The 57,671-nt window shown below is 59.4% G+C and carries 45 protein-coding genes and 1 pseudogene (1 of these 46 running past the window's edge); 24 read left to right on the forward strand and 22 right to left on the reverse strand.

Annotation, left to right across the window (positions count from 1 at the left end; all coding sequences use genetic code 11):
* The first annotated feature begins 180 nt into the window (after positions 1–180).
* The gene (locus HMPREF2845_RS06710) at positions 181–528 is read left to right on the forward strand and encodes a hypothetical protein (protein WP_070593109.1); all 348 of its coding nucleotides are present in this window, start codon (positions 181–183) and stop codon (positions 526–528) included.
* Between the two features lie 94 nt (positions 529–622).
* Here HMPREF2845_RS06710 and HMPREF2845_RS06715 read toward each other — a convergent pair whose 3' ends face one another.
* Positions 623–1,369 carry a hypothetical protein gene (locus HMPREF2845_RS06715; protein ID WP_070634253.1) on the reverse strand — a complete coding sequence of 249 codons (747 nt, stop codon included), beginning with the start codon at positions 1,367–1,369 and terminating at the stop codon, positions 623–625.
* Positions 1,370–2,575: 1,206 nt separating this feature from the next.
* Here HMPREF2845_RS06715 and HMPREF2845_RS06725 point away from each other — a divergent pair.
* Positions 2,576–3,241, forward strand: coding sequence for a hypothetical protein (locus HMPREF2845_RS06725; protein ID WP_070634254.1), 666 nt, complete (start codon positions 2,576–2,578; stop codon positions 3,239–3,241).
* 110 nt (positions 3,242–3,351) lie between these two features.
* Here HMPREF2845_RS06725 and pdxT read toward each other — a convergent pair whose 3' ends face one another.
* Both pdxT and pdxS read right to left on the reverse strand, forming a co-directional pair.
* The gene (gene pdxT, locus HMPREF2845_RS06730; protein ID WP_070634347.1) at positions 3,352–3,990 is read right to left on the reverse strand and encodes a pyridoxal 5'-phosphate synthase glutaminase subunit PdxT; all 639 of its coding nucleotides are present in this window, start codon (positions 3,988–3,990) and stop codon (positions 3,352–3,354) included.
* A gap of 107 nt (positions 3,991–4,097) precedes the next feature.
* Positions 4,098–5,003, reverse strand: a complete 906-nt coding sequence (gene pdxS, locus HMPREF2845_RS06735) for a pyridoxal 5'-phosphate synthase lyase subunit PdxS (protein WP_005507298.1) — start codon at positions 5,001–5,003, stop codon at positions 4,098–4,100.
* A gap of 435 nt (positions 5,004–5,438) precedes the next feature.
* Between pdxS and HMPREF2845_RS06740 the strand changes: the two genes are divergently transcribed.
* Together HMPREF2845_RS06740 and HMPREF2845_RS06745 are read left to right on the forward strand one after the other, a co-directional pair.
* On the forward strand, positions 5,439–7,079 hold the full coding sequence (locus HMPREF2845_RS06740; protein ID WP_070634255.1) for a Na+/H+ antiporter: 1,641 nt from the start codon (positions 5,439–5,441) through the stop codon (positions 7,077–7,079).
* Positions 7,080–7,277: 198 nt separating this feature from the next.
* Positions 7,278–8,795 (forward strand): MATE family efflux transporter, encoded by a 1,518-nt coding sequence (locus tag HMPREF2845_RS06745; RefSeq protein WP_070634256.1) that lies wholly within the window; start codon positions 7,278–7,280, stop codon positions 8,793–8,795.
* An 89-nt stretch (positions 8,796–8,884) separates the two neighbouring features.
* Here the strand turns inward: HMPREF2845_RS06745 and nadE are convergent, their stop codons facing one another.
* The gene (nadE, locus tag HMPREF2845_RS06750) at positions 8,885–9,718 is read right to left on the reverse strand and encodes an ammonia-dependent NAD(+) synthetase (RefSeq protein ID WP_070629280.1); all 834 of its coding nucleotides are present in this window, start codon (positions 9,716–9,718) and stop codon (positions 8,885–8,887) included.
* Positions 9,719–10,017: 299 nt separating this feature from the next.
* Between nadE and HMPREF2845_RS06755 the strand changes: the two genes are divergently transcribed.
* Positions 10,018–10,320, forward strand: coding sequence for a recombinase (locus HMPREF2845_RS06755; RefSeq protein WP_070629316.1), 303 nt, complete (start codon positions 10,018–10,020; stop codon positions 10,318–10,320).
* A gap of 119 nt (positions 10,321–10,439) precedes the next feature.
* Here the strand turns inward: HMPREF2845_RS06755 and HMPREF2845_RS09130 are convergent, their stop codons facing one another.
* The 5 genes from HMPREF2845_RS09130 to HMPREF2845_RS06775 form a co-directional block, all read right to left on the reverse strand.
* Positions 10,440–10,835, reverse strand: coding sequence for a type II toxin-antitoxin system death-on-curing family toxin (locus HMPREF2845_RS09130; protein WP_080974499.1), 396 nt, complete (start codon positions 10,833–10,835; stop codon positions 10,440–10,442).
* Complete coding sequence (locus HMPREF2845_RS06760) at positions 10,835–11,098, reverse strand: type II toxin-antitoxin system Phd/YefM family antitoxin (protein ID WP_049340141.1); 264 nt, start codon at positions 11,096–11,098, stop codon at positions 10,835–10,837. Before HMPREF2845_RS06760 ends, HMPREF2845_RS09130 begins: the two co-directional genes overlap by 1 nt.
* A 129-nt stretch (positions 11,099–11,227) precedes the next feature.
* Positions 11,228–15,268, reverse strand: a complete 4,041-nt coding sequence (locus HMPREF2845_RS06765) for a S8 family serine peptidase (RefSeq protein ID WP_070634257.1) — start codon at positions 15,266–15,268, stop codon at positions 11,228–11,230.
* A gap of 417 nt (positions 15,269–15,685) precedes the next feature.
* Positions 15,686–19,672, reverse strand: coding sequence for a S8 family serine peptidase (locus HMPREF2845_RS06770; RefSeq protein ID WP_070634258.1), 3,987 nt, complete (start codon positions 19,670–19,672; stop codon positions 15,686–15,688).
* A gap of 245 nt (positions 19,673–19,917) precedes the next feature.
* The gene (locus HMPREF2845_RS06775) at positions 19,918–23,865 is read right to left on the reverse strand and encodes a S8 family serine peptidase (RefSeq protein ID WP_246824633.1); all 3,948 of its coding nucleotides are present in this window, start codon (positions 23,863–23,865) and stop codon (positions 19,918–19,920) included.
* 405 nt (positions 23,866–24,270) lie between these two features.
* On the opposite strand from HMPREF2845_RS06775, the gene HMPREF2845_RS06780 reads away from it, so the two are divergent.
* The 4 genes from HMPREF2845_RS06780 (at position 24,271) to HMPREF2845_RS06795 (ending at position 28,953) form a co-directional block, all read left to right on the forward strand.
* Complete coding sequence (locus tag HMPREF2845_RS06780) at positions 24,271–25,440, forward strand: pyruvate ferredoxin oxidoreductase (RefSeq protein ID WP_070541720.1); 1,170 nt, start codon at positions 24,271–24,273, stop codon at positions 25,438–25,440.
* Between the two features lie 276 nt (positions 25,441–25,716).
* The gene (locus tag HMPREF2845_RS06785) at positions 25,717–26,187 is read left to right on the forward strand and encodes a DUF4870 domain-containing protein (protein WP_070634260.1); all 471 of its coding nucleotides are present in this window, start codon (positions 25,717–25,719) and stop codon (positions 26,185–26,187) included.
* Between the two features lie 235 nt (positions 26,188–26,422).
* A complete protein-coding gene (locus HMPREF2845_RS06790) occupies positions 26,423–27,715 on the forward strand; it encodes an adenylosuccinate synthase (protein WP_049338292.1) in 1,293 nt (430 codons plus the stop codon).
* Between the two features lie 212 nt (positions 27,716–27,927).
* Positions 27,928–28,953, forward strand: a complete 1,026-nt coding sequence (locus tag HMPREF2845_RS06795) for a magnesium and cobalt transport protein CorA (RefSeq protein WP_049357905.1) — start codon at positions 27,928–27,930, stop codon at positions 28,951–28,953.
* Positions 28,954–29,019: 66 nt separating this feature from the next.
* Here HMPREF2845_RS06795 and HMPREF2845_RS06800 read toward each other — a convergent pair whose 3' ends face one another.
* The 3 genes from HMPREF2845_RS06800 to HMPREF2845_RS06810 all read right to left on the reverse strand — a co-directional run bounded on the left by HMPREF2845_RS06800 (position 29,020) and on the right by HMPREF2845_RS06810 (position 32,339).
* Positions 29,020–29,703, reverse strand: a complete 684-nt coding sequence (locus HMPREF2845_RS06800) for an integrase (protein WP_070634261.1) — start codon at positions 29,701–29,703, stop codon at positions 29,020–29,022.
* A 286-nt stretch (positions 29,704–29,989) separates the two neighbouring features.
* Complete coding sequence (locus HMPREF2845_RS06805) at positions 29,990–31,042, reverse strand: FecCD family ABC transporter permease (protein WP_070634262.1); 1,053 nt, start codon at positions 31,040–31,042, stop codon at positions 29,990–29,992.
* 25 nt (positions 31,043–31,067) lie between these two features.
* Positions 31,068–32,339 (reverse strand): FecCD family ABC transporter permease, encoded by a 1,272-nt coding sequence (locus HMPREF2845_RS06810; protein WP_070634263.1) that lies wholly within the window; start codon positions 32,337–32,339, stop codon positions 31,068–31,070.
* A gap of 123 nt (positions 32,340–32,462) precedes the next feature.
* On the opposite strand from HMPREF2845_RS06810, the gene HMPREF2845_RS06815 reads away from it, so the two are divergent.
* The 3 genes from HMPREF2845_RS06815 (at position 32,463) to HMPREF2845_RS06825 (ending at position 35,654) form a co-directional block, all read left to right on the forward strand.
* On the forward strand, positions 32,463–33,482 hold the full coding sequence (locus HMPREF2845_RS06815; protein ID WP_070634264.1) for an ABC transporter substrate-binding protein: 1,020 nt from the start codon (positions 32,463–32,465) through the stop codon (positions 33,480–33,482).
* A 290-nt stretch (positions 33,483–33,772) separates the two neighbouring features.
* Entirely contained in the window at positions 33,773–34,684 is a 912-nt protein-coding gene (locus tag HMPREF2845_RS06820) for a YwqG family protein (protein WP_070634265.1), read from the forward strand.
* 49 nt (positions 34,685–34,733) lie between these two features.
* Entirely contained in the window at positions 34,734–35,654 is a 921-nt protein-coding gene (locus HMPREF2845_RS06825; RefSeq protein ID WP_049327408.1) for a YwqG family protein, read from the forward strand.
* Between the two features lie 94 nt (positions 35,655–35,748).
* Here HMPREF2845_RS06825 and HMPREF2845_RS06830 read toward each other — a convergent pair whose 3' ends face one another.
* Positions 35,749–37,362 carry an ATP-binding protein gene (locus HMPREF2845_RS06830; protein ID WP_070634266.1) on the reverse strand — a complete coding sequence of 538 codons (1,614 nt, stop codon included), beginning with the start codon at positions 37,360–37,362 and terminating at the stop codon, positions 35,749–35,751.
* Between the two features lie 376 nt (positions 37,363–37,738).
* On the opposite strand from HMPREF2845_RS06830, the gene HMPREF2845_RS06835 reads away from it, so the two are divergent.
* The 6 genes from HMPREF2845_RS06835 (at position 37,739) to HMPREF2845_RS06860 (ending at position 43,743) form a co-directional block, all read left to right on the forward strand.
* Entirely contained in the window at positions 37,739–39,199 is a 1,461-nt protein-coding gene (locus tag HMPREF2845_RS06835; RefSeq protein ID WP_070634267.1) for an O-acetylhomoserine aminocarboxypropyltransferase/cysteine synthase family protein, read from the forward strand.
* Positions 39,199–39,705 (forward strand): CoA-binding protein, encoded by a 507-nt coding sequence (locus HMPREF2845_RS06840; protein WP_070634268.1) that lies wholly within the window; start codon positions 39,199–39,201, stop codon positions 39,703–39,705. The genes HMPREF2845_RS06835 and HMPREF2845_RS06840 overlap by 1 nt, the downstream gene beginning before the upstream one ends.
* A gap of 303 nt (positions 39,706–40,008) precedes the next feature.
* Positions 40,009–41,043, forward strand: a complete 1,035-nt coding sequence (locus tag HMPREF2845_RS06845) for an Abi family protein (protein ID WP_168163718.1) — start codon at positions 40,009–40,011, stop codon at positions 41,041–41,043.
* 445 nt (positions 41,044–41,488) lie between these two features.
* The gene (locus HMPREF2845_RS06850) at positions 41,489–42,304 is read left to right on the forward strand and encodes a transporter substrate-binding domain-containing protein (RefSeq protein WP_070634270.1); all 816 of its coding nucleotides are present in this window, start codon (positions 41,489–41,491) and stop codon (positions 42,302–42,304) included.
* A gap of 22 nt (positions 42,305–42,326) precedes the next feature.
* Positions 42,327–43,001, forward strand: a complete 675-nt coding sequence (locus HMPREF2845_RS06855; RefSeq protein ID WP_070541738.1) for an amino acid ABC transporter permease — start codon at positions 42,327–42,329, stop codon at positions 42,999–43,001.
* Positions 42,994–43,743 (forward strand): amino acid ABC transporter ATP-binding protein, encoded by a 750-nt coding sequence (locus HMPREF2845_RS06860; RefSeq protein ID WP_070634271.1) that lies wholly within the window; start codon positions 42,994–42,996, stop codon positions 43,741–43,743. The genes HMPREF2845_RS06855 and HMPREF2845_RS06860 overlap by 8 nt, the downstream gene beginning before the upstream one ends.
* Before the next feature lie 100 nt (positions 43,744–43,843).
* Here the strand turns inward: HMPREF2845_RS06860 and HMPREF2845_RS06865 are convergent, their stop codons facing one another.
* Positions 43,844–44,635 (reverse strand): trimeric intracellular cation channel family protein, encoded by a 792-nt coding sequence (locus HMPREF2845_RS06865; RefSeq protein ID WP_070634272.1) that lies wholly within the window; start codon positions 44,633–44,635, stop codon positions 43,844–43,846.
* A 272-nt stretch (positions 44,636–44,907) separates the two neighbouring features.
* Between HMPREF2845_RS06865 and HMPREF2845_RS09315 the strand changes: the two genes are divergently transcribed.
* Together HMPREF2845_RS09315 and HMPREF2845_RS06870 are read left to right on the forward strand one after the other, a co-directional pair.
* Positions 44,908–45,081 carry a hypothetical protein gene (locus HMPREF2845_RS09315; protein WP_162837467.1) on the forward strand — a complete coding sequence of 58 codons (174 nt, stop codon included), beginning with the start codon at positions 44,908–44,910 and terminating at the stop codon, positions 45,079–45,081.
* A 97-nt stretch (positions 45,082–45,178) separates the two neighbouring features.
* Complete coding sequence (locus HMPREF2845_RS06870) at positions 45,179–45,829, forward strand: hypothetical protein (protein ID WP_049346558.1); 651 nt, start codon at positions 45,179–45,181, stop codon at positions 45,827–45,829.
* Between the two features lie 129 nt (positions 45,830–45,958).
* Here the strand turns inward: HMPREF2845_RS06870 and HMPREF2845_RS09500 are convergent, their stop codons facing one another.
* The 3 genes from HMPREF2845_RS09500 to HMPREF2845_RS06885 all read right to left on the reverse strand — a co-directional run bounded on the left by HMPREF2845_RS09500 (position 45,959) and on the right by HMPREF2845_RS06885 (position 47,672).
* A complete protein-coding gene (locus tag HMPREF2845_RS09500) occupies positions 45,959–46,483 on the reverse strand; it encodes a GNAT family N-acetyltransferase (RefSeq protein WP_314938644.1) in 525 nt (174 codons plus the stop codon).
* 73 nt (positions 46,484–46,556) lie between these two features.
* Positions 46,557–47,087, reverse strand: a complete 531-nt coding sequence (locus HMPREF2845_RS06880) for an alkylhydroperoxidase, AhpD family (protein ID WP_049346559.1) — start codon at positions 47,085–47,087, stop codon at positions 46,557–46,559.
* Positions 47,088–47,090: 3 nt separating this feature from the next.
* A complete protein-coding gene (locus HMPREF2845_RS06885; protein ID WP_049346562.1) occupies positions 47,091–47,672 on the reverse strand; it encodes a peroxiredoxin in 582 nt (193 codons plus the stop codon).
* Between the two features lie 265 nt (positions 47,673–47,937).
* Here HMPREF2845_RS06885 and HMPREF2845_RS06890 point away from each other — a divergent pair, with 265 nt between their 5' ends.
* The gene (locus HMPREF2845_RS06890; protein WP_049346563.1) at positions 47,938–48,588 is read left to right on the forward strand and encodes a GNAT family N-acetyltransferase; all 651 of its coding nucleotides are present in this window, start codon (positions 47,938–47,940) and stop codon (positions 48,586–48,588) included.
* Positions 48,589–48,622: 34 nt separating this feature from the next.
* Here HMPREF2845_RS06890 and HMPREF2845_RS06895 read toward each other — a convergent pair whose 3' ends face one another.
* Positions 48,623–48,940 carry an acylphosphatase gene (locus tag HMPREF2845_RS06895; protein WP_049327397.1) on the reverse strand — a complete coding sequence of 106 codons (318 nt, stop codon included), beginning with the start codon at positions 48,938–48,940 and terminating at the stop codon, positions 48,623–48,625.
* Between the two features lie 264 nt (positions 48,941–49,204).
* Here HMPREF2845_RS06895 and HMPREF2845_RS06900 point away from each other — a divergent pair, with 264 nt between their 5' ends.
* Positions 49,205–50,788 carry a DHA2 family efflux MFS transporter permease subunit gene (locus HMPREF2845_RS06900; protein WP_070634273.1) on the forward strand — a complete coding sequence of 528 codons (1,584 nt, stop codon included), beginning with the start codon at positions 49,205–49,207 and terminating at the stop codon, positions 50,786–50,788.
* 155 nt (positions 50,789–50,943) lie between these two features.
* A pseudogene (locus HMPREF2845_RS06905) lies at positions 50,944–51,081 on the forward strand (C4-dicarboxylate ABC transporter substrate-binding protein); the annotation flags it as partial.
* Between the two features lie 176 nt (positions 51,082–51,257).
* Here HMPREF2845_RS06905 and HMPREF2845_RS06910 read toward each other — a convergent pair.
* The 3 genes from HMPREF2845_RS06910 to HMPREF2845_RS06920 all read right to left on the reverse strand — a co-directional run bounded on the left by HMPREF2845_RS06910 (position 51,258) and on the right by HMPREF2845_RS06920 (position 54,259).
* Positions 51,258–51,866, reverse strand: a complete 609-nt coding sequence (locus HMPREF2845_RS06910; RefSeq protein ID WP_044150839.1) for a DUF1269 domain-containing protein — start codon at positions 51,864–51,866, stop codon at positions 51,258–51,260.
* A 450-nt stretch (positions 51,867–52,316) separates the two neighbouring features.
* The gene (locus HMPREF2845_RS06915; protein ID WP_044151027.1) at positions 52,317–53,009 is read right to left on the reverse strand and encodes an SDR family oxidoreductase; all 693 of its coding nucleotides are present in this window, start codon (positions 53,007–53,009) and stop codon (positions 52,317–52,319) included.
* Between the two features lie 398 nt (positions 53,010–53,407).
* On the reverse strand, positions 53,408–54,259 hold the full coding sequence (locus tag HMPREF2845_RS06920; RefSeq protein WP_070634274.1) for a transcriptional initiation protein Tat: 852 nt from the start codon (positions 54,257–54,259) through the stop codon (positions 53,408–53,410).
* Positions 54,260–54,491: 232 nt separating this feature from the next.
* Here HMPREF2845_RS06920 and HMPREF2845_RS06925 point away from each other — a divergent pair, with 232 nt between their 5' ends.
* Positions 54,492–55,580 (forward strand): C4-dicarboxylate ABC transporter substrate-binding protein, encoded by a 1,089-nt coding sequence (locus tag HMPREF2845_RS06925; RefSeq protein ID WP_070634275.1) that lies wholly within the window; start codon positions 54,492–54,494, stop codon positions 55,578–55,580.
* Positions 55,581–55,726: 146 nt separating this feature from the next.
* On the opposite strand, the gene HMPREF2845_RS06930 is transcribed toward HMPREF2845_RS06925, so the two are convergent.
* Positions 55,727–57,671 carry the 3' portion of an AMP-binding protein gene (locus HMPREF2845_RS06930; RefSeq protein ID WP_070634276.1) on the reverse strand. 170 nt of this gene lie beyond the right edge of the window, so 1,945 of the gene's 2,115 nt are visible here — the last part of the coding sequence; its start codon lies beyond the right edge, outside the window — the gene reads right to left on this strand; it ends in the stop codon at positions 55,727–55,729.

The following is a 57,671-nucleotide window of genomic DNA, read 5'->3' on the forward strand; positions in this document are numbered from 1 at the left end:
GGGGGGGGGGGGGGGGAGTGTTTACCTCTTGAATAGGGTCTATGTGTACTGTAAAGTAACCCACAATACGTTATATACGTGTTGCACACTACTTGTTTTTGAGAAGTTTTCACCAATGATGGTGCGCCATCAGCTCGTCACCGGCGTAGCGAGCGAACCCCAACATGAAAGGCGGTTCCCATGTTCTTCGATATTTCTCTGATCCCGCTGGCGGTTTTGATCCTTGTGGGTCAACTGAAAAAAGCACCACCAAGGTTGCTAAACAACCCTAGCTATCAAAAGGAGAGGGAGCAGGTGCGAAAGCACCGGCGCATCCTGGATACGCTCGGCGTGGGTTTTGCTCTTGCCCTGATGATTATTCAGTGGGGTAACCCCGCGTTATCGCTTGCCTTTCAGGCGTTCGTTATTTGGTTGATTCCCAGCCAGCTGTATGATCTCTGGCAGAAGTTCAATGTGCCGCGTGGGGTACTCTTCGCGTGTGCTATCGCGCTAATCATTATTGAGTTTGGGTTGGCGCTCCTACCCTAACCTGCACCCTATAACAGTTGTGGCGGTGACCGAACAACGGTCACCGCCACAACTATTTTTAAGATGAGACAGACTCAGGTTAGACGGGGTTCGATTAGACAGGGTTGTCGGGGCTGGGCAGGGTTACCACCTCAGACCAACGAGTATCCTTAGCGGCCGCACGGTTCGCGTCGCTCTTCTGCTTCACATCGGCTGGTGCCTGCTGCGCCCACAACTCAAAAGCAACAATGTAGTTCTCAGGGTAGTTTGCCGCGAGCAGCTCCTGTCGGGTTGGGAAGTACTCCTTACCCTCTCGAATATCGACGTAGTTGCTTGCCTTGTAGGGGTCTGCGCTCTGGATATCAGCGCGCGGGCCGGAGGCTACCTTTCCGCTTGCCACGTTATTGTCATCGATAGCGCGCACCCACGCTGCGGCGTAGGCGTGATCAGCCTTGTTCTTCTCGTACAGTGCCAGGCACTCGGCTCCTGCTGATTCAGCTTCAGCGCGGGTGGGGAAGTTCGCCTGGTTGCGCACAACATGCCGCGCGGAGACGTAGGAGGGCAGTGCCGTACCGCGGTCGGCGCTGATGGCTTCCTGCTGCTTGAGGGCTTGAGCTTTCGCGGCTTCGTCAGGTTCAAGGCAGGGGGTGGAGGTCTTCTTCGCCGCGGAAGAGGAAGCGGACCCGGCGGCGCTTGAAGCTGACGGGGATGAAGCCACGGTTGTGTTCGAGGGTGCGGGAGTGTTTGATGCCGTGCTGGTGGAGCTACCGCAGGAGGCAAGAAGCAGGGGGAGAATCGCCAGCGCGGCACTGCGTCGTAGACCGCTGGAACGGAACGAAAGAAAAACAGGGGTGTGGGTCATGAGACCACCTCACAAGAGGGATGGAACGATATATTGCGTCTAAACATACCCAAATATTTGATATGTGGTCAATGGAAAATACCATCTTAGTTTAAAACCAACACTCTAGACACAAGGTGTGCTACCCAGTAGTCTTAAGGTTCTGACCTGCTTAAACATGAGGTAGATAGGGTAAGAGTGCGGAGATTTTGCGGGTCACTTACTGTTTTAGCTTTGGTTTTGGGGCTTAGTAGATAAGAAAAACAACATTGAGGCTATGTATTCGGTGTTCCGCTACTAGCGTTTTATGCTACTGAAAGGAAATGGCATCATGAATTCTACTTATAAGATGTTTGCCGTAAATGAGAAAATAATTTTATATATCTTGTTTCTCATTGTATTGCAATTTTTCTATATTTTCCCAACTAGCCTGTATATAGAGTTCAATGGATTTGTCTCGCCATGTGATAGGTGGCAAAGTGCATATTTCGACTATATACCCTTCTTCGTGGTGGGAGTTGTATTAGCTAGCTTGTGGCAGATCTTTAGTATATGGCTGGGTGTAAAGCTTCGCATAGGCATTTTTTGGATTGCGTCGCTATATTTAGTTTTTAAAATGTATGGGACTTATGAAATTTTAAAAGGCAATATCTTAAGTTCATGTAAAGTTCCTACAGAATATATGCATGGAATATTGTGGCCATATGATCTACAGGCATTCATTCTATTGGGTCCCGATATTGTCTCATGCGTTATTTTTATAGCAGTTTTTATTGCATGTTCTAAGCGTAGCTACTGGATACCAACCCTCGCAGCTGTAGCCGCATTTGTTGCGCAGTGCGTCCTCTCGGTGCTGCTCTGGGAATACGTTAGGGGACTTATCTATTTCCTCCTGCAGTAGCGATGGACCGTTGAGGCGCAGGCTTTTACGGAGTTCGAGGTTGCATAAAGGGCGCTCTAACCGCGCTCTTCTGGGCATGTTGGCTTCTGCTGATTATCAGGCAAATAACAATATCTGATGCAGGTATTTTGGTGTTGTGTTTACCTCAAAAGCCTGATGGGCTCCATGTTTAAGCAGGTCAAGACGCTGAACAAACTTATCTGTCGATTTTCTTTCGAGATGTTGGATTTTAAAAAATAAACATATTTTTCTCTTGACCATGTATCAAAACTGCCCGTATAGTGAGGGTCAATTCGGTATGTTCCAGCCCACAATGAGGTGACATTATGGCCCTGAATTCTAGGACCCCCAACCCCCGCTATAACGCACTGCGATACGGTGCCGCTCTCTTAACCCTGCCCCTGTTCCTCGCCGCCTGCGGTGGTGCGAACACCGCGGCAAGCAGCACCTCCTCACCCTCCACGGCGAGCGCCTCAGCAACGGCAAGTACCACGCCCACCGTCAGCTGCTCCTCATACTCCGCCGAAGCTATCGCCTCAGCAGAAGCCACCAAGCCCGTCCCGCGCACCGATGAACAATACCCCGCGTACATCCAGTACCGGAACATCCTCGCAGACGGCGCCCACATCATTGAGCCCAGCGAAATCGACAGCAAGTGCCACGCCGCACTCAAAGCAGGGCGCAGCACCCTCCCCGAATACGTTCAAAACATTGATGTCTACAACGCCCGCCCCAGCGTCGGACTCACCGACCCCTTCGCCGGTAGCGAGTACCGAGACATCAAGAACCGCAACGAATTCATCCCCCACCGCGCAGACCTGGAAGAAGCCGGGTACCCCGAGACGATTATTCGTCTCTACGAAAAGTGGTACGAGGCAGCCCCCGCAGACATCAAGAAGCTCAGCGACGGCAACCGTGCACGATTCCTCGCCACGAGCGCCTACCAGCAGTGGAAGGCCCAGCCCCAAACCCCCAGCAGCGCCCGCCCATAAACCCACTCACGCATAAGCCCACGCAAAAACAGTTGTGGCGGTGACCGAACAACGGTCACCGCCACAACTCTTTAAACGGTCATTACCGGGCTTATTTTTTGGGGGAGGGGCTAGTTGCCCTTCACCTCGCGTGCCAGAGCCAGCAGCTCCTCATGCACCGTCGTATCGCCCGTAACCTCCGGGTGGAAAGAAATACCAATCAGGTTGCCCGAACGCACACCCACAATCTTCCCCTCATGACGAGCCGTCACCTGCACACCCTCACCAGTGCCAGTCACAATCGGCGCACGAATAAACGCCGTATCAATAACCACCTCATCACCGGCAGGGGTCAGCCACGGCAGGCGCACCTCCGCAGAATCAACCTGCGAACCAAACGCGTTACGACCCACCGAAACATCCAGGACGCCCAGCGACTGCTGACCCGGTGCCGGATCATCAATACGCTTCGACAGCATAATCAGGCCAGCGCACGTACCCAGAGTCGGCATGCCCGAAGAAATCGCCTCAATCAGCGGCTCACGCACACCAAAAATACGGGTCAGGCGGTCAATCGTCGACGACTCACCACCCGGCAGAACCAGCGCATCCAGACCCTGAAGCTGCTCACCGGTACGCACCCAGCGCACCTGCGCACCCAGGGACTCCAGCATCAGCGCATGCTCACGCACGCCGCCCTGCAACGCCAAAACACCAACCGTCAAACCCTCACCCGGCAAAACACCGGTAGGCTGAACCTTCTCAACCATCACCGCTCCCTTCAGAAAATCAACAAAAACAAGGAGGGTGGGACCCGCCTCAGCGAACCCCACCCCCTCATCAAACACTCACCCCAAACGTGGGGTGCGCGCACGAATTACCAGCCGCGCTCCGCCAGGCGGTGCGGTGCCGGAATGTCAGCAACGTTAATGCCGACCATAGCCTCACCCAGGCCGCGAGAAGCCTCAGCAACCTTCTCCGGGTCATTGTAGAAAGCGGTAGCCTTCACAATAGCCTTCGCACGAGCAACCGGGTCGCCCGACTTGAAAATACCGGAACCAACGAACACGCCGTCAGCACCCAGCTGCATCATCATTGCAGCGTCGGCGGGGGTAGCCACGCCACCAGCGGTGAACATCACCACGGGCAGCTTACCGGTCTGAGCAACCTCACGAACCAGCTCGTACGGTGCAGCCAGTTCCTTAGCCTTCACGTACAGCTCGTCGGGCATGGTGTTGTACAGGCCCTGCAGCTCAGCAATCTGACGCTTAATGGTGCGGATGTGCTTGGTCGCCTCAGAGACGTCACCGGTGCCAGCCTCGCCCTTCGAACGGATCATAGCGGCACCCTCAGTGATGCGGCGCAGAGCCTCACCCAGGTTGGTAGCACCACACACGAAAGGCACCTTGAACTGGTGCTTATCAATGTGGTTCACGTAGTCAGCGGGGGAAAGAACCTCAGACTCGTCAATGTAGTCGACCTTCAGGGTCTCCAGAATCTGAGCCTCAACGAAGTGGCCGATGCGTGCCTTCGCCATGACCGGGATTGATACAGCATCAATGATGCCCTCAATCATGTCCGGGTCAGACATACGAGCCACGCCGCCCTGCGCACGAATATCCGCGGGAACGCGCTCGAGAGCCATGACGGCAACAGCGCCAGCATCTTCAGCGATCTTAGCCTGTTCGGGGGTGACGACGTCCATGATGACGCCGCCCTTGAGCATGTCGGCCAGGCCGCGCTTAACAAGCGGGCTGCCGGTTACGGTGTTGTTATCAGTCATGACCTTATCTTCTCACGTTCTGAGTGTTCGCGCGCACTCACGGGGTCGGATTTTCTGTTCTCTGACACAGTACGACCCCAAGTTCACGTCAGAATGACACAAAACGTCATGAAAAGCGGTTAGAGTAGGGCGGTTCATGGGCTGAGCAGGCCCGGCTGAGCAGACCCGCCGGATGCACGCAGGTCGCCTCCCATAAACTCACATCCCGAGCGGCCATAAGGCAAGGTTTTGCTCAGGGTAAACATCCACCCACCCGCACTGAACAACGGTAAAATACAGAAGCTACGCCCGCACTCGTCCCCACGCGGAAGCCTCACGGCCCAGGGAACGAGCAAAACATTTTGGGCACCCTGGCACCCGCACACTCGCGGACATCAGCCGTCTATCAGACGCACACCATGAACCAGCCGCCACATCCAAAAGGAACACACCAAATTGCTTGAAGTCATCATTGCCCTATCGCTGGCAATTCTTCTGGGTAATATCCTCGCCCATAAAATACGGATAACCCCCGCCATTGTGCTGATATTCATTGGCCTGGCTATCGGCATTATGCCCGCCCACGAACTGCACGAAGTTCAGAGTATCGGCCTGCCGCCGCACGTCATCCTCGAAATCTTCCTGCCCATCATGCTCTTCTGGGAAGCCCGCAACACCTCCTGGCGTGAGGCGCGCGCTCGTCTGCGCGGCATTCTGCTCTCGGGCACGGTGCTCGTAATTTTCACGGCGTTCGTTATCGCCTGGGTGCTTCACACATTTATGGGCGTCTACCTGTGGCATGTGGCGCTGATTATCGGTGTGGCGCTCGCCCCCACCGATGCTGTGGCCGTGGCAACGCTCAACGGCAAACTCCCCAAATCTTCCATCACCACCCTTAAAGCGGAAGCACTCATTAACGACGGCACCACCCTAGTTCTTTTCGCACTCGCCCTGCAGCTTGCGGGTGGTCATGAACTTACCCTGGGGACTGCATCCGGAATGTTCTTCTTCTCGTTCCTGATTGGAACTCTCGTTGGCCTGGCCGTCGGATGGGGTGTAGATAAGCTGCGTGCGCACATCGGCAACCCCATGAACTTCAGCGTGTTCATGTTTACCGTGCCGTTTATTGCTTTCTTCCTGGCTGAAGAGATCGAGCCTTTTGAGGGCATGAAAGGTTCCGGAGTGGTGGCTGTGGTGGTCGCCGCTTTCTACCTGACCTATCGCGGACCGGATACCATCAAACCCCAAAACCGTTTCTACGGTCTGCCCATCTGGTCGTTTGTCTCCTATGTCATGAACGGTGCGCTCTTCGTGCTCGTGGGTGTTCAGCTGCCCAGCGCCACAGCGCCTGTGGATGATGTTCTTCGTGAATACAACTATGCGTGGGCTTTGACGTTCGCCGTGATTGTGGTGGCATGGCTTGTTTCCATTGCGGCGCGTTTTATTTTCCTGCACGTCTCGATCGGTATTATTCGTGCCCTTGACCGTTCAGAAAAGCAGAAGCAGCTGCGCACAACTTTCCGTGGCCGTGTAGTGAGTACCTTTGCGGGACTGCGCGGCGGTGTTTCCCTCGCGGTGGCTCTCTCCGTGCCGACTGATGTTCCCGCGCGTGACTTTATTATCTTTGTTGTTGCGGGCGTGGTTCTGCTGTCGATGGTGGTTCAGGGGATGCTCCTGCCGCTCGTTATTAGGTGGGCGAAAATTCCGGTTGATACCACCGAAGAAGATGAGATTAATGAAGCAATCCGCACGATCATTGCCGAGTCCTTCGACTCTGTGGCTGAGATCGGCCAGGAAATTGGTGCACCACAGTGGATTATCGACCGCATTGCCGACGAACAGATGTACAACGCGAGTATACACCGCAACCTGCACGCCGTTCGTAAAGACGGTGCGAATGCGCCGGAAGAAGCCCGCCGCATTATTGAAGCGGGCGACCTTGAGAAAGAGCTGCGCCTGCGGCATTTGGAGAAGCAACGCAGCGTGCTCAAGCGCCTGCGTAATGAGCGCATAATCGACACGAATGTGCTCCACGCGATTCAGGAAATCCTGGATATTGAGGAGGTTCGCGTGCTTGGTCCGGTTGAGCTCGAATAGCTCACACTCCTACATGCGATACGTATGAGGCGAGGCGCCCCACCCCTAAACGGGGAGGGGCGCCTCGTTGCTTTTTATGGCTAAACCTCTAGACCCACCACTACGTGGAGACGGTACAATACACTAGCCCGTTTTTTCGCGCGGACCACGCTTCTTGCCGCGCACCGGACACAACACAGACTAGAACCACAGGAACCTATGACGTCCCACCAGACTGAAAATAACGCGCCCAAAAACGGCGCACCCAACAACACCGCACCCGCCGCAGGACACGGCCCGCACGGCGCAAGCGAAGACCCGCAGAACATCTACCTGCTCAAAGAAGCACCCATCCTCAAGGCGCTCCTCTCCCTCGGCGTGCCCATGGCACTCGGCCTCGCCATCACCAGCATCTACAACGTGGTGAACTCCTACTTCGTCGGCCACTACGGCGGCACCGAAGACCTCGCCGCCACCAGCTACGGCGTGCCCGTCTTCGGCGTCATCATGGCGATCGCAGGACTGTTCGGCCTGGGCTCCTCAACCCTCGCCTCCCGCAAGCTCGGTGAAGGCCAGCCCGCCCACGAAATTCACCGCGTCACCTCCTTCGCCCTCTACTCGGCGCTCGGTGCCGGTATCGTCGCGGCGGCTATCGGCTTCATCCTCGCCGACCCGATCACCAGCATCATGGGTGCATCCGGCGGCTCCTACGAACCGACCCGCATCTACATGCACCTCATGTTCCTCGGCGCGCCCCTCGCTATCGGCATGTTCACCCTCGAACAGCTCGTCCGATCCGAAGGCTACGCCAAGCAGTCCATGTACGGCATCATCGTCGGCACCGTCGTCACCTGCATCTTCGACGTGCTGTTCATCGCCATCATGGGCATGGGCGTCGCCGGTGCCGGTTGGGCGATGCTGCTGGCGAACGGCGCATCCATGCTGTACTACCTGCTGTTCCTGATGCGTCAGAGCGAGAACTTCTCCGCGAACATCCGCGACTTCTCCCTCGACCCCGCTATCATCAAGCCCGTGGTCGCGGTCGGTGCTGCTGAGCTCATTCAGAGCCTCAACCTGATCTTCGCCGCCCTGCTGCTGAACAACCTCGCCGCCTCCTACGGTGACGACACCGTCGCGGCGTTCGGCCTGGCAATGCGCCTGAACATGGTGCCCGAAATGCTGTGCATGGGCCTGTGTATGGGCGGTATCCCGCTGTACGCCTACGCTTACGGTGCCCGCAACGGCGCCCGCGTGAAGGAGGCGCTGCGCACCGCAACGATCCTGTCCGTGGCGACCTCCGCGATCATCACCATTCCGGTGCTGATTTTCCGCCGTGAACTGCTCGCCGTGGTTGGCGATGCAAGCCTCATCGACACCGGCGAGGAGATTATGGTTGCGCTGATGCTCGCCGCCGTGTTCAACGCGGTCAGCATCGTGTTTGTGTCTTGGTTCCAGGCGGCCGGTAAGGGCGGCCCGGCAATGCTGATGACCCTCGGTATTGCTCTGCTGTTCTTCCCCGCCGTGTACTTCGGCAACATGTGGTTCGGCTTTAAGGGTCTGACCTGGGCGTTCCCCTTCACCCAGGTGCTCGCCTGCGCGTTGGGCCTGGTGCTGTTCCTCGCCACGGGTGGCGCGAAGGTACCGCCCGCTGAAGCTGAGGTTGAGGCTGAAGGTTCTGAGGATTCGGACGTTCAGGCTGCCCAGGTTTCTGGCGCACAGCCCGAACAGAAGGCATAGTCCTCGGTCTGCAAAAGCATAGTAAAAGCCCCGAACTCCCACCAAGGGAGTTTGGGGCTTTTACGTTAGGTCATTTGCCGGTTGAGGCGCTAGTTCTTCCACCAGGAATCAAAAATCGTCACCGGAGTAGTGCGCTTATGGCGGCTACGCAGGTAAATCTGCTCCAGCTTCGCAGCTGCCGCCTCATCGATTTCCTTACCCTCCAGGTAGTCATCAATCTGCGGGTAGGTCAGACCCAGCTCATCCTCATCGGTACGGCCGGGCACGCCGTCCAGCAGGTCAGCCGTCGGCGGCTTAGCCCACAGACGCTCAGACGCACCCAGCACCCGCAGCAGCAGCTGGTTCTGGCGCTTGTTCAGGCCGTACAGCGGTAGCAGGTCCGCGCCGCCGTCACCGAACTTCGTGAAGAAACCCGTAATGGACTCCGCCGCATGGTCGGTACCCACCACCAGGTAGCCGGGGCCGCCAGCCACCGCGTACTGGGCAATCATGCGGGCGCGCGCCTTCACATTACCCTTGTTGAAGTCGCTGATCTGCTCGCCGGTCGCGGCAGTGTAGGCGGTGTCGAAGCCGTCGACAGCCTCCGCAATGTTGAAGGTCAGGGAGCGGGTGGGCTGGATGAAACGCAGCGCCTCCTGCGCGTCCTCTTCGTCGTGTTGCACACGGTAGGGCAGGCGCACCGCCACGAACTCGGCGGTGCGGCCGCGCTCGTTGAGGCGGTCCACCGCCAGCTGGCAGAGGCGACCCGCCAGAGTGGAGTCGATACCGCCGCTGATACCCAGTACCAAGCCGCGGCTTCCGGTGGCTTCCAGGTAGTCGCAGATGAACTGGATGCGGCGCTCCACTTCTTCGCGTGCCTGCTCTTCGGTCATGTTGGGCTTGACGCCCATTTCACGGATGATCTGTGCCTGTAATTCACGCATGACTTAAGTGTACGCTCCACCTTATAGCCCGTGCGGTGAACCACCGAGGGAGGCGAGGTAGTGTTCCACACGGTGCGTTCAGCGCGGCGCACGCGGCGGGTTCAGTATCGTTTCAGCCTCCCGCCAGTTCCGCAAATACACAGCATACTCACCGGTAAAAACCCTGTGCGACAACCCGTGCGGCTGTTAGCATGAACATACGGTTCAAATACCGTTCAAAACAGCCGGTGATGAGGGAAAACGCCCCCACACCCGCTACGCTACAGAACACGTCAACCAAGGACGGTGAAGACAGCACCATGGCAAAAACAAAAACTGAACTCTACGACGAGCTCGTAGACATCGAAACCAGCCTCGAAAACCACCCGCTCACCTCCGGGAAAATAGCGGAGGCGAACATCATCATCGAGCAGATGAAGGAGCAGGGCGCCACCCCGGAAGAAATCAATGAGGCACTCATCCAGCAGGGGCTGCCCTCCCTTGTGGAGATTGGTAAGAGTACCTTGCTGCAGTCTTTTAGCCTCTGGAAGCTCAATCACCGCAAGTTAAAGGTGGAAGCCGCCATTGAGAAGCTCAACCGTAAAGAAGCCCGCCGCCACTAACTAGCCCGCCTCGGGCAGGGCGAGGCAAGCAAATACCCCCGGCAGATGCGTACAGCATCCACCGGGGGTATTTCTTTTAAAAAGGTAGTTTTTTCATGCTCCTGGAAGCGGCAATGCGCTCACTCGAGACTGGAAGTGAGATGCGAATGAACGTATTGAGTAAACTCTTCAATACTGCAGACATGAGTGACTAATCCGATGACTTTGTTATAGAGATGAGTAGAGTCATCTACTAAATAGAGACCGTGACACTCTAGAAGGCCACCAAGGAGCGCAACCGCTACACGCTTATTGCCATCAACAAAAGGATGTTGACGAATAACCTCTACACAGAGATGAACAGCCTTATCTACAATGTGCGGATATAGCTCTTCTCCACCAAAAGTTTGGTAAGGGCTCTGAAGAATTCCTTCGAGAATATCAAGGTCTCGAACGCCTGCAGACCCTCCAAAGCGGTTGATAAGCAACTGGTGGATAGCTAAAGCAGTATCAACGGAGATATGTGCAGAGGACATCACTGGCTCAGACGTTCAAAGACGCTTTCGTAACGGTCAATGAAGCTAGTCGCTGCCCCTAAAATCTTCTCCTGATCGATAGTTTCAGAAGAAGTCTTCGCTACGGCTTCTTTGTTATCAGAAGTGGAATCTACTCCCAGAGGAACAATCTTGAAAGCAGGCTGATTGCGCTTAAATACAGTGATTTCTTCACCTTCCTGAATGACCTGATTAGTCACGGAAGTGAGGTTGGCACGTAGTTCAGAAAATCCAACGGTGAGCATAGTATCTTTCCTTTGTACTATTTCTTGTACAAATTTTAGCACTATATCTACTGATGAAGTCAGCCCACAGAAAAGGCCGTGCCGGGGCAGAAAACTCCACCCCGACACGGCCCTCACATCCGCATCCGACTAGCGGTTATTCAGCACGCGCACGTTATAGCGGTGCAAGAACGCCGCCATCGCGCCACGCTCAATCGGCTGAACCGGACGGAACGAACCATCCGGCCAACCCGTCGTAATCCGCTGATCGGCCAACCACGCAATCTCGCGGTAGAACTGGCTGCCGGTCGACACGTCACTAAACGGCGAAGCCACCGGAGCCGAATACGCCGGCGAACCCGCAAAACGGTAGAAGAACGCCGCCATAGCATCACGGTTCACCGCAGCATTCGGACGGAACGTACCATCCGACCAGCCGGTCGTAATACCGCGGGCACGCATCCACTCAATCTCCTTGAAGAACGGGTGATCTCGCGGCACATCCTTAAAGCTCGGAGTGCTCGGCGCAGTGAACTGCGGCGAACCCGCCATACGGTAGAAGAACGCCGCCATCGCGCCGCGCTCCACCGAACCGTTCGGGCGGAACGTGCCGTCCGGGTAGCCGGTCGTAATACGACGCTGAGCCAGCCAGTTAATGTCGTTTGCAAACGGATAGTCCGCCGGAACATCCGTAAAGTGCGCGCTCGCGGCGGTAGCCTCAGAGTTCGACGAGACACGCAGAACCTGCGCACGCTCACCCGCAGCACCGTTCGTACCGGACAGGTCGCCGGTTGCATTGTGCATGTGCAGGAACAGTGCAGAAACGTTCTTCGCGTCGCCGTTACGGTGCGCCACCAGCTGAGTCTCCGGTGCATCCACGAACAGGTTCGGCACGCCCGCCGAATCGCCGCTGAACCACAGCTTCGGCGCCGCATAGTTGAACACCACCGAATCAGTCGTATCAACCACGGTCGTCGCGGAGAACGCGCTAGAAGTGGTCACCGAGTACGAAATCTCGGTGGATTCGGCGTTCGGGTTCAGGCCCAGAACGCTCAGCGGAACAGTCATCACCAGGGTGTTCGAATCCATGATGTTGGTGTCCGTATCACCCCAGGTGCCGTTCAGCGGGTACAGGGCGTTCTCGATGGCCTGCCACTTGCCGTTGCTGCGCTTAGAAACCTTCACCAGCGGGTAGTCCAGGCCCTTCTCACGCACCGTCTGCAGGCGGTAGTCGCTCGTGCCGTCCTTGTCGGTATCAACGAACACGTAGTAGGTGCCACGCGGGGTCACCTCCTGCCAGTTACCCCAGGTGGAAATACCGAAGGACAGGCGCGCCTCGGAGGTGTCCGCACCGGCAGCCTTCAACGCCGCCACGTTCGAGGCGGCACCCACGTACTGCAGGTCCATGCGGGAATCCGAACCCACACCCAGCTTCGCGGTGGGGATGCGCGGGCTCGAAGCGCCCAGCTCAAAGGCGCCCAGCAGGGAGCGGTAACCACCCTGATCCACTGCGGTTCCCGGCAGGGTCAGGGTCTGCTCGGTCGCGCCGGAGCCCTCCGCATCGAAGGCGATATCGGAGCCAGCCACACGCATCGCGGAGACAGGCTTCGGTGCCACGTGCAGTGGCATGCGCAGGGTCTTCACTGCAGCCGAAGAGTCAGCATCGGTCAGGATCAGGCGGCCCGAAGCGCTCGCAATGTACTGGCGGGCACCCGAAATGGTCACCGCACCGGTCGAGTAGTTCACCGAATCCTGGTTCGGGTACATGGACGGGTCACGGGTCTTCTCCAGCTTCGACGGGTCAATGCGCACCGTCACGGTGAACGTTGCCTTCTGACCGGCACCTACAGACACGGACTGCGGGTAGGAGAACTCCACACCCGGGATGCTCGTGCTGCCCTCATAGTTCAGGGTGTAGGTGTGCGCCACCGAGTCGGTGTTCTCAACGCTCACGCGGTGCTGCAGGGTCTGCACACCGGCGTTCGGGGTGTACTCAAGCACGCCGAAAGTGTCAGAAACCTGTTCGGGGCGTGCCGCGTTGAACAACATGACGCGGTCAGCTACCGCCGCACGCGTGTTGATGCGGCCGGTACCCACACGGTCCACCGCGTAGGGGTTACCCCAGGCGTCCTGCATGTGGTGGTCGGCGGTGTTCATGATGACGGTCTTAAGCATGCGCGGACCGTACTCCGGGTGCGCCTGCATAATCAGCGCCGCAACACCGGCAACAAACGGCGTGGACATGGACGTACCGGTCTTTACGCTCGAACCGGTGCCGCTACCAACCTCGATGGAGGAAATGTTCGTGCCCGGTGCCGCAACGTCCGGCTTGGTGATGCCGTGCGAACCGTGCAGGCCACGCGCGGTGGAGGTGTTCGCCTGATCCAGCTTGCCGTTGGGCACGCGGATCGAGTCGCGCAGGTTCTCGCCGAGCTGCAGGGTCAGCTCACCCGAATCAATCTGCGCGGAAAGGCGCTCCACCTGGCTCTTTGCCAGGCGCACGCCCGGAATGGAGGAGTTGCCGCCGATAGCGGTGTCACCAACCTCAGTGTTCGAGGTGAGCACCACGCCGGTCGCGCCCGCCGCCTGCAGGTTGTCGAAGCGTACCTTCGAACCGCAGGGTGCGGTGCCGTCAGCGTCCGCCCAGTCGATGAGGGCCCACTTGCCCTTCAGTGCTGCGGCTTCCTCTTCGGTGAACGCCTCGCAGGCGTAACGGTTGCGGGAGGCGGCACGCACCACGGTGCCGCGCAGCTGCTCCTCGGTCGCCTTCGAGTAGTCGAAGTTCACCGAGTAGTCACCGTAGGTGTCCGCCTCGTTCGCGGGGGCGAGAATCTTCACGCGGTCCACCAGCTGGGTCGAGCCGATGGAGTTCGCCACGGTCAGGCCGTAGGCGCTGGTGCCGGGGCCGCCCGAGTTGGAGTAGGTGTCGCCCACGGCGTTGTAGTTGTTGGCGTTACCCGCCGCAACCACGGAGAGGATGCCCTCGCGGTAGAGGGAACCGACCGCGTAGTTCACGGTCTCGTCGAACACGCCGAACTCGTTGCCCAGCGACAGGTTCGCGATGTCGGCGCGGTCGGAGAAGTCGCCGTCGTCGTTGGGGTCGAGCACACGGTCCAGGCCCTTGGGGACGAACGCGGTGGTGCCCTTACAACCGAAGATGCGCAGGCCAATCAGCTGGGCGTCCGGCGCGGAGCCCGGGCCAATCTTCATGTCCTTGAGCTGCTCCTCGGTGAGCTTGGAGTAGTCGCCGCGGAAGGTCGAGCCGTCCGCGTTCACGCCGTAGCCCGCCGCGGTACCGGCCACGTGGCTACCGTGGCCGCCGCAGTCCAGCGGGTTCGCGTCCGGGTGGGGAGTGGAAGTCTCCTTCTTGGCGGAGTTGTAGTCGTCACCGACCAGGTCGTAGCCGCCCAGGAACTTCTTCGGGTCGTAGGTGCCCTCGGGGATCGTGTCGGAAGCCTTTGCCTTCTCGAAGGCTTCCTGCGTGCCGGGGCCACCCAAATCGGCGTGCGTGTAGTCGATACCGGTATCGAGCACGACGATCTTCACGCCCTTGCCGGTGTAGCCGGTGGAGGCGGGGTTCGCCGGGCTCTTCGCCCACACGGAGAGCGTGTCCGTATCAATGAGGGTGCCGCTGTTCTGCGGTGCCATGTCCTCAATGATGCTGATGCGTTCCACATCGTCGCGGTTCGCGAGCGCACGAATCTGCTCGACGTTACCGTAGAGCGCCACGCCGCGCATCGTGTTGTGGGTGGTGTACAGGACCTGCGCGCCGGATTCCTTCGCCGCGGAGGCGCCCTGCTGCTGCACGCTGGCGCGGATTGCCTGCACCTGCGCCTGCGCGTTGACGGGTGCCTGCGCGCGGGAGCGGACCGCGTCCGGCTGGGTCTGGGCGTACGCACCCTGACCCTTGAATCGGACGAACACGGCGCGTTCGCCGGTGGCGCCGTCCAGGCTGGGGGAGAGAACTTCGTTGTTGTTCTCGCCGGTGCCGGTGTTCTGGTGGGGTGCGTCCCGGTCTGCGCCGCGTACTACGCCCGGTGCCGCGTAGGCGGCGGTACCGAACGGCAGGGCGGTCAGCCCGAGGGTGAGCCCCAGGGTGAGTGCGCCGCAGCTGCGTGCCAGCTGCTTGAGGCGGCCCGGCTGTGTGTGCCGAGCGGCTCGCGCGGGGGTAGCTTCAGGGAAGGTTGCCACTGAATGCTCCTTTTTAGTGATGGTGTGTTTCTTAGCGGTTTCTGCACCGAGGTTCTGTGCCGAGAGTTCTGCTCGGAGAGCTGTACGGCAAGGGTTCTGCACCGAGAGTGCTACGGTGCGTCTGCACTGTGTTTCCAGTGCGCCTCCAGTGTGCCCATGCGGCGTGAGCGTCAAGGTTCATGCCGATGGTGAAGAAACCTTCACTTATTGTCTCAACGATTCTTTATATAACCTAGTCAGACTCGTATTACGGAACATGACGCGGAATACAAACTCACCCAACCGCAGAAAAAGGGAGCCGCACCGCTGCAGATAAACTGCAACGGTACGGCTCCCTCGGTAGAACCTGCTGAGGTAGCACCTACAGCGGTAGAACCTTATGAACCCTAGAATTCAGGGTTTTTAGATCCTGTGCCCCTAAATTTCAGGGCTTTCCTTCAGCACACCCGTGCTGTAGCGGTACACGAACGCCGCCATAGCGTCGCGGTGCACCGGCTCCACGGGGCGGAACGAACCATCGGGCCAGCCGGTGGTCACGCCCTGCTCAGCCAGCCACGAGATCTCGCGGTAGAACTGCTTGTCGGTCGGAACGTCCGTGAAACGAGCCTGCGCGGGGGCAGTGTACTCGGGCGAACCAGCGTAACGGTAGAAGAACGCAGCCATCGCGTCACGGTTCACCGAACCCTCCGGGCGGTAGGTGCCATCAGGCCAGCCGGTCGTGATGCCCTGAGCCTTCATCCACTCAATTTCCTTGTAGTAGGGGTGGTTGAGCGGGACATCCGAGAAGCTCGGGGTGGACGGTGCGGTGTACTGCGGCGAGCCGCTCATACGGTAGAAGTACGCAGCCATGGTTGCGCGGTCCATGTTGTTCAGCGGGCGGAAGGTGCCGTCCTGGTAGCCGCGGTCAATCTGACGGGCAGCAATCCACGTGATTTCACGGTAGAACTGGTTATCCGCCGGAACGTCGGTGAAGCGTGCATCGTGGATGGTACGAGCCACCTTCACGACCTGCGCACGGTCGCCAGCGGCAACACCGTTAGCGGTCTTACGGCCGCTCAGGTCACCGGTCGCGTTGTGCATGTGCAGGAACAGAGCCTGACGCTCCTTGTTGTTGTTCTTGCGGTGAACGGTCAGCTGACCGCCGTCACGGTCCACGAACAGGCCGGGCACGCCCGACTCCTCACCGGTGAACCAAACACCGGGGTTGAAGGGGGAGTACTCGATAGCCGAGGTGGTGTCCACGTAGGAGTTACCCTCGTTGTGCCAGGTGTCGGTCTGTACCGTGTACTTGATGCTCTGAGCCTTCTCAGCGGTCAGGCCCAGGTCCTTCAGCGGCACACCCAGAATCATGGTGTTGGTGTCCATGATGTTGGTGTCGGTGTCGCCCCAGGCGTTGTTCAGCGGGTAGCGAGCCACCACGGTGGATGCGTTACCGGAGATGGACCAGACCTTCACCAGCGGGTAATCCAGACCCTTCTCGCGGGTCACCTCCAGAACGTAATCTGCGGCGGAGTCGTTATTCGTATCAATCTGCACCTGTACCTGACGGCCCCAGTGCATGCTATCCCAGGTGCCCCAGGTCGAAATACCGAAGAACAGAGAACCATCGTTCGGGTTCTTGCCGGCAGCCTTCAACGCCGGAGCATCCGAGGATGCACCCACATACTGCAGGTCAACAGACTGGTTCGACGGCAGCTTCAGCTGACCGGACGGAATACGGTCACTGACCGCACCCAGCTCAAACGCACCCAGCAGCGAACGGTAACCGCCCTGGTTCAGGGTCGTACCACGCAGAGTCACCGTGGACTCCTTATCGGCAATACCCTTGTAGTCAATACGGGACGCATCAACACGCATCTTCGAGACAGGCTTCGGCGCCACGTGAATCGACTGGCGGATCGCCTCGCGACCATTCTCAGAGAAAATCAGGCGACCAGAAGCGCTCGCAATGTACTGGCGCTTACCAGCAGCCAGAGTCTTACCGCTCGTCCAGTCCTGAGCAACCTGGTCGGCGCTCATCGCCGGGTCCATGGTCTTCTCCAGCTTGGACGGGTCAATACGCACGGTCACGGTCACGTTCTTACGCTCACCGGCACCCACGCTCACCTGCTGCGGGTAGGAGTACTCCACACCCGGGATGGTCGTGCTTGCCTCGTAGCTCAGGGTGTAGGTGTGAGCCTGCGAATCGGTGTTGTCCAGCACGATTTCACGCTGGACAGTCTGAATACCCGAATCGGGGGTGTACTCCAGCACGCCAAACGCGGTCGAAACACGCTCGGGGGTCTTCGCATCGTACGCGATAACCTTCGCGTCCACGGCGGCGCGAGCATTCACCATGCCCGTACCCACACGATCCACCGCGTACTGCGCACCCTGCTCATTCTTAATCGGGGTGGACGCGCCGTTCATCAGCGCAGCCTTAATCATCTGCGGGTTGTAATCCTGATGCGCCTGCATCACCAGAGCGGCAACACCGGCAACATGCGGGGTCGCCATGGAGGTACCGGTGAAGGAAACACCCTTATTACCCGTGCCCACAGCGGCAGAGACAATCTCAGTACCCGGTGCCGCAAGGTCAGGCTTAATGAAGCCATCAGAACCGTGCTGACCGCGAGCACTCGAGGAATTCAAATCAAAAGCGTGCGAGTGAGGACCGCGGCCCGAAGCCTTGTAATCCAGGTTCATCTCAACGGTCACCGGACCGGCAGCCAGAGCCTTCTCCAGGTCCTTCGTCGAAGAAGCAGTCAGACGCAGACCCGGAATGGTCGCATTACCACCAATGCCAATCGTGTAGCGCTCAGCCTTACCGGCCATCACCACGCCAACACCGCCGGCAGCCTGAACGTTATCGAAACGCACCTTCGAACCGCACGGGAACGTCAAATCGTCCTGATCCCACTCGAAGTAAACCCACTTACCCTTCAAAGCCTTCGCCTCTTCAGCAGTGAAAGCCTCGCAAGCGTAACGGTTACGCTTCGGTGCAGCAACAACCTCGCCGCGCAGCTGATCAGCGGATGCCTTCGAATAATCGAAGTTCACCGAATAATCACCCTGCAACCACTCCAAACCAGTCTTCGTGGTCGTGCGGACACGGTCAATCGGCTGAGTCGAACCGTAGGCGTTCGCCACCGACAGCGCCGCAGCCGCATTCGCCGGGCTACCCGAATCGGAGTAGGTGTCACCCACACCGTTGTAGTTATTGGCGTTACCGGCAGCAGCCACAGTGAACACACCCTGGCGCGCCATCGTATTAATCATGTACGACTCAGGGTCGTCAGCCGGGGCGAACTCGCCACCGAGCGACAGGTTCACAATGTCGGCGCGGTCAGAGAAATCACCGTCACCATTCGGGTCCATCACGGTATCGAGCGCCTTCATCACAACACTCGAATTGCCGTAGCAACCGAACACACGAATCGCCAAAATCTGAGCGTCAGGAGCAGTACCTGGGCCAATAGACATGCCCTTCAGCTGCTCTTCCGTCAGGTTCTTGTAATCGCCACGGTAAGTCGTACCGTTCGCCGTCACACCATAACCGGCGGCAGTACCCGCCACGTGTGTGCCGTGACCGCCAGAACCGAAACCATCCGGGCGGCAATCCAGCGGGTTATTATCCGGCTGCGGAGTCGACTTCTCAGCCACCGACGCATTGTAGTCATCACCGACCAAGTCAATGCCGCCAATGAACTTATTACGATCAATCAGGCCCGAATCAGCGGACGGAAGCTCCGTCATCGCCTTAGCCTTCAGGTACGAATCCACCGTACCGGGGCCACCAAAATCAGCGTGCGTATAGTCAACACCAGAGTCAACAACCGCAATCTTCACGCCCTTACCCGTGTACCCCGTATTCTCACGAGTCCACGTGGCAAGAGTCTTCGTATCAATCTCGCTACCGGAGTTCATACGCTCCTTCGCGATAATCGGCGAAATACGCTCCACATCCGGGCGCTCCGCCAACGCACGAATCTGCGCAGCATCACCAGTAATCGCTGCACCACGCATCGCATTATGCGTGGTGTACATCAGCTTCGCGCCAGAAGCAGCCGCCACAGACTGAGCCTGCGACTGCACCTGAGCTGCAATAGCCTGCACCTGCGCCTGACGGTTCGCCGGCGCCTCCTTACGTGCCAGAACAGCCGCGGACTGGGTCTGCTCATACGCGCCCTTGCCCTTGAACTGAACATACACGGTGATTTGGCCTTCAGCCTTCTGCAGGCCCGGGCTGATACGCGAGGCAGCGTCACCGGATGCGCTCGCAGTGCTTCCTTCGACCTGCTGGGGGCTCTGAGCGTGAGCTGCAGAGAAAGTGGCGGGAACGCCGAGAGTAAGGGCAAGAGCCGCACTCAAACCGGTCGCACCGACAGCCTTCATTCTGCGGCGTGGCGCATGAGGCGTTGTCATGGAATCCTCCTTCGGATTTTCTATTTTTCGGTAATGCTGTGTGCTCTGTGGTTGTGTATCGGTGATACGCGGAGGCGGCCCCACCGGCAGACGACGAGTGAGTGCATCCGCCGGTGAAACCGCCACCAAAACTTGAGAGGTTCCGGGATTTTCAGGCCCCGGACCCTGCCGGTTCCGGGTACCCCTCCCACCCCATGCAGGAGGTGGGAGGGGACCCGAACCGTTCGCTACCGGTTAGCTACCGTCTAGCGGCCGGCCTGGTTAGCGACCTTCTCGGTGTAGCGGTAGATGAACGCCGCCATTGCGTCGCGCGCAATGGGGGTCACCGGGCGGTAGGTGCCGTCCGGCCAGCCGGTGCTGATGCCCTTCGAAGCCAGCCACGTGATTTCACGGTAGAACTGGTTATCGGTGGAAACATCGCTGAAGTGGCTGGTTGCGGGCAGATCCACGTGCGGGGAACCCGCTGCACGGTAGAAGAACGCAGCCATGGCGTCACGGTTCACCGGTGCGGAGGGGCGGAACGTGCCGTCCGAGTAGCCGGTGGTGATGCCCTGAGCCTTCATCCACTCAATCTCCTTGTAGAAGGGGTGCGTGGTGGGCACGTCCTTGAAGCTCGGAGTGGAGGGGGCAGTGAACTGCGGGGAACCCTGCATGCGGTAGAAGAACGCCGCCATTGCGCCACGTTCCACGGACTCCAGCGGGCGGTAGGTGCCGTCCGGGTAGCCGGTGGTGATGCGACGCTGAGCCAACCAAGAAATCTCAGTGTAGAACTGGTCGGTGTTCTTCACATCGCTAAAGCGGGACGGAGTGATGTACTCGGTCTGCTGCTCCTTGATGTTCAGCACCTCGGCGCGGTTGCCCTTGGCGCCGTTGGTGCCGGAGAGGTCGCCGGTGCCGTTGTGCAGGTGCAGCAGCAGCGCCTTGGCGGGTGCGCCGGATTCGCCGAGCGCGGGGATCGCGTCAGCGGAGCGGTGCGCCGTCAGGGTGGTGGTGGAGGCATCCGGGTGGAGGCCAGCCACGGCGGAGGAGTCGCCGCTGAACCACAGCTTGGGGCTGAAGGGACGGTACTTGATCCAGCCGGTTTCGCTGACGTTACCCCACTCGTACTGGGTGGTTGCGCTGACTCGGTACTGGATGTCCGGGTTGTTTGCGCTGGTCAGGCCCAGGTCCTTGAGGGGTGCACCCATGATGAGGGTGTTGGTGTCCATCATGTTGGTGTCCACATCACCCCAGGCGCCGTTGAGCGGGTAGTAGCCGAGCTCGACGAGGTTGCCGTTCTTGTAGCCGTAGAGGCGAACCAGCGGGTAGTCCAGACCCTTAGCGCGGTCGGTGACCAGCTTGTAGTCGGCGCGGTTGTTGCCGTCGGTGTCGATTTCTACGGTGAAGGTGTTCTCGTAGGAGACAACATCCCAGTTCGCCCAGGTGGAGATACCGAAGCGCAGGGTGCCGTCATCAGCGTTGCCGCCGGCTGCCTTCAGCGCGGGCGCATCCGAGGAAGCACCGACGTACTGCAGGTTCGCCTTAACGTTGCTGTTCAGCGACAGGGAGGTGGGAGCTACACGGTCCACGCTCGCACCGTACTCGAACGCGCCGAGCAGGGAGCGGTAGCCGCCCTGGTTGACCTCGGTGCCGCGCAGCGAGATCTGGGACTTGGTCCAGCCGGTGTCTGCCTTCTGTGCCTCGTCGCTGGAGGACTTCTGGGTGAAGGTGACGGTGTCTTCGGCAGCGTGCATGGTGCTCACGGGCTTGGGTGCCACGTGAACGGGCAGACGCAGCGCCTTGGTGCCGTCTTCGGTGAGGACGAGTCGGCCGGATGCGCTGGCAATGTACTGACGGTACTGTTCGGGAACGGTTTCGTTGCCGGTGTAGTAGTCAGTTGCGTTCTGGGTGGTGTCCATTGCTGCGTCGCGGGTCTTCTCCAGCTTGGACGGGTCGATGCGCACGGTGACTTCGAACTTCTTAGTTTCACCGGGTGCGAGGGTGACCGCGGAGGGGAAGGAGTATTCCACGCCGGGAATATTAGTGCTTTCAGCGTAGGACAGGGCGTAGGTGTGTGCCACGGAGTCGGTGTTCTCGACCGTCACCTCGCGGGTGAGGGTCTGAACGCCAGCATCCGGTGCGTACTCGAGCACACCGAAGCTCAGGGACACGGTACCGCTCTTGTCAGCGTTGTAGACGAGGGACTTCGACTGCACGGCAGCGAGGGTGTCGACTCGTCCGGCGCCCACACGGTCCACCGCGTATGCGGCACCGGATTCGGTGCGCACATCGTGGGTTGCGGTGTTCATGAGGGCGGACTTGACCTGTGCGGGGGTGTAGGTCGGGTGGCTCTGCATGACCAGGGCGGCGGAGCCGGTCACGTAGGGTGCCGCCATGGAGGTGCCGCTGAAGGTCACGGAGTTGTTACCGGTTGCCACCGCCGCGGAGGTGATGTACGAGCCGGGCGCCGCAATGTCGGGCTTGGTGTAGCCGTAGCTACCGTGGAAGCCGCGGGCACTCATGGGGTTCAGCTGATCCAGCTTATCGGTGTCCACGCGCAGGGATGACTTCAGCTCGTTGCCGAGGCGCACGGTCAGGGGCTTACCTGCCGCTTCTGCTGCGGTGATCTGTGCGCGCAGGTCCTTAGCGGCGGATGCTGCCAGGCGGAAGCCGGGCAGGGTATCGTTACCGGCAATACCCAGGCCGGGTTCTTCGTCGTTGCCTGCAAGTAGTACGCCCTTGGCGCCTGCCGCCTCCAGGTTGTCGAAGCGCACCTTGGAGCCGCAGGCGAGTTCACCGTCATCTTTAGCCCAGTCGATGAGCACCCACTTGCCCTTGACAGCTGCCGCTTCGGTGGCGCTGAGGGCGTTGCAGGCGTAGCGGTTGTTCTCGGAGATTGCGGTGAGTTCACCGGTGAATTCCTTGGTGCCCGCCTGTGCCCAGGGGTAGGAGACGCTGTAATCGCCGCGTACCTTGCGTGTGGTGCCGGTGGCGGGGTCGGTCAGCTCTGCCGCATCGACGGCGCGGGTGGAGCCGTAGGCGTTAGCCACGGTGATTGCGCTGGCTGCGGTGGCGGGGTGACCGGAGTTGGAGTAGGTGTCGCCGCGCAGGCTGTAGTCGTTGGCGTTACCCGCGGAGATCACGGAGAGCACGCCGGCGCGGGTGAGCGCGTCAACGGCGTAGGCTTCGGGGTCGTCCTGCGGGGAGAATTCGCCACCGAGGGACATGTTGACCACGTTCACGCGGTCGGAGAAGTCGCCGTCACCGTTGGGGTCGAGGGCACGGTCGAGCGCCTCGATAACGACGTTGGTGCTGCCGGAGCAACCGAAGACGCGGAAGGCGTAGATTTCAGCGTCGGGGGCGACGCCGGGGCCGATCTTCATGGTCTTGAGCTGCTCTGCGGTGAGCTTGCTGTAGTCGCCGGTGAAGGTGGTGCCGTCGGAGTTCACGCCGTAGCCTGCCGCGGTGCCCGCCACGTGGGTGCCGTGGCCGCCGGTGGTGCAGTCGAGCGGGTTGCCGTCGGGGGTTGCGGTGTTGGTGCCGTCGTAGGCGTCACCAACGAGGTCGTAGCCGCCAGCAACCTTGGTGCGGTTGATGAGTCCGGAGTCTGCGGAGGGCAGCTCGGTGAGCTTGGATGCCTTCTCGTAGTCTTCGAGCTTGCCGCTACCGCCGAAGTCGGTGTGGGTGTAGTCGATGCCGGAGTCGATGACGGCGATCTTCACGCCCTTGCCGGTGTATCCGCCCGCGCCGGCGGGGTTGGTGGTGCCGGTCCAGGTGGCGAGGGAGCCTGCGTCAATGGCGGCGCCCGCGTTCTGGCGGTACTTGGGCAGGATGGGCGAGATCTTCTCTACGTCGGGGCGGTTGGCGAGTGCCTTGATGGAATCTGCGTCACCGCGCACTGCCACGCCGCGTACTGCGTTGTGGGTGGTGTAGAGGACCTGCGCGCCGGACTGGCTGCTGACCTGCTGTGCCTGGCTCTGCACCTGGGAGGCGATTGCCTGCACCTGTGAGCTGGTATTGACGGGTGCCTGCACGCCGGCGCGTACGCCTGCGGGCTGGGTCTGTTCAAAGGCGCCCTTACCCTTGAAGCGGACGAAGGCGGTGACGGTGCCGCTGGCGTTCTTCATGCTTTCGCTGAGTACCTGCTTGACGGCGTCGGGGTCTTCCGCGGCGTGGGCGGTGGTGCCCAGGGCTGCGAGGGGGCTCAGTGCCATGCTGAGGGTGAGTAGCCCGCTGCCGATTCGGCGTCGATGCGACCGGCCGCGGGGGTTTGGGGAGGCGGTGTGTGTCACGGTGCTCCTTTGCTTGGCTCCCGGGGTGTTTCTGGGAGGCTTGTGGTGTTGTTCTGGTGGGTTCCAGCTGAACTTGAACACACTAGATGTGAACTAGGATACACCCCAAAGTGGCTTGTGAAGCGTTTATTACTCCTAAATGCATCAAAATGTGGACATATTCGTCAGCACTGTCTTTCATGTGGTTCATTTGCATCCGATTCTGCGGTGCCAGCTCTGTCGGGGGCTTTTTCTCAGCTTTTATCAGGCAGGTTTCAAGGGACTGCCCAGCGCCCGCTGGTACGGTGGTGCCACTAGGAGTATGTCTGGTAAGCGAAGGAGACGACCATGGCAGACCGCCCCACTGAAAAGAAGGAAACTGCAAAGAAGGACGAGGCGTACCAGCCCCTCTGGGACACCGACCAGTCCGTCCCGGAATACATGACGCTACTCATGGGCGAGCAGACGCAGAAAAATGAAGACGCTGAGCTATATGAAGAATCCGACGACGAAGAGCTAGAACACCCCGACCCCGATTATGAATACGTCTACCCGGGTGCCCCCAAGCGCTACGACTCCGCGCGGAAAGACTCAGAAGACGAACCCGAAGACTCTCATGACACCGACAAAATCGACGAGCCGGAAGACACCTCAGAAGATACCTCAGAAGACACCCCGGAAGATACTCACGAATCTCGCAAGGACGACGAGGCGAACCACCCGGTAGCGCTCGCCTCCACTGAACAGGCTCAGCAAGAGCAGACTCAGGCAACGCACGCCTACGGCGAGTACGTTCGGCTGGAACACCTCGGTCTGCAACCGGGCGCTATTCTGCCGGTCATCCCCGACCCGCTCTTCGGCACCCCCGACTCAAAACTCATCGAAATGCGCCTACTGGACCGCTCCCACGACGAGTCCGCACCCATGCAGGCGTGCGCTGCCCACCTGAACCCGGTCAAGAATGAGGAGAACCCCACCTCGCGGGCGGCAATGATCCAGCCGGTAGGCTACGTTCCCATCAATAATCCGTTTGCTGGCTCCAACATTGAAGAGATCGAGAGTCAGCGCACATTCTGGAAGACCGTGCTTATTGTCCTGCTGATACTGAACCCGTTTGTGCTGGTTCCTCTGGTGAGTATGTTCGATAGTAGTGCTGGCATGTCGATGCTGCTCTTCTTCATCACTATCGGCGTGGGATCGTTGTTTGTGGTGCCGATCCTATGGATTGTGGGTATTGTTCAGGCGGTGAAGCGTAAGAATCAGCTGAGGGAACTCCTCCAGAAAATAGAGACGGCACATGCCGAGTTCTGGTACTACCTCGTGTACAACCGCCTGCCGGACGGCTACACGGGCGTCAATGGCTTCACGAAGGAAGAAGAGGATTCTTTCTCGGTGTACGAGTTTCTGAAAAAGCAAGAACACGCAAAGCTACACGAGGCCGCCGCACAGCGCGAGGCTGCCGCACTACATAAGCCCGCCGCGCATCCTGCGCTCGCTGATGAAGAGAAACAGGACTAACCTCGGCCAGCCCACACCGTATAACGACCTGCCCCTCCACGTACATAACACCGCGTGGAGGGGCAGGGGCGTCTTTTTGTGTCATATTCGGGTTTCTTCGTCTGTTGTCCGGCGAGGGTTAATATTCCATTTACTTTGCCTTGATAGGGTGAAACCATCACGAGCGTTGCGACCAAGTAGAGCGAGGCGGGCACCCTCCGAGAACGGCGAGTTAGCCTGCCGCCGCACCTCAACGATTAGCTGTATCCACTCATCGATAGATTAAGGAAAAGAACGATGTCCCAGAACCCGAACCCTGAACAGTACAACCAGTACTCCCAGCAGGCACCCTCCTACTCGCAGGCGCCGGGTCAGCAGCCCAACGGTTACGTAGTCTCCTCCAAGGACGACCAGAACATGGCGATGCTCGCGCACCTGGCTTCTGCAATTCTGTCTCTGCTGTCCTTCGCATCCGCAAGTATTCTCGCGCCGCTGGTCATGTGGTTCATCTACAAGGACAAGCCCGGTTACTCCTTCACTAAGGAAGCATCCCGCCGCGCGTTCAACTTCAACTTCTCCCTGTGGGTCATCAGCATGGCTTCCTGGCTGCTGATTATTCTGACCTTCGGCATCCTGGGCATCATCCTGTGGGTCGTCCCGATGGTTGTGGCTATCCTGATGGTTATCTTCCACAGCCTGGCTGCTATGGCCGCAAACCGCGGTGAGCAGTACACCTACCCGATGACCTTCATCGAGATCATCAAGTAGTCTTCATCAGCTCATACCGGTAGCGCCCCCGTCCGAATATCGGATGGGGGCGTCGCCGTGCCCCGTGAGGCTCACCGGCACCGGATCCGGAACGCCTACCGCCCCGTCACACGGGACTTAAAGGGACGGGCACGGTATCATTAGAAGAGGTATGCCTACCCGGATCATGAGGCGGTAGGTCGCCGCCGCGCCGTGAAATCCGGTGCGTATCTTCAAGGCTTTCAAGGAGCACAAAATGTCAGCTGTCGTGATTGTGGGCGCCCAGTGGGGCGATGAGGGTAAGGGTAAGGCAACCGACCTGCTCGGCCCCCGCGTAGACTACGTGGTCAAGCCCAACGGCGGTAACAACGCCGGTCACACCGTGGTGGTGAACGGCCAGAAGTTTGAGCTGAAGCTGCTGCCCGCGGGTATTCTGAGCGATAACGCCGTCCCCGTGATTGGTAACGGCGTGGTTGTTAACCCCGAAGCTCTGTTCGCTGAGATTGACGGCCTTGAGGCACGCGGTGCAGACACCTCCCGCCTAAAGATTTCCGCTAACGCACACCTGGTCGCACCCTACCACCAGACCATGGACAAGGTGACCGAGCGTTTCCTCGGCAAGCGCGCTATCGGCACCACCGGCCGCGGTATCGGCCCCGCCTACATGGATAAGGTTGGTCGCCTCGGCGTGCGTGTTCAGGACATCCTGGACGAGTCGATTCTGCGTCAGAAGGTTGAGGGCGCACTGCGTCAGAAGAACGAACTGCTGGTGAAGGTCTACAACCGCCGCCACGTTGAGGTCGACGAAATCGTCGAGTACTTCATGTCTTACGCTGAGCGTCTGAAGCCGATGATTGTGGACACCACCCAGCTGCTGAACAAGGCGCTGGATGAGGGTAAGACCCTGCTGATGGAGGGCGGCCAGGCAACCTTCCTGGACGTTGACCACGGCACCTACCCGTTCGTGACCTCCTCCAACCCGACCTCCGGCGGCGCATGCGTCGGTTCGGGTGTGGGCCCGACCCGCATCTCCCGCGTGATCGGTATTCAGAAGGCGTACACCACCCGCGTGGGTGCTGGCCCCTTCCCGACTGAGCTGTTTGATGAGATGGGCGAGTTCCTGCGCACTACCGGCGGCGAGTTCGGCGTGAACACCGGCCGCCCGCGTCGTTGCGGCTGGTACGACGCCGTGCTGGCGCGTCAGGCTGTGCGCATCAACGGTTTCACCGACCTGTTCATCACCAAGCTGGACGTGCTGACCGGCCTGGATAAGATCCCGGTCTGCGTGGCTTACGACGTTGACGGTGTGCGCCACGACGAGATGCCGATGACTCAGACTGAGTTCCACCACGCTAAGCCGATTTTTGAGTACTACGACGGCTGGACCGAGAACATTTCGGATGCGAAGAGCCTGGATGAGCTGCCCGAGAACGCCCGCAAGTACGTGCTGAAGCTGGAAGAGATTTCTGGCTGCCGTATCTCCGCGATTGGTGTGGGCCCGGACCGCGACCAGACCATTGTGGTCCGCGACCTCATCAACGAAGACTAAGCGCAATAGCTCAATACGTGAAAGCCCCCGGAAGGTGCCTGCACGGTACCGGCCGGGGGCTTTCCCATACTATCGACAGGAGCGTGATCGGAGACTTATCACATGGCGGGTGGGAGGCGCCTGCGGGTGACTGCGGAGAGGTGCATCCCGTATTCTTGGGGGAGTACCGCAGGTACCGTCGCACGCAATCGTACGCACAGAGGAGAAAAACGATGTCCTATATCACCGGAGCTATCTACCCGAGCTCGGACCGCCCTCAGCTGGGTGCCACCGAGGAAGAAACCCTCCGCGCCTACGCGGACGAGAACACCGCCGTAGCCCTCGGATACGCCAATCCCGACATCCACGAACTACACGCCCTGCAAAAAACCTTCAACCTGCACGAACTCGCCATCGAAGACGCCGGACGAGGCCACCAGCGCGCCAAACTAGAACGATACGGCGACTCCCTCTTCACCGTCATCCGCCCCGCCATCTACCTCGACAAAGAAGAAGAAGTGCGCCTCAGCGAACTGCACCTCTTCACCGGCCCCCGCTACACCCTCGCACTCGTTCGCGACGAACAGCGCATCAACGACAAGTTCAACCTGCTCTACGCCACCCCCGATGCATCCCCCGCCCGACTGTTGCACCGCATCCTCGACAGCACCGTCGACAGGTACGCCCCCGTGCTCGAGGGACTCGAGAACGACAACGACGAGATTGAAGACATCCTGTTCTCCGCGCACGACCGCCAAGACGCCAACTCCCTGGCGCAGCGCATATACGAGCTACTCAACCAGGTGATTGACTTTCAGCGAGCCTGCCGACCCCTCGAACCGATGATGGGTCGCATCATTGAAGGCCTACGCACCGGCGCGCTCGACCCGTCCCCCTACCCGGGCGCGAGCCAGGGCGAGGTTGAAGACGAGGCCGTGGAACTTGCCCGCCAGTTCCGTAATGTGCTCGACCACGTGGTGCACACGAAGGAACGCCTTGAGGATCTTCGTAGCTCCCTCGAAAACGCCCTGCGCGTGCACGACACCCTGCTCGGTCAGCAACAGAACGACGACACCAAGAAAATTTCCGCCTATGCGGCGCTACTCATGGTGCCCACCATTGTTGGCTCGGTGTACGGCATGAACTTTGAGGTCATGCCCGAGCTCAAGTGGGAGTTCGGCTACCCGGCGGCCCTGCTGCTGATGCTGGTCTCCTGTCTGCTCCTCTACTGGTTCTTCAAGAAGAATAAGTGGCTCTAACAGTCCACAAAACGCCACTGGCTAGGCCTTTAAACGCGTATGCCGCGTAGGGCATACACACATGCCTTACGCGGCGCGGTCGTACTGTGCGCGCATTGCGCGGCGGCAATCGCGACGCTCACGCTTGAACTTCTTACACACAGCCTCCGAATCGGCAAACATGTAGAAGTCCTCCGGCTCAGCCGACAGACCCAAAGTCGACAAGTGAACCAGCGACAGCATCGCGTAGAACATCTCGCGGCGCAGCTCAAAATTGCAGGCACCTGGAGCGGACTCCACCGCAAACACGCCGCCGGTGCACTCCAGCGCGCGCATCGCCCAGTGCTGAGTCCACAGGTCACCATTGACCGGGCTCACGCCCAGGCGAGTTAGCGCCAGGCCGGTACCCTGCACACGCTCAAAGCGCAGGCACATCTCCAGGTCCTTTTCCAGGGGGAACACGAACAGCAGAGTGTTCTGTGCCGCTGCACGCAGCTCAGCCAGGTTCACCTCGTAACCGGAAGCACCCTGAGTCAGGTGACGCATCACGCGGCCCATGGTCGAAGAGGCCGGCGCGGTGCGGAAGCACGAACCGTCAGCCACCAGCTGCTCCAGAACGCCGCGGAGCTCCTCCACGTTGAAACGCTCCATACGGACGATGGTGCCCGCCTGCATCAGCAGGTTAAACTCTGCATCACGGCACAGCTGCTCATCGGCGGTGCAGGAAATCTCTGCGTTTGCGTACTGGCTCTCGTGAGTGGTGTTTTCCATGACCGTTCCTTCCGTAGATGCTGAATCAACCTAGCGGCAACACCGCAGGAGACGGCGTGCCCGGTCGGAAGGATCGTCCCTTCCAACACCTACACTCTATGAGCGACCCCTGACACGATAAGCAGTTTTTAATCTACCCCGGGGTAAAACTGGGAAAATTCCGAAAAATTCTGAAACCACCCGTGAAACCCGGTGAAACCGCCCGTGAAGCCCCGTGAAACAGAGAAAACCGGGTGCCCCCACAGTGGGGAACACCCGGTCACTCATACGGAGTAAGACGGCGCAACTAGCGCTGACGGTACAGCAACCACAGCATATACACGCCACCCAACGCGCCCGTCACCAGGCCCACCGGAATCTGGAACGGCGCCAACGCACGAGCCGACACAAAATCAGCCAGCACCAAAATTACCGAACCCAGCAACGCCGAATGCCACATCGCCATACCCGGAGTGTTCCACAGGCGGCGCGCAATCTGCGGGGCAACCAGCGCCAAGAAACCAATCGGGCCGGCAACAGAAATCGCCACAGCCACCAGGAGTACGGCGGCCGCCACCAGCATGTTCACGGTCCTCTTCACCGGCAGACCCAAACCCGCTGCCAAATCGTCGCCGAGCTCCAAGACGCGCAGGCGATGCGTCAGCATCAGCACCAGCGGAATAGCCACCAGCAGCAGCACTGCCTGCACCGACATCTGATTCCACGACAGCGCATTCAGCGAACCGTGCTGCCAGGTCTTCGCCGCCTCCGCCTTCTCCAAATCACCGCGCGTAATCAGGTAATCATTTACGGAACTGAGCATCGCACTCACCGCAATACCAATCAGCACCATCTTCTGACCCATCGTCGCGCCACCGCGCACACCCGCCAGAAGCATCACCACAGCCGCCGTCGCAAAACCGCCAATAATAGCGCCCATGCCCATACCCACGCCGGTAGAACTCAACGACCCAATCAGCACCACAGACAGGGCACCGGTCGCCGAACCCACCGTGAAACCGATAATATCCGGCGAACCCAGAGCATTACGCGAAACCGACTGAAAAATAGCGCCCGACAAGCCCAAAGCCGCACCCACCACCACGGCGGCAAGCATACGCGGCAGACGCTGATTCAACACCAGCTGACGCTCAATCTCCGTGCCCTCACCCTGAAAAATCAGGCGAAACACCTGATCAGGGCTCATCTGATAACTACCAAACACCAGGGAGGCGACCGCCGCCACCACAAGCACCGCCACCACCAGCAGGGTACGCGGAATAGGGGTGCGGTAACGCCCCGGGATACGCACAGACCCGGCAACAGCAGACCCGGCTACAGAACGAGACACAACGCTCACAATAAAACCTCTCAGAAACCGGGACCTACGAACCAGATACGCCAGTCGAACCAGACGAACCACGTGCAACAGGGCGCTGAGCACGATGCGGACCGTGCTCCGACACATGAGCCGGACCCGACTCATCGTGCGCCTGCGCCTTCGCACCCATGCGGCCCTTCTTCGCACCGCGCGCACCCGTACTCAATCGCAGCACCAGAACCATTAGCACCGGGGCACCAATAAAGGCGGTCACAATACCCACCTCAAGCTCACTCGGCATCACCAGAACGCGACCCAAAATATCGGAGGCAAGTACCAACACCGGGCCGTACACCAGCGACAGCGGCAGCACACGCGCAATATCGGAACCCACCAGCAGACGCACCACATGCGGCACGACCAGGCCCACAAAACCAATCGGGCCCGCAACCGCAGTCGCCGCACCACACAGTGCCATGATCGCAATAATCGTCGCGCCACGCACCATTGTCACCGGCACACCCAGGCCGGCTGCCGCATCCTCTCCAAGTGCCAGGGCACGCAGAGGACCAATCAGCATGAACGACAGCACCAAACCCAACGCCACAAAGGGCAGCGCAGACAGCACCTGCTCAAAGGTGCGGTTCTCCAGCGAACCCACCACCCAGAAACGGTGCGAATCAAAAGCCTTCGAATTAAACATCGTGATAATGCCGGTAATCGTGCCCAGGCAGGCATTCACCGCCACACCCGTCAGCACCAGACGCGCCGTCGAATCCAGGTTCGGTTTAGAATCCACCAGGCCCATGACGAACACCAGCGCCGCCGCCAGACCCGAACCGGCCAGCGCCAGCCAGAGCTGAACGAACGGGGACGACACCCCAAAAACGCCCACACCGACCACCACGGAGGCGGCAGCACCCGAGTTCACACCCAGCAGACCCGGCTCAGCCAGCGGGTTACGGCTCAACGCCTGCATGAGCACACCCGACACCGCCAACGCGGCACCCACCAGCAACGCCGCGGCGGTACGCGGGGCACGCTTCGCCCAAATCAGCTTCGACTCGATGGTGTTCGCCTCCGGGTGGAGGAAACCGTCAATGGAGCGGTCCAGGGTGAACAGGCGCGAACCCACCGTAAACGACAGGGCGCAAAGCAGCACTAGCAGAACGCCGCCAATAATGAGCGCAACCGCCAGACGCGAGATAGACTTGCCACCCTGACCGCCAGAGGAGGCGCCAGATACGGCGTCCGAAGAAGCGGAGAGGGCACGAATTTTCGCCAGGGAAGCAGCGCTAACGGCGGGTCCGGAAGAGGGGGAGGTCTGTGGTGTCATAGGCTTTGGAGGTGGTGGGGGAGCGGTGTGCTCCCGTGCGGACGGAGGATGCTTAACGTATCAATAGATGAGTATTAAGTATCGCATATGCATATATGAGGTTATCCTAATAAAATGGCAAATATGACGAATAAGATCACCCGCCGCTCCTTCGGCGCACTCGCACTCGGTTCCTTCGGTGCCCTCGCCCTGGCGGCATGCGGCTCCTCCAACACTTCCGGCTCTTCCTCCGCGTCTGCTTCTGCGACCGGTAAGAAGGTGGCACCCTCCGCCCTGCCCTCCGGCATGGGCACCACCACCGTTGACGGCGAATTCCCCCGCACCGTCAAGCACTTCCGCGGTGAAACCACCATCAAATCCGCACCCTCCAAGGTCGTGATTCTCTCCACCGGTCAGCTCGACGGCGTGCTCTCCCTGGGCATCGTACCCGTCGGCGCGGCAACTGCCGGTGACGCCGACCTGGTCCCCACCTACCTGAAGACCAAGTTCTCCGATAAGTCCGCAGAGCTCGACAAGATTGCCAAGGTCGGCAAGCGCACCGACCCGGACGTTGAGGCCATCGCAAACCTCAAGCCCGACCTGATCCTCATCAACAATACCAACAAGAAGGACGAGCTGTACGAGTCCCTCGCCAAGATCGCGCCGACCGTGGTCACCGAGGGTACCGGCGTCAACTGGAAGCAGGACTTCCTGCTGATTGCCGCCGCGCTGGGCACCACCGAGAAGGCTGAGAAGCTCATGGAGGAGTACAACACCAAGGCGAAGTCGGTCGGTCAGAAGGCTGGCAGCGAGAAGACCTTCTCCTTCCTGTACACTTCCGCTGACCGCACCCGCATCTTCGCGAAGTCCTCGTTCGTGGGCTCCATCTGCGCGGATGCGTCCCTGGCACGTCCCGCAGCTGCGCAGGTTGAGAAGACCTCCATCGACCTGAGCTCCGAGCAGCTTGACCAGGCTGACGGCGACTACCTGTTCTACGGTGTGCAGGGCGGCGACGAGTCCAAGCTGACCGGTGAGGCACTGTGGAGCACCCTCAAGGCTGTTACCGAGAAGCACGCGCACAGCGTGGATTCTGACATGTTCTTCCTGAACGCTGGCCCGGCTGCTGCGCTTGGTGTTCTGGAGACCATCGAGAAGGCTCTCTAAAGGTTCTAGCCTCTCGTAGAGATTCGTAGAGATTCGTAGAGATTCGCCGGGAAGCCCCGCGTTCTTACCTCTCATGCCCGCGTATGAGGGTGAGGAGGCGGGGCTTTCTGCACGCTTGGCACCTGCTTTCGCACCTGATTGTCGCCGCCGGATGCACTCGTGACCGGAATTGGTGCGCGCCCGCCCGAAATAGGGTCTAATGGGGGTAGAAGGCGCAGCGGTACCGTAGCCCCGCGCCCGACACACCGAACCTTACACACCGATTAATTCACCGACGAAACGAGCACACAATGCCGAAGAACAAGCCCTCCGAAGAGACCCTGGCGCAGGCACGCCGCGTCATCGACGCGCTCAACGAGCGTGGCGCCCACAAGCAGGCAATCCGCCTGAAGGTAACCCGCCCCGACGCCCCGCTGCCGCAGACCGCATCCAAGTTTGGTGGCCGACCGTACCTGCCCGCGGGCGAGTCCGCGCCGACCAATGAGAAGGGTGAGCCGTTGGGCATGATCGCGCAGATTAACTGCGCTGAGCTGCCCGAGAACGACCTGTACCCCGCGACCGGTCTGCTGCAGTTCTGGATCGACCCGAACGACGAGGAGTGCATGTGGGGTTACGACTACGAGAACCCGCTCTCGCAGAAGAATCACCGCGTTGTCTACTACGAGACTCTGGATGAACCGAACCCGGATGTGCAGTTCCCGGTTCCCTTCCCGACCATCGACTGGGGTGATTACGGCTGGCCTCTGGGACCTGAGGGCATGGATGTTTCTGAGGCAACCACCGAGTACGCACTTGCCTTCGAGCCCTGGGAGCAGGGCTTCCTGGACGGTGGCTTCGAAATCTACGACCAGTTCGCTGACGCCTGGGATGAAATGTACCCGGACCAGAAGCTGCCCGAGGAACCGAACGCACGCGGTGACGCCTCCTACAACCTGCTAGAGCCCTTCGAATCGGAGGAGAGGGATTACTCGCATATTGGCGGCTACCCCTCGTTCGTGCAGGAGGACCCGCGCGACGAGTTCGAGGAGCTGCGCGACCACACGGTGAACCTGCTGACCATCGAATCGGAGTGGGGTGAAGACGCCGAGGAGGGCGTGTACGTGATGTGGGGTGATGCCGGTGCGGCGAACTGGCTGATTACCCCGGAGGCGCTTGCTGCCCGCGACTTCTCGCAGGTCGTCTTTGAGTGGGCCTGCGGCTAGACACCGTACTACTTTCACACCGCCACATCATCAATGAGGAGACCCTAAAATGTTTGACAACAAACCGTTTGAGGAGATCGAAAAGCAGGCGAAGCACGTTATTGACCTGCTCAACCAGGAGGGCGCCCGTAAGAAGGCTATCGCTCTGAAGCCCTTTGTTCCTGCCGAACCCTTGCCGCAGACCGCATCCAAGTTTGGTGGCCGACCGTACCTGCCTGCCGGGGAGTCTGCGCCGACCAATGAGAAGGGTGAGCCGCTGGGCATGATTGCGCAGATTAACTGCGCCGACCTGCCCGAGAATGACATTTACCCGGCGACCGGTATGTTGCAGTTCTGGATTAACCCGAACGATGAAGAGTGCTTGTGGGGCTTTGACTACGAGAACCCTCTCTCGCAGAAGAATCACCGCGTTGTCTACTACGAGACGTTGGGTGAGCCGAACCCGGATGCCCCGTTCCCCAACGTTGACTGGGACGAGGGCGGTTGGCCCATCGGTGGTTTCGACTGTGAGAGCGGCCCGCTCGAAATTGAGTACGGCATGACCTTTGAGGTGCGTGAGCAGGGTGTGACCGCCTCCGGCTACGACTACTACGACGTTTTTGGTGCGAAGTGGGATGAAACCTACCCGGATGAGTTGCTTCCCGAAGCGCACGAGAACCCGTATAAGAACCAGCCTCGCCGCGAAGCTCTCTACGAGTTGACGGAGCCTTTCGAATCGGAGGAAGAGTACTCCCACGTGGGCGGATACCCGTTCTTCGTGCAGAATGACCCGCGTGACGAGTTCAAGGAGCTGCGCGGCCACACGGTGAACCTGCTGACTATCGTCTCCGAATCGGAGAACGAGGAGAACGAAGACGAGGAGATTGAGATCATGTGGGGTGATGCCGGTGCGGCGAACTGGCTGATTACTCCGGAGGCGCTTGCCGCCCGCGACTTCTCGCAGGTCGTCTTTGAATGGGCTTGCGGCTAAACGTGGTTTTGGCTGAATAGTCGAAGGGGGAGGGAAATAGAGAATAACCGCTCTATTTCCCTCCCCTTTTTTGTGTACCTTTTATCGGGCACGTCTAAGCAGCGCGATACTTACGGTTCTTACTACGCGGCGGAGCCGTAGGAACAATCAGCTTCGCCTCCACAAGATGGCGCAAATCATTCGTAATGGAGGTACGTGAAGCGCCCCGACCCCAATGCTCTTGGATATATGTCGTGGAAACAGCCTCGCCCTGTGCACGCAGGCCACGCACAATACCAGCCTGGCGTTCGCTGAGGCCGTCAAGCGACGCATCGGCGCCTGCCGGTTCGACGGTGTCGGCTGAATGTTTGCCCGTGGAATGGGTTGCTTGCTGAGTCTTATCCTCAGGCGCGGTCTTCTGTTCCGTAGAAGACGCACCCTGCGGGGGCTGCATCAGAGTGACCTGCACATAGAGTAGACGGTCAGCAAACTGGGGAGCGGGCAGACCCGCCTCCTTCAGTGCGCGTAGAACCGTGGGAATACCGGAAGCCCTATTCTCTGCAATCAAACGCCCCGTACCCGGGTCGGGCAGATCAGTCAGAATGCTTGCCAAGTAGCTGTTGCGGGTTGAAGAAACACCGGGCTGACCGAAATCTCGGATAGTCACAGCACCGTAGATACCGCCCGGGCTACGCACCACCAGGCGGTTGGTGTAGAGCTCAACCTGCACCTGCGAGCCGCGCGCACCCGGCGAGTAGTCGCGGTGCATGAGGGCGTTAACCAAGAGCTCGCGGATAGCCTCCAGCGGATACTCGTAGCGCTCAACCCGCCCGATACCGCTACTGTTGAGGCCCTCCATCGTGGACGTTTTGCGCATATTGCGAACCAAAACGCCCATAGCTTCATCCAACATGGAGGGGATAGGCCCGGTACAGCTGTGATTGTCCAGAAAACGTCGACCGTCCTCAGTGACCTCACCAAGCTCTTCACCGGGAAGAACAACAACGCTCATCATCAGCTGCGGGAAGAACGCCTGCGGGTAGGATCCCATGGCGAGAAGCGCCCCAAGAGTGGGCACTTCTCGGCCCTCAGAATCGATGCGTAGAATGCGTGCCTGCAGAAGAACCTCACGGTCAGAAAGCGCCGCAAAAACGCGAGGTTGCTCCTCGCGCAGGCGAGCGACATAGGCACTCACAAGGGTGGGAGAGAGGTCCTTGAAGCTTGCCTCGCTGACCAGCTCCTCGTCGTAGCGGGGCTGACTGCGGTTCTCTAGGAAGCGGTCAATCTCGTACTTGGTGAGGCGAATATCGGCCTCGCCGACGCGCTGGTAGGAGCCGTTATACATGCCGTGTGCTTCGATGTAGTAGGGCTTCTGCGTCGGGTCGCCGGGGAGCACATCGATGCGCACGATACGGTGCTGCTCGTCTGTCGCCTCAATCTGAATATCTACCGGGGGTCGAGGCGTGATCTTGGAACGGATTGCCTCAACGGATGCGTCGTGGACTGCCTGTGCGTTGAAACCTTCAACTGGCTGTAGACCTTCTGCCGGGTCGGTGAGGCGGTTGGTGAGGCCAAGAAGAATGGTGCCGCCGTCGCCGTTGGCGAAGGCACTAACGGTTTCAAGAACGGACTTGGGGAACCCGCCAGCAGCAGCTTTGACTTCTACTCGCCCGTTTTCAGCCTGGCTACGGCGTAGGTTTTCGATGAGTTCGGCGGTGTTTGTTTCCATGCATGCTCCCGATGGCTACTTCTTGGTGAACGTCATAGCAACGTCATAACAGCATCATAACAATTTCTGCGATGATGTTGTTATGATCCTGCGATGAAGTTGATATGATTCGCTGTCTTCATCATTCTTAGAATCTTAAAAACCCCGAAATTGCAGGCTAAAACTGGGCATTCCTGTCGGTCTCATTGACCGCGCATCATATCAGCCGTCATAACAACTTCTGTTATGACGACTGATATGATGCCCCGTCATAATCCGCAATAAACGACATATAGGTACCCGCACTTGGTGCACCCCGCCGCCGGTGGCACAGTATAAAGTCGAGCCACTATCGACTCCCCGCACACAGGCGGGCAGATACACCAGGAGCAAACCAATGGCTGAACACACTTTCGGCTTCCGCACCCGCGCACTACACGCGGGCGGCACCCCCGACGCTGAACACGGTGCCCGCGCGGTCCCTATCTACCAGACTTCCTCCTTCGTCTTCAAAGACGCTGACGACGCCGCGAACCTCTTCTCCCTGCAGAAGTACGGCAACATCTACTCGCGCCTGTCCAACCCGACCGTCGCCGCGCTGGAGGAGCGCATCGCCTCCCTCGAAGGCGGCATCGGTGCGGTAGCGACCGCCTCCGGCATGGCTGCCGAGTTCATCACCTTCGCGGCTCTGTGCCAGCAGGGCGACCACATTGTGGCTTCTTCGCAGCTGTACGGCGGCACCGTCACCCAGCTGGACGTGTCCCTGCGCCGCTTCGGCATTGAGACCACCTTCGTTCCCGGCACCGACCCCGCCGACTACAAGGCGGCACTGACCGAGAACACCAAGGCAATCTACACCGAGATCGTGGCGAACCCCTCCGGTGAGGTTGCCGACCTGGAAGGCCTCGCAGAGGTCGCCCACGAGGCGGGCATCCCCCTGGTCGTGGACGCAACCCTGTCCACCCCCTACCTGATCCGCCCCATCGAGCACGGCGCGGACATCGTCATTCACTCGGTCACCAAGTTCCTGGGAGGTCACGGCACCACCCTCGGCGGTATCGTCGTCGAGTCCGGTCGTTTCAACTGGGGTAACGGCAACTTCTCGTCCATGACCGAGCCGGTTCCCTCCTACAACGGCGTGTCCTGGTGGGGTAACTTCGGTGAGTTCGGTTTCCTGACTAAGCTGCGTTCTGAGCAGCTGCGTGACTTCGGTCCGTCGCTGAGCCCGCAGTCCGCGTTCAACCTGCTGCAGGGTGTTGAGACTCTGCCGCAGCGCATGGATGCGCACCTCGCCAACGCTAAGCAGGTCGTCAACTGGCTGGTTGAGGACGAGCGTATCGCCTACGTGAACTACGCTGGCCTGGAAGACCACCCGCACTACGAGCGTGCGAAGAAGCTGCTGCCGCTGGGTGTTGGTTCCGTGTTCTCCTTCGGTGTGAAGGCGACTGAGAAGGCTTCCGGCCGTCTGGTTGGTGGCGAGTTCATTGGTGCGCTGCAGCTGGCAAGCCACCTGGCGAACATTGGTGACGCCCGCACCCTGGTTCTGCACCCGGGTTCGACCACTCACCAGCAGCTGACCGCTGAGCAGCTTAAAGCTGGCGGTGTCGGTGAGGACCTGATCCGTATCTCGGTGGGTCTGGAAGACGTCGAAGACATCATTTGGGACCTGGACCAGGCGCTGACTTACGCGACTGGCCTGAACCACGCCGGTGAGCGTGTGGGCGAGTCCAGTGCAGACAAGATTGTGGAGGCTGAGGAGGCGGTTGCCGCCGCTAAGGCCGCCGAGGACGCTGCCGCCGCTGAGGCTGCTGCTGGCGCATCCTGCTCCCTGCCTACTACCACTCAGGAGGAGAAGTAATGACTGAGAAGCGTACCTGGGTGGGTCCTTCCGCCCCTGAGCGTCTGAACATTCTGCGTAATACCCGCACGATTGCGATTGTGGGTATGAGCGATAAGATTTCGCGTGCCTCCTACTTTGTGGCGACGTACCTGCAGTCGGCTTCGCCGTACAAGCTGTACTTTGTGAACCCGATTCTGGCGGCGAAGGGCAAGCTTGTGCTGGGTCAGCCGGTGTACCCGTCGCTGCAGGACCTGCCGGAGGTCCCGGATCTGGTGGAGATTTTCCGCCGTAATGAGGACCTGCCGGGCGTGGTGCAGGAGGCTGTTGACCTGGGCGCGAAGACCGTCTGGATGCAGCTGGGCTCCTGGAACGAGGAGGCCGCCGCAATCGGTGAGGCCGCCGGCCTGACTGTGGTGATGGATAAGTGCGTGAAGATTGAGCATGCGCGTTTCCACGGTGGCCTGCACCTGGCTGGTTTCAATACGGGCGTGATTTCTTCGAAGCGTCAGGTGCTGTCGAAGTAAGCAGCCTGTGCTGTGTAAGCCGCTGCGGCTTGTAATTACAAAAAATCAGGCGCTCATTAGCGTTTGAACGGAAGGGGCGTACCCGGGGTGATTCCCGGGTGCGCCCCTCCTTCTTTGATGCTGACGCAGTGATATAAGCAACCATAAGATGACCAGGGAAAACACCCAGATTCCTTGAGAGCATGTAGCTCCAATGTTATTGTTGTAGTAACAGTCCCCCCTCCGCCTCTGATTCAAGCGCATCTCGAGGGGGTCCTTTTTATGTTCGGTTCTACGGCGAACCGAGTAAGGAGAGCAGTGGTTGTGCCCAAGGAATCGTGCGTATTTCTGCCTTCAATAGAGGACCAGAAGGAATACCTTGTTGCTAAGAGGTATTTTCCTCAGGGAATAACCCTGAGCGACGATGACCGAGACATGCTTGCATGCTCTAATTTCCACTACCTTCTGGGGTACTTTCGTAATTACAACAAATACAAGAGCGAAGGGCTTCTACCCGAAAACCCAGGCATCTCGGATGTTTTAGATATTGTGCGTATGGATGTGAAGGTCTCTTCCCTTCTGTACGGGTACATGAGGCAGAGCGAACAAGCGATTCGAGCTGCATGGGTGGATGTATTTTGCACTTATCGTAGTCCCCATGAGTATCTCAACCCGGATGCATATATCTGTATGGACCAGGACAGGCCAGTAGATGCCCTCATCAAAGATATGATGCGGCATATCCTGCGATACCGTGAACCGTATGTTCGCGAGCGTATTGAGGAGTGGTGGAAATCCTGCGGAAAAAGTTCCTCTAAAAACCCCTCTGAAAACTTGGATGACTGGGAAGACGTTGAGGAGCTTCGAGAGATGATGCAAAAAGAGCTTCCCCTGTGGTCTGTTGTCGATTCGTTTTCATTAGGGCTTCTCTCCCATGCCGTGGTCCAAAGTTATGCTTCAGGAACTATCCCCGAGTCCGGAGACGCTGAAAAGCTGCTGCTCTACAAAAAGACAGCAGAGCGTATGGGAGTGAACCATAAGCACTTTGAGGGCCGTCTAAAGTCTCTGACCACTCTGAGAAACCGTGTAGCTCATGGTTCTCGCCTCTGGATGATGCCGACGACTGATACCTCTGCAAAGCCCAAAATTTTTGCTAAGGACCTCCGCGAGGCGGACCCGAAAGGTATGTTGGTCAGCTTCGCTAACGTTGCTCTTTTGCAGGGAAACACCCGTCGTCAGCGGGAAGCGTGGAAAGCGATAAAAGCTTTAGTGGAGCAGGATGAAAGTTACAGTATCGGGGTGGGATCACGGAAGATTTTTAACGTGATGGCCATTCCTGCCGCTGGCCTCGCATTATGACGCTGGCGTTCTCACGGGACTGAGGGAGGGGGCGTACCCGGGGTGAGTCCCGGGTGCGCCCCTCCTTCTATGCTCGGTGTAGTGCCGGGTGTAGCGCCCGACAGGGCATCCGGCGTGTTTGGGCGAGATTGAGGGCGCAGCATCGCCCCTAGTGGAGGGCAGTTCAGCTTTAAGGTAAACCTACCCTTATGTTCTGGGGTGCTGAGCCGGTATCCTAGTGTGGAGCCCGGCGGCCGGTACTCAGCACACACGCGTACCGACCGCCGGGTTTTCCTCTCTTGCAGATTGTGACGGAATATTACGTTGAATTCTTTCCCACCGGGAATAGCTGTACGATAGCCAGCGTTGCACCCGCAGAGAGGGGCACACCGCACGATGCCCCGGGTTACCGCAGGGTGACAACCCGCAACTACAAGAGCATCAACTACGACGCAAAGGAAGAACCATGTCCGCAATGATTAACCGCCGCACCGTCCTCGCAGGCTCCGCATTCACCGGCCTGGCTGCACTGCTCGCAGCGTGCGGTTCGTCCAGCAGCACCGCATCCAGCACCAACAAGCTGGAGGCTATTAAGTCTGCCGGCAAGATCCGTGTGGGCCTGGAGGGCACCTACCGCCCCTTCTCCTTCCACGACTCGAACGGCACCCTGGTCGGTTTCGAGAAGGAAATCATCGACCTGGTCGCTAAGGACCTGGGCGTGACCGCAGAGTTCACCGAAACCCCCTGGGATTCCCTGATTGCCGGCGTGGACGCTGACCGCTACGACATCGTCATCAACAACGTTTCTGCAACCGACGAGCGTAAGCAGAAGTACGACTTCTCCGTACCCTACCTGTACTCCGAGCCGAAGGTCGCCGTGAAGAAGGATTCTTCCCTGCAGAACGTGAGCGAGATTTCCGGCCACTCCTCGGCGCAGTCTGAGACCTCGAACTTCCGCAAGATGGTGGAGGCGAAGGGTGCCTCGATCGTGGTTGTTTCCGGTTTCGATGAGGCTATCGAGCAGGTCCTCTCGGGCCGTGCAGAGATGACCGCGAACGACTCCGTGTCCTTCGCTGAGTACTTCAAAGAGCACCCGGACGCTAACCTGCGCCTGCTCTCCGGTGACCTGGGCACCGGTAGCAACTCCTCCATCCTGCTGCCTAAGGGCCAGGACGCCCTGCGTAACGCTATCGACGAGTCGCTGAAGAAGCACCTGGAGAACGGTGACATCAAGGCGATTTACGAGAAGTACGTGGGCGAAGACCTCTCCCCGAAGAACTAATTAAAGGAGCTGAGTTCCGTTCATGGAACGCTACCTGAATCTTTGGGCTGAGTCCCTGCCTCAGCTGCTGGGCTCGACCCTGGCAGTGACTATTCCGCTGTCGCTGATTTCTTTCGCGCTGGCGCTGCTGGTGGGCATCATCTCCGCTGGCGCGCGCACGAGCCGCTTCGCCCCGGTGAACTGGCTGGCCTGGCTGTATATCTGGGTCTTCCGTGGCACCCCGCTGCTGGTGCAGCTGTTCATCGTCTTCTACGGCTTGCCGAAGGTCGGTATTGCCCTGGACGTGTGGAGTGCCGCGATCATCACGATGAGCCTGCACACCGGCGCGTACGTGGCGGAGACCTTCCGTTCCGCGGTGGCGGCTATTCCGCGCGGCCAGTTTGAGGCGGCGGCAACCCTGAACTTCACCCGCATGCAGACCCTGCGCCACGTGGTCATTCCGCAGGCGGTGCGTATTGCTCTGCCGAACCTGGGCAACAACTTTATCGACCTGATTAAGGGCACCTCGCTGGTGTCGGTCATTTCAATGGTTGACCTGTTCCAGACCGGTAAGCAGATCGCGTCGCGTACTTTCGAGCCGCTGGCAATGTACTCCGAGGTCGCCATCATTTACCTGGTGATTTTCACTCTGCTGACCGCCGCACAGTCGGCGCTGGAGAAGTACAGCAACCGTTACGTAAGGAGCAACAATGCTTAGCGTTGATTCCCTGTCGAAGAGCTTCGGCGATACGCAGGTGCTCAAGAACATCAGCCTGGACATCCCCGACGGTGAGACCACGGTGATTCTGGGCCCCTCCGGTAGCGGTAAGTCGACTCTGCTGCGCTGTCTGAACCTGCTGGAAACCCCGCAGTCCGGCACGCTCACCATTGACGACGCGCAGGTGGACTACAGTCAGAAGCTCACCGACGCGCAGGTGCGTGATATTCGTTCCCGTTCGGCGATGGTGTTCCAGCAGTTTAACCTGTTCCCGAACTACACGGCGTTGAAGAACGTGGCGCTCGCCCCGACCCTCAACGGCACCCTGAGCGCTCAGCAGGCGCAGGAGCGTGCCCGCGAGCTACTGGCGAAGGTGGGTCTTGCCGACAAGGTAGATTCCTACCCGGACGCCCTCTCGGGTGGTCAGCAGCAGCGTGTGGCGATTGCCCGCGCCTTGGCGCTGGAACCCTCCTACCTGCTCTTTGATGAGCCGACGAGTGCGCTGGATCCCGAGCTGGAGGCGGAGGTTATCCGCGTGCTCATGCAGCTGGCGAAGGAGGGCCGCTCCCTGGTCATCGTGACGCACAATATGGCGTTTGCGAAGAAGGTTGCGGATCGTATCGTGTTCCTGGAGAACGGTACCCTGCGCTATAACGGTGAGCCGGCCGGTTTCTTTGCTTCGGATGATGAGCGTATCCGTAAGTTCTTGACGGTGTACGACAGCACCGAGTACACGATTTAGTCGTACTGCATATAGCAAATATGGGCTGGTTTCTGCCGGTCATATAATCATCTGACGTGCGGAAACCAGCCCATATTCTATATTCAGCATATATTGGTTTTTACTCTGAAAGACCCTTAGAGCGGCGGTACTCCTCCAGTTGCTCAGCATTAATCACCTCAAGCTGTTCAGTGAGCGGAGCACCAGGGGCCCAGCCCTCATTAGCAACGGCACGGTCCTCCTGCTTACCAAAAGTGAAGAGACGCGGGCGAGGCACACGCAGCTCAGCCGGGGTAGTCGGCAGCTGCCAATTCTTCATATGGGAGAGCACACCAAACACCAGACACAAGAAAATAGACAGTGCCATCGCAAGGTTCGGGCGGTGGAGCAGGCCCGTCACGAGGGCGGTCTCGGTGGCACCCACAAACGCGACTGTCGCATACAGGGAGTTACCGCCAAAAATCGCCGGAATGCGGTTGACCATAATGTCACGGATAACGCCGCCACCGACCGCGGTGGTCACACCCAGTGCAATAGCGGGCAGCCAGTGCAGGCCCAAGTTCAGGGACTTAATGGTGCCGGTTGCCGCCCACGCACCCATACCGATGAAGTCAATGATGAGCATGGTTCGGGTCGCCCAGCGGGCACTCAAATCGATGCTGTACGCAAGGATGGAAGAAACGATAGCACCCACCCAGTAGCCGCCGTCAGTGAGTGCCACGGGCAGTCCGGAGTTCAGTAGGATGTCGCGAATCATACCGCCGCCCATGCCGCAGGCGACCGCAAGCAGTAGGAAGCCCACAATGTCGAATCGGAAGGCGCGCGCCACAGCACCGCCGAGCAGGCCGTTAGCGACAACGGCGGCAATGTCGACGATGCGGAATACCTGATCCGGGTCAAAGAGCTCGTGCATGGGCGTTCTCCTGCGTACGTGATGCGTGTGCTGTGGGTACCGGTAGGGGAAGTGCGCGCAACGGGGGGGTCGGGTGACGACGTTATCACCGCATCCGGCTCTGTTTGCCTGTGCGCGTACCTGAACTGGCACCGATTTATTGTAGACCCGCCGCCGCCTCTGCTCCTAGTTGAAAGGTGCTCATGACGAGCTCTGAGACGTAACGGAGAAGCTTGTGGGCGCGTTAAAAGATGTGCGTAGAATGAGTGAATCTCCACCCCCAATGCTCTGTCATGATTGTTTCTGCGCTGGGTTCTTTCCAGGACGGTAGTGGCATCATTTCTTCGCTACTGTTGGCATTGAGCCCCCTGAATGCGGTGGAGTCTATGGCGATCATGATGTTTGCCGGTGCGGCGCTGTCGGCGCTCATGGTGTGGCTACCCTCCCATAAGCTGAGCGCTCGCTAAGCTGGGTCTAGACGAATACTGAAGGCATGTGGCCCGGTCGTTTGATAGACCGGGCCACATCGCAAATCGTTATCTGCGTAAGGTGAAAGGAGCCGCCGTGACGGTATCGCGTGACGAAGTTTTCGAAATCCTGCGGGGCGTGGTGCCCCGCCTGGAGGAGGCGCTTCCCGGCTGGTCGGTGCGTCCCAACATCACGGGTACCGGCGCGGTGGGGCTCTATCTGGACGGCCCCGCAATCTACCGGGACGGCGAGCCCCTGACCGGCGTGAACGCCGAAGGTGAGCCGGTCGTTCGGCACCTGTGCGGCACGATTCAGACCGCTGACCGCGGCCTGCCGCAGGAGCTCGGGCAGGTGCGCTACCAGTACATCCTGGGCGTGAGCGTGGCGGAGCACGAGAGCGAGTATCCCGAACTGGCCGACCTGGCGAGCGTGGGGGAGCCGAGCTGGGTTCCTGCGCTGAGGGCCCTGGAGGCGCTGGTGGAGTTCGAGGGCCGCGAGACGCTGTTCATCAGCCGCGGCGGGTACGTGCCCGGTCGCCGCGCCCTGGGTAAGCGCCGCGTGGCGCTGCGGCGCGAGTTCTTCCCCGGTAAGCCCTGGCTGGGTTTGGGCACGATTGACTGGTGTGCGGGCGTGCGCTCGACCCCGGTGTACGCCGAGGATCTGGTGGCTCTGGTGGCCGCGGCGACGCGCCTGGCGAGTAGCTGGGATGCAGCCCTGCGCATTGGCGCTGCGGACAGCCAAAAGTAGTTAAAACAAAGCGGCGCATCCGACCCGTGATGGGGTGGATGCGCCGCTTCTGTGTGTGCTCTAACGCTGAGTGGGTTTAGTCCAGTGCCTCAGCCAGTTTGAACGAGTCGAGCCGTATGAGATATTGCCTCATCGATAGCATGCAAGGGTGATGCATCCTGCTACCTCTACGGGGGCGTAACCGTAGCATTTGTAGAGCGCAACGGCGTGTTCACTAGCGACGTCGGTAGTAATGAGTCGCTGTCGAATGTCTTCTCGGTCAAAGTCATCAATGACACGCTTTAGAAGCGCAGAGCCAACGCCCTGACGCTGGGCGTGTGGATGCACTAGGAGGTCCTGAATGTAGGCGATAGATTGTCCGTCCCCGACGGCGCGGACTAGCCCGACGAGTCGTCCCGTTCCGTCCGTGGTTGCCTCTCGTGCGGTGTATAGATACCGCGACCCTTCCAACATCGGGATGAGACGTTCGGGCGTTTTGGTATAGGCGCTCCAGCCCACAGAATCGTAAAGCTCAGTAAGTTCTTCTACGCTGGGAAGAGGGCTGGTGGAGTCCAAAATACAGTACCGCATACAGGCATTGTATAGCGCCAAATCGAGGGAGCTAGGAAAGCCGTCCAACGCGTTTTTAGCTACTGCAGGGCATAATCTGTGCATAAAGGAAGCGGCGCATCCGACCCGTAAAGGGGTGGATGCGCCGCTTCTGTGTGTGCTCTAACGCTGAGTGGGTTTAGCCCAGTGCCTCAGCCAGCTGAATGCCCTGTGCCACGCCACCGAGGGTTGCAGCAATACGAATCAGGTCGTTGACCTGCTCCTTGGTTGCGCCCTCTTCGCGCAGGGTGTGCTCGTGAGCCTCAACGCAGTGGGAGCAGCCGTTGACTGCGGACACTGCCAGTGCGAACATCTCGAAGTCCAGCTTCTCAATGCCACCGTTCTTACCGATGATCTGCATGCGCAGGTTTGCGCGCTGGTCATCGTAGGCGCCGTTCAGGAAGCCACGGGTGCGGTAGAAGATGTTGTTCATGCCCATGATGGTTGCAGCGCCCAGAGCAGCCTCGTAAGCGGTGTCGCTCAGGTGCTCCTTAGCCTCTGCAGCAATCTCAACAACAACAGAGTCAACCTTGGTTGCTGCTGCGGTTGCGAGGATCGCGCCCCAAAGCTGCTGCTCGGTGAGAGAGCTAATGCGGGGCAGGGAGGACAGGTTGAGGTTCATGTCCTTCGCGTAGGAAGGCAGAGCCGAACGCAGGTTATCGATGCTCATGGATTACTTCATCTCCTTGAATGCGTCGATGGTTGCTGCACCCTTCTTCCAGTTGCATGCGCACAGCTCGTCGGACTGCAGCGCGTCCAGCTGGCGGAGTACCTCGTCGGTGTTACGGCCGACGGAGTCAGCGGTAATGGAGACCGACTGGATGGTGTTGTGGGGGTCGATGATGAAGGTTGCGCGGTCTGCAACGCCGTCCTTGTTCAGGATGCCCAGCGCTGCGGTCAGTTCGCGCTTGAGGTCGGATGCCATGACGATGGGCAGGTCCAGGAGCTCTTCGTGGGAGCGGCGCCATGCGTAGTGGGTGTACTCGTTGTCAACGGAAACACCGATCACCTGGGTGTCGCGTGCCTCGAACTCGTCAGCGAGCTTGCCGAATGCAGCAATCTCGGTGGGGCAAACGAAGGTGAAGTCCTTCGGCCAGAAGAAGACGACGCGCCAGGTGTCTTCGTCCAGACCCTCGGAGGAGACGGTGGTGAAGTAGTCTTCGGGCTTGGTTGCTTCGATGTCAGCCAGCTTACCGGGGACAACGCCGGTGAGCTCGTATGCGGGGAACTGGTCGCCGATGGTCAGAACTGCCATAGTGTTCTTCTTTCTGCTTTGTGCCGCGCGGATTCGTTGCGCGGCGCTTGTTCTAAGTGGTGCCCATTGGGCGGGCTCGATAACTATTTTATTATGAATAATTCATAATAATCAAGTGATGTTGGATTAAAACCCGAAGGTTTAACTATGATATGCATCACTGAACATTCCGAGGTGTTCAAAAAGCTCTTCCCCGCACAAATCTCCACGTGCAAATTTCCATGCGCAAATCCCACCTACAAACCCCAGGGGTTAAGCTCGAATCATGACCCCCGAACACAGCGACTTCTCAGAACGCAGTGACTTCTCAGAACACAGCGAATATGTAGAGCCCAACCAGCCCGAACTCATTACCGAACGCCTCACCCTGCGCCACCTGCGCGAGGCGGATATCCCCGACATCGTAGAATCCTGCCGTGACGAAGAAATCCTCCGCTACACCCGTATTCCGCTGAACTACACGCGCGCGGACGCCGAGGACTACCTGCTCACCACCGCCCGCCAGATTGCCGCCGGGCAGATTCAGCGCTGGGCGATTGACGCCTCCGGCGTGTTTGCCGGGACCATTGAATTGCGCCTGGCTGATGGCACCCCCGAAAGCCCCGGAACTCGCGCCGAATTGGGCTATTACGCCGCCCCGAAGGCGCGCGGAAAGGGCTACATGACCGAGGCGCTACGAGCCGTCCTCGGCTACGCTTTCGACCCGCTCGGGCTGGGTCTTGATACCGTCCGCTGGACCGCCCTGGCGGGTAACGAACCCTCCGAACGAGTCGCGGTTAAAGCGGGTTTCACCGGCATCTATGACGATATTGACCCGAACTCCGGCCGCCCCGATGAGAACGGTCACCCGGTCCAGCATCGGGTGCGCCGCGCCGATATGACCCGCGCGCAATTTGCGGCGCTCTGGGCAAACTAGGCTCTGGAGCTCACTAGGCTCGGAGCCTATCTAGCTACCGAATGCCGAAGCCGCGGAACGAGCCGCTCGGCTCCTCCCACTCGACGAGCACCTCGTCCACGCGCCCGGCGGTGTCGTCACCGCGCAGCACATCCACCAGGCGAGCGCAGGAGGCGGCAGTACCTTCCGCAACGACTTTCACACGCCCGTCGTCGAGGTTTTCGGCGTAGCCGGTCAGGCCCATGGGCTTGGCGGTTCCGGCGCACCACCAGCGGAAACCCACACCCTGCACTTTGCCGCTGACGAAAGCGACGAGGCGGATTTCGGCGGGTTCTGCTGGGGTGCGGTCGGTGAAGAAATCAAAGAAACCCATGGGTCCTCCCGGGGTCATCTCATTGAGGGTGGTCTGATGGGGGTGAGCGCCGGTGGTGGCGCTCTGATAGCTTCTATAGCTTTAGTCTAGAGGGTTCGGCGTTCCTGTCGCCTGGTTGCCGCGCGCACACGCCGTGAAGAGCTGAATAAGGGTAGAGCAACCGAAGCCGCGGCCTGAAAAGGAGTAACATTAGGGGCATTCACTTAGCGGCAATACTGAACACACAGACATCTACCCGCATACAACCCATCCCCTGGAGGATCATTGAGTTCACGCCCTAAAAAAGCGCCTCTCGTCGGTAACCCGGCGAAGGCACCGTACAAGCCCTGGCCTGCTCTCTGGTCCCTGGTTGTTGGCTTCTTCATGATTCTGGTGGACGGCAATATTGTCACCATCGCCCTGCCGCACATGCTGCAGGATTTGGATGCGTCGCTGTCGGCGGGCATGTGGGTGACGAGCGCCTACCTGCTGGCGTATGCGGTGCCGCTGCTCATTACCGGCCGTATGGGTGACCGCTTCGGTCAGAAGAACCTGTACATGATCGGTATGGCTATTTTTACGCTTGCCTCCCTGTGGTGTGGTCTGTCGCCGAATGTTGAGTCGCTGATTACCGCCCGCGTGGTGCAGGGCCTGGGCGCGTCGCTGATGACCCCGCAGACCATGTCTCTGATTACGCTGATGTTCCCGCCGAATGCGCGCGGTGTCGCCATGAGCATTTGGGGTGCGACTGCGGGTGTCGCCTCGCTGGTCGGCCCGATTCTGGGCGGCGTGCTGGTGGATACCCTCGGCTGGGGCTGGATCTTCTTCATCAACATTCCGGTTGGCCTGGTCGGCCTGTTCTTGGCGTGGCGTAACGTGCCGGTGTTCGAGCAGAAGAAGCACAGCTTCGACTGGTTGGGCGTGGTGCTTTCGGCGGTCGGTCTGTTCCTGCTAGTTTTCGGTATCCAGGAAGGTGCCACCTACGACTGGGGCACCATCACTGACTCGTTCATGGGCACCGGTGTTCCGGTGAGCGTGTGGGGCCTGATTATTGCCGGCATTCTGGTGCTGGGCCTGTTCATCGGTTGGCAGGCCATTAACCCGCGTGAGCCGCTGGTTCCGCTGAGCCTGTTCAGTGACCGTAACTTCTCCGTGTCGAATGTGGCTATTTCCGCTATGGGCGTGGTTGCTATCAGTATGGCGTTCCCGCTGACCCTGTACCTGCAGCAGGTGGAGGGCCTGGACCCGACCCAGGCTGCGCTGATGACCGCCCCGATGGCGTTGTTCTCGGGCGCGTTGGCGCCGGTGGTGGGTGCGCGTCTGAACCGTAACGACCCGAAGTGGATTGCGGTAATTGGTTTTACGCTGATGGTTGTTGGTTTTGCTCTGCTCCGCCCGACGATGGTTGCGGACGGCAACCTGTGGCTGATGGTTGGCCCGATGATTATTCTGGGCGCGGCGAACGCCTGCATTTGGGGTCCGCTGTCGGTGTCTGCGACCCGTAACCTGCCTCCGCAGCGTGCCGGTGCCGGTTCGGGCGTGTATAACGAGACCCGCCAGATGGCGTCGGTGCTTGGTTCGGCTGCGATTACGACGATTATGGCTTCTGCGATTACCTCGCACCTGTCCGCGTTGGGCCCGGCTGCCGCAGCGGGCGGTAGCTCTCACGGCGGTGCTGCTGGAGGCGTACTTCCGCAGATGCTGCGTGAACCCTACGCGGCGGCAATGGCTGATTCCATGATGCTGCCCCTGGTTGCCGCGGCGGTGGGCGCGGTCGTGTGCCTGTTCTATGCCTCCAAGAAGACCTCCGAGGCGAAGGCTGCCGCGCAGAACGCTGAGGCAGAGCCTGAGTCAGAAAACACTAAATAGAAGGCTTATCAGAGCGCTTTTACGGCATAAGCGGTGCATAACCTGAGATATGGTGCTATACCGGAGAAAATCTATATGCACTCTGTGTATGATGAAGCGGGTTATTGTTGCCCTGAGGTGTTGAAACCTCGTGAGAGCGCAATAACCCGCTGTAGAAGGACATCTTCGTGGAGATGGATTACATGCCCGGCCTGCTCGCCAGCGAGGAAGAGCTCGACCGCATCACCGAATCCTTCGCCCAGCTTCCCCTCCGCAACCCGAACGGCACCACCGGCATCAACATCCACCTGGAGAAAGAGAGATGGCTAAAATCCCCACCTTGAGTTTGGTATTTTTGCCATTGTCTTCCTTGATTTGTTCAAGATCTTGAGCCAAAATCCTCACTTCCTCTTTCTAAAATCTAGTTTTTAAAAAAAATAGGCTATCTACCAGAAGTAGATAGCCTATTTTTTATGAGATGCTTGGGTGCTTACGCTTTCAATTTGTCAAACTTTGCTTTGACATTCGCCTTGAATTCTTCAAGCTTAGCCTTGCGTTCGGCTTTACGTTCAGCCTTCATCTGTGCACGCGCCTGGTTGTAGAGGTCTTCTTGGACTTGCAGAGCTGCTTCGATTTCGGCTACGACGGTTGCTACATCCCAACGCACGATTTGGGTGTCGTACTTGGTGAAGTAAGCATCGATGACTGCTTCGTTGTCTTCTTGCACCAAGGCAACAACGGCTGTTTCACCGTTAGTCAATTTTTGAGAAACAACGTCAATCAGGCCAGCTTCTGCCGTATCAACGGTAGCACCAGCAACCAAACCATTGAGGCTACCAATACCATAACCAAACAAGACGCCGATAGGACCACCCAAAAGCCCGATAACTGCACCGAGCAAGCCACCTTTTAGGGTTGCATCCGTCGTTGAATCTTCAAAATCATAGCGTTCTTTTTCAACGATATGACCGTTTTCATTTTTGACCAGGGCGATTTGAGCAACCTTGGTCGTCTGAGTTTGGCGGAAAGCCTTCAAATCTGCAAAGGACTGATAAGCTTCGCTTTCGGTGTTAAAGACTGAAATTACTAGGTTTTCCATAGTTGGTACCTCGTTCCTAAAGACTATATATACATTGTAATACAGTTCTCTTTTTTTGGGAACTACTTTTTGCGACAATTTACCTCGGCGGCAGCCGATAGGCTGAGCCCGAAAGCAAAGGGGCCCGGCATCCAATATGGATGCCGGGCCCCTGGTGTTTTAAATTCGCTGTCTTAGCGGCTCATGCCCCTTAGCGGGTAATGGTCGCCGAAGCAGTCAGACCAGAAATGTCCTGGTAAGCTACGCCTCGGCGGGCTCGTCCGGGGTTTTGTCGGCGAAGAGATCGAAGAATCCCACGGGAACCTCTTGCAGTTGCTCTAAAAATACATGGTACTTTAGGATACTGAGCGATGCGGCACCAACCTTGCGTGAGAGAAAAACACGCCCCAAACCCGTGAAGAGGCTCGGGACGCGTCCGCACTCAGCCGGGGCGGGTGCATCCGGCAAACCCTAGCGCAGCTTATTGCTGTTAGGCGCCGATGCGAGAGCCTGAGCTATCGGGGTGGGCCCGCCAATAAACGGGAGCGCCTTCCCAACCGTGGACGGGTCCTCAAGAACCGCCGCCAGCACCTGGGCAACGGTGGCCCGCGGAGTATTAGATTCGGCGCCGGGCGTGTGGGCGGGCTCAATCCCCAGAGTAATGCCGCCTGCCTCCTCAAGGGTGAGCGTCCCCGGCCCCAGAATCGTGTAATCCAGCCCCGAGCCGCGCAGGTGCTCATCGGCGATCGTCTTCGACTCGGCGTAGGCGTAAAAACTGTCATCAGGGTCGATGCCGTGCCCGGAACCCGCGCCCAGGTACGATACCATCACGTACCGTTTAATACCGGCCAGCCGCGCCGCATCCATCGACCGGATCGCAGCGTCACGGTCAATCGCATAGGTGCGTTCGGGGCCACCTACACCGCCCGCACCCGCGGACCACACCAGCACTTCTGTATGTAAATCCTTGAAGAGCTTCGCCATCTCCTCGGTGCTCAACGCGGTAATGTCAGCGACCACAGGGTTCGCCCCGCGCGTGACAATATCCTCTGACTGCTCCGGCCTGCGAATAAGCGCATTGACCGCATGCCCGCGCTCCACCAGCAGCGGCTCGGCCAGAAGAGCAACCTTGCCGTGCCCGCCAATGATCGTAACGTTAGCCATCGTATCCTCCTGTATGTTGAAAAATACTTGTATATCCAGAATAGGCTTGCTGTGCCGCAACGTCTATGGTTTTTCTTATGCTTCCCGAGAACGACAGATACCCGCATTCCCTGTGCTGATGCGCTCAAACAGCACCGCATGATGAGAATTCTCGTGCGGGGCTCAAGACGGCGTTATGATGAAGTGCTAGGTTTTTATTGCCCGGCGGCACCGATGACGTGAACGACAAGCCGAACTACCTGAGCGTCATGAACTATTGCTACCAGCTGAGGGTCTGGTTCCCGCGAAGGACTAGCCTCTAGTAGCTACCGGCGGTGCCCAGTAGGATAAGCCTTAAACACGGCGAGGGGCCCGGCATCCGTTATGGATGCCGGGCCCCCTTGTTTATGCTCGGTACTTTAGCGGGTGATGGTTGCCGAAGCGCGCAAACCAGCCAGATCCTGGAAGGTGTACTCGCCACCCTCGGTCAGCTGCATTGCGACGTTACCGCTGGTGATCTGAGCGGTGGTGGTCAGGGTGTAGCTGGAAGTCACCTCGGTGAAGTACACCGGAACCAGCGAAGCCAGCACCTGCGCGTAGCTCACGCCGTCCTTCGCGGTGGCTTCCAGGTAGTCGGAGGTGCGGATGTCCAGTACGCCGGTCCAGACGTTATCCTCGATGGTCGGCTCGTAGAACTTCGCAGTGTATGCGATGCCGTTGAACGCCGCCACGGCGGGGTTGTTGGTCTTCGCGCCGCCCTCGCTCTTAGCGAGTGCCGGGATCTCAACGTCGTTATCGACGTCCCACAGCAGCGGGTCGGTGACGTCCTCCGCGGTGGGGAAAGTGAACTCGAAGGTCACCTGCAGGTGCGCCTGAGGGTACAGCCAGGAGCTGCCCTGGAACTCGCCCTTGGAGTTGATGGGCGCAGAAATCCACAGACCCGCGCCACCGTACAGGCCTGCACCGACGCTACCGCCGGGGGTGAAGGTGCCGCCGCCGCGGCTCTGCGGGGTGGTGGAGGTTGCGGTGATGTTGGGGACCTGCACGGTGTAGGAGTCCAGGCCGTAGCGGGTATCAAAGTCGTTGGCGGGGTTCGAGTTGAACGCCTGGGTGAAGACACCGAACTTCAGGGTCGGGGTCTCCTGCGCGTCGGTGGATGCCGCGTAGGCGGGTACCGCTGCGGCGGTTGCGATAACGGGGGCGCTCCAGACGGCACCCTTGACGAGGGAGCGGCGGTTCAGGTTGCGCGCGGTATTAGGGGAAGAAGTCATGGGATCTCTCTTGTCATTAAGAATGTGGTGATGCGTGTGATTTGAATTACTGATACTCTAATGTAATTCAGCTCATCTTCAAAATTATCTCAACTATTACCTCAATGTATGAACATTACGGCACCCAGCTCACCTAGCGCGTGAAACGGGAGCATCATGGAAACCGTGGAGAACGTCCTCCCGGCAAGCTCCACCGAAACACCACCGGTCACCACACACTAAGGAACACAACATGGCATTTCTGAAGAGCGCACGCGTCACGCTTGCCTCCCTCGCAGTGCTCTGCCTGGGCACTATCGCAGCCCCCGCAGCAAACGCCTACAGCCCCGACATTGACGGCGACGGCATCCCCAATACCTGGGAAATGAAGGGCTATGACGCCGACGGCGACGGCAAAATCGATGTCGACTTCCCCGCACTGGGCGCAGACCCCAAGCACAAGGACATCTTCGTCGAGATGGACTACATGGCAGGCCTGCTGCCCAGCGAAGACGAGCTGGACCGCATCACCAAGATTTACGCCGACCTGCCCCTGCGCAACCCCGACGGCACCCACGGCGTGAACATCCACCTGGACGCCGGTGACGCCCGCAGCGCCAAGTATAACCTCGGCGGCGGCAACGAAATCAGCTACCAGGCACTCGACAGCGAATTCAAGGCGCTCCATCGCATCAAGGCGACTGAAGGTAAGTTCAACCCCGCCCGCGAAGGCACCTTCCACTACATGATCTGGGGCGACTACTACGACAACAGCTACTCCTCCGGTATCGCTAACTTTGGCGGTCGTAACTTTATGGTCACCGTCGGCCCGCACTTCTGGGGCAAGGCAAGCAGCAACATCCGCGTGGCAGTGTTCGTGCACGAGCTCGGCCACAACCTCGCACTGAGCCACGGCGGCTGGGACGAAATCAACTACAAGCCCAACTACTACAGCGTCATGAACTACCAGTACACCCTCACCGGCGTGCCCATGGCTGACGGTAGTCGCTACTTCGGCTACTCCACCGCCGAGTACCGCATGCTCAACGAGGCGAAGCTGTACGAGGCGCGCGGCTTCGGTCCCCGCGCGGCTGGCTTCCTGTACAAGGGCAAGCCCGCCAACCAGCCGATTGACTTCAACGGCAACGGCAAGATCGACACCGAGCCGGTGTCCGTGGACCTGAACGGTGACGGCATGATCACGAACCTGGGCGCGGCAAACGATGTGAAGATGATCCGCTTCCAGGCGACCGAGCACCCCGAGAAGGACAAGGGCCCCGAGCACATTGAGCCGAGCGGCATTACCGCCGAACACGCTCGTTCGCTGGGCCTGATCAAGTAGGCTGAAGGCGGCACGCTGCCGGTTGAGAGCCTTGTCAGCTCAATAAACTGGCATAGCAAAAGGTGCGGATAGCGAATCATCATTCGGTATCCGCACCTTTACTCTATGTGGCTTTCGGCTCAGCTCAGCAACAGAGCCTAGAGGGCCTAGCTCACGCGGCCGGTATCCACCAGCACCTGCGCAATGTGGCCCAGCGCCTCCTCATTCTGCAGCGAAGAAACATCGCCCAAAGAACGGCCCTGGTACAGCTCACCGAGCAGACGGCGAGTAATCTTACCCGAACGGGTCTTCGGGATATCGGCAACCGCCACAACGTCCTTCGGCTTAGCAATCGGGCCAATGTGCTCACGCACGTGCGCGGTCAGCGCCGCCTTCAGCTCATCCTCAGTCAGGTCCTTACCCTCATCGGTGAGCGTCACGTAGGCGACCGCCTGGTGACCGGTCAGCTCATCCTCCACGGGGCAGACACCAGCCTCAACCACAGCCGGGTGAGTCACCAGAGCCGACTCAATCTCAATCGTGGACAGGCGGTGACCCGAAATGTTAATCACGTCATCAATACGGCCGAGGATGTACACGTTACCCTCTTCGTCTTCCTTCGCGCCGTCGCCAGCGAGGAACCAGCCGCGCTCGCCGTAGTGACGCCAGTAGGAATCCAGGTAACGCTGCGGGTTCTGCCACACGGTACGAGCCATCGAGGGGCCAATCTTATCGACCACGATGAAGCCCTGCTTACCGGGTTCGACCGGGTCGCCGTGCTCATCCACCACGCGGGTGGACACGCCGGGAACGGCACGGGTAGCGCAACCGGGCAGGGGAGTGCAGTGCGGGGTGCCCTCCGGGTAGGTGCCCTCGGGCGCGAACGCGGGGTCGTGCGGGCGCGGGGAGCACACGGTCGAACCGGTCTCCGACTGCCACCAGGTGTCGATGAACGCCGCGGTGCCGCCGCCCACGTGCTGACGCAGCCAACGCCACGCCTCCGGGTTAATGGATTCACCCACAGAACCGAGCAGACGCACGGTCGAGAAGTCGTACTTGCCGGGCTCCGGGCCGTTCGGGAACGCACCCATGAGGGAACGAATCAGGGTCGGGGCGGTGTAGTAGTTGGTCACGCCGTAGCGTTCGATGACCTCAAAGTGGCGGCCGAAGTGCGGGGTGTTCGGGGTACCCTCGTAGATCACTTCGGACACGCCGTTAACCAGCGGGCCGTAGATTTCGTAGGTGTGCGCGGTCACCCACGCCAGGTCGGCGGTGCACCAGTGAACGGTGGACTCAACCTTTTCCGGGTCATTAACAGCCGACAGCTCGTCGGGGCGCAGCACGCCGTTCTCGTCCACATAATCCGGCAGCAGATCGTACAGCAGCGCGTGAGTGTACGCGGTCTGCACCAGGTATCCAGCCATGGTGTGCACCAGACCCTTGGGCTTACCGGTCGTGCCGGAGGTGTAAATAATGAACAGCGGATCCTCGGCGTCGTGCAGTTCGTAGGCGTGAGTATCCGGCTGGTCGTCCACCAGGTCGTGGTACCAGACGTCGCGGCCCTCAGTCCACGGCACAGCGGCGTGCGCCACCGGGTCGGAGGCGCTGGTGCGGTCCACCACGATAACGTGCTCGATGTTGTTCTCACCGGAGCATGCTTCGTCGGCGTTGACCTTCACGGGAACGACCTTGCCGCGGCGGTTCTGGCCGTCGGTGGTGATGAGAACCTTCGCGCCGGTGTCTTCCACACGGAACTTCAGCGCCTCGGCGGAGAAACCACCGAACACGAGCGAGTGAATCGCACCAATACGCGCGCAGGCGAGGGTGAAGATAATGGTTTCGGGGATGACGGGCAGGTAGATGACCACGCGGTCACCCTTGCGCACGCCCAGGGACAGCAGGCCGTTCGCTGCCTTCGCGATGCGGCGCTGCAGCTCGGCGTAGGTGATGGCTTCGCGGTCGCCGGGTTCACCTTCAAAGTAGAGGGCGACCTTGTCGCCGCGGCCCGCCTCCACGTGGCGGTCTACGCAGTTGTAGGCGACGTTCAGCTTACCGCCCTCGAACCACTTAATTTCGGGAATCGTGAACTGTTCGATGCCGTCCTCATCGAAG

This window comes from Rothia sp. HMSC065B04, assembly GCF_001812285.1.
GTDB lineage: Bacteria > Actinomycetota > Actinomycetes > Actinomycetales > Micrococcaceae > Rothia > Rothia mucilaginosa.

Excerpts from the sequence above, each read along its gene's own strand:
- HMPREF2845_RS06835 (WP_070634267.1), top strand. The coding sequence starts at position 37,739 with ATGGCTGAACACACTTTCGGCTTCCGCACCCGCGCACTACACGCGGGC.
- HMPREF2845_RS09130 (WP_080974499.1), bottom strand. The coding sequence starts at position 10,835 with ATGTCCTCTGCACATATCTCCGTTGATACTGCTTTAGCTATCCACCAG.
- HMPREF2845_RS06775 (WP_246824633.1), bottom strand. The coding sequence starts at position 23,865 with ATGGCACTGAGCCCCCTCGCAGCCCTGGGCACCACCGCCCACGCCGCG.
- HMPREF2845_RS06920 (WP_070634274.1), bottom strand. The coding sequence starts at position 54,259 with ATGACTTCTTCCCCTAATACCGCGCGCAACCTGAACCGCCGCTCCCTC.
- HMPREF2845_RS06820 (WP_070634265.1), top strand. The coding sequence starts at position 33,773 with ATGCCGAAGAACAAGCCCTCCGAAGAGACCCTGGCGCAGGCACGCCGC.
- pdxT (WP_070634347.1), bottom strand. The coding sequence starts at position 3,990 with ATGGTTGAGAAGGTTCAGCCTACCGGTGTTTTGCCGGGTGAGGGTTTG.
- HMPREF2845_RS06785 (WP_070634260.1), top strand. The coding sequence starts at position 25,717 with ATGTCCCAGAACCCGAACCCTGAACAGTACAACCAGTACTCCCAGCAG.
- HMPREF2845_RS06770 (WP_070634258.1), bottom strand. The coding sequence starts at position 19,672 with ATGACAACGCCTCATGCGCCACGCCGCAGAATGAAGGCTGTCGGTGCG.
- HMPREF2845_RS06915 (WP_044151027.1), bottom strand. The coding sequence starts at position 53,009 with ATGGCTAACGTTACGATCATTGGCGGGCACGGCAAGGTTGCTCTTCTG.
- HMPREF2845_RS09500 (WP_314938644.1), bottom strand. The coding sequence starts at position 46,483 with ATGCACAGATTATGCCCTGCAGTAGCTAAAAACGCGTTGGACGGCTTT.
- HMPREF2845_RS06725 (WP_070634254.1), top strand. The coding sequence starts at position 2,576 with ATGGCCCTGAATTCTAGGACCCCCAACCCCCGCTATAACGCACTGCGA.
- HMPREF2845_RS06710 (WP_070593109.1), top strand. The coding sequence starts at position 181 with ATGTTCTTCGATATTTCTCTGATCCCGCTGGCGGTTTTGATCCTTGTG.
- HMPREF2845_RS06840 (WP_070634268.1), top strand. The coding sequence starts at position 39,199 with ATGACTGAGAAGCGTACCTGGGTGGGTCCTTCCGCCCCTGAGCGTCTG.
- HMPREF2845_RS06890 (WP_049346563.1), top strand. The coding sequence starts at position 47,938 with ATGACCCCCGAACACAGCGACTTCTCAGAACGCAGTGACTTCTCAGAA.
- HMPREF2845_RS06860 (WP_070634271.1), top strand. The coding sequence starts at position 42,994 with ATGCTTAGCGTTGATTCCCTGTCGAAGAGCTTCGGCGATACGCAGGTG.
- HMPREF2845_RS06715 (WP_070634253.1), bottom strand. The coding sequence starts at position 1,369 with ATGACCCACACCCCTGTTTTTCTTTCGTTCCGTTCCAGCGGTCTACGA.
- HMPREF2845_RS09315 (WP_162837467.1), top strand. The coding sequence starts at position 44,908 with ATGATTGTTTCTGCGCTGGGTTCTTTCCAGGACGGTAGTGGCATCATT.
- HMPREF2845_RS06830 (WP_070634266.1), bottom strand. The coding sequence starts at position 37,362 with ATGGAAACAAACACCGCCGAACTCATCGAAAACCTACGCCGTAGCCAG.
- HMPREF2845_RS06810 (WP_070634263.1), bottom strand. The coding sequence starts at position 32,339 with ATGACACCACAGACCTCCCCCTCTTCCGGACCCGCCGTTAGCGCTGCT.
- HMPREF2845_RS06850 (WP_070634270.1), top strand. The coding sequence starts at position 41,489 with ATGTCCGCAATGATTAACCGCCGCACCGTCCTCGCAGGCTCCGCATTC.
- HMPREF2845_RS06795 (WP_049357905.1), top strand. The coding sequence starts at position 27,928 with ATGTCCTATATCACCGGAGCTATCTACCCGAGCTCGGACCGCCCTCAG.
- HMPREF2845_RS06825 (WP_049327408.1), top strand. The coding sequence starts at position 34,734 with ATGTTTGACAACAAACCGTTTGAGGAGATCGAAAAGCAGGCGAAGCAC.
- HMPREF2845_RS06880 (WP_049346559.1), bottom strand. The coding sequence starts at position 47,087 with ATGAGCATCGATAACCTGCGTTCGGCTCTGCCTTCCTACGCGAAGGAC.
- HMPREF2845_RS06755 (WP_070629316.1), top strand. The coding sequence starts at position 10,018 with ATGGCAAAAACAAAAACTGAACTCTACGACGAGCTCGTAGACATCGAA.
- HMPREF2845_RS06910 (WP_044150839.1), bottom strand. The coding sequence starts at position 51,866 with ATGGAAAACCTAGTAATTTCAGTCTTTAACACCGAAAGCGAAGCTTAT.
- HMPREF2845_RS06760 (WP_049340141.1), bottom strand. The coding sequence starts at position 11,098 with ATGCTCACCGTTGGATTTTCTGAACTACGTGCCAACCTCACTTCCGTG.
- HMPREF2845_RS06815 (WP_070634264.1), top strand. The coding sequence starts at position 32,463 with ATGACGAATAAGATCACCCGCCGCTCCTTCGGCGCACTCGCACTCGGT.
- pdxS (WP_005507298.1), bottom strand. The coding sequence starts at position 5,003 with ATGACTGATAACAACACCGTAACCGGCAGCCCGCTTGTTAAGCGCGGC.
- HMPREF2845_RS06895 (WP_049327397.1), bottom strand. The coding sequence starts at position 48,940 with ATGGGTTTCTTTGATTTCTTCACCGACCGCACCCCAGCAGAACCCGCC.
- HMPREF2845_RS06865 (WP_070634272.1), bottom strand. The coding sequence starts at position 44,635 with ATGCACGAGCTCTTTGACCCGGATCAGGTATTCCGCATCGTCGACATT.
- HMPREF2845_RS06790 (WP_049338292.1), top strand. The coding sequence starts at position 26,423 with ATGTCAGCTGTCGTGATTGTGGGCGCCCAGTGGGGCGATGAGGGTAAG.
- HMPREF2845_RS06885 (WP_049346562.1), bottom strand. The coding sequence starts at position 47,672 with ATGGCAGTTCTGACCATCGGCGACCAGTTCCCCGCATACGAGCTCACC.
- HMPREF2845_RS06780 (WP_070541720.1), top strand. The coding sequence starts at position 24,271 with ATGGCAGACCGCCCCACTGAAAAGAAGGAAACTGCAAAGAAGGACGAG.
- nadE (WP_070629280.1), bottom strand. The coding sequence starts at position 9,718 with ATGCGTGAATTACAGGCACAGATCATCCGTGAAATGGGCGTCAAGCCC.
- HMPREF2845_RS06855 (WP_070541738.1), top strand. The coding sequence starts at position 42,327 with ATGGAACGCTACCTGAATCTTTGGGCTGAGTCCCTGCCTCAGCTGCTG.
- HMPREF2845_RS06925 (WP_070634275.1), top strand. The coding sequence starts at position 54,492 with ATGGCATTTCTGAAGAGCGCACGCGTCACGCTTGCCTCCCTCGCAGTG.
- HMPREF2845_RS06745 (WP_070634256.1), top strand. The coding sequence starts at position 7,278 with ATGACGTCCCACCAGACTGAAAATAACGCGCCCAAAAACGGCGCACCC.
- HMPREF2845_RS06800 (WP_070634261.1), bottom strand. The coding sequence starts at position 29,703 with ATGGAAAACACCACTCACGAGAGCCAGTACGCAAACGCAGAGATTTCC.